We start from the raw sequence: 42662 nt of genomic DNA on the forward strand, positions 1-42662 counted from the left end.
GGGAAGAGTGGGAAGAGTGGGAAGAGTGGGAAGGGTGGGAAGAGTGGGAAGGGTGGGAAAAGTGGGAAGGGTGGGAAAAAATGTGAAAGTGTGAAGGGTGAGAACGGTTTGAAAGGGGAGAACGTCGCGAAGGGGGAGGCGTGGGGGCGTCGGAGCGTCGGCAGGGGCGGGCGGGAGTCGTTCTGGCTTGCGCGGGACGGGGTCGAGGGCCTCGCTCGCCCGGCCGTATTGGCCGATTTCCATTCCGGGGGCGGGTTCCGGCCTTGTTGCCTGCGCGGGCAAAGATCGAAGTTTTCAGTTGCGCGGGACGGGGTTCTTCGGCCACAATACCGGCAGAAATCGACGTTTGCCCGCGGAACGTTCCGCGAATCCGACCCGGAGGGAGATCATGGACAAGGCCATCCTCGAGAAAATGGCGCGGGAGAAGGGGACGTCCCCCTTCGAGCGCTGCCTCAAGCAGAAGCCGGTGCCGGTGTGCCAGGCGTTCCGGAACAGCCGGGAGATCGTCCCCGCCACGTTCCGCAAGACGGGCCAGATCCTCTCCACGCCTGACGCGGGGCGCATCGCCCCGATGTTCCCGAACACCGTGGCCGCCCACGGGAACCGGGTCCTGGAAGCCGTGCGGGACGTGGAACCGGCGCCCGTCACGGGGAAAAAGGTCGTGGTGCTCTTTTCCGGGGGGCCGGCCGCCGGGGGCAACAACGTCATCGTCGGGCTGCACCGGGCCCTGGGGCCGCGCAACCTGCTCTTCGGCGTCCAGGCCGGCCCCGGCGGGCTCATCAAGGGCAACGCCTTTCCCATCGGGGAGGCGGAGGCCCGGAACATCCTCAACATGGGAGGCTTCGACTTCCTGGGGAGCGACCGGACCAAGATCGAGGCGGTCCACCAGTTCGACCGGGTCCGGGAGGTCTGCCGGGAGAAGGCCGTCGACGCCATCGTGGTGGTGGGGGGCGACGACTCCAACACCAACGCCGCCTTCCTGGCGGAGCACCTCTTCCGGGACGTGCACGCCGACGGCCGAGGGGTCCAGGTGATCGGGGTGCCGAAAACCATCGACGGCGACCTCCAGGTCCCCGGCCTCCTCCCCATCTCCTTCGGCTTCGACACGGCCACCCGGATCTACGCCGCCATCGTGGGCAACATCGCCAAGGACACGCCCTCCTCCCGCAAGTACTACCACTTCATCAAGATCATGGGCCGCAGCGCCTCCCACGTGGCCCTGGAGGTGGCGCTGATGATCCGGCCCTCCATGACCTTCGTCTCGGAGGAGGTGGCGGCCCGCGCTTTCACCCTGGACAAGATGGTGGAGGGCATCGCCTACACCATCGCCCGCCGGGCCGCCCGGGGGATCGCCCACGGGGTGGTCATCATCCCCGAGGGCCTCATCGAGTTCGTCCCCGAATTCCGGCGGCTCATCGGCGAGCTGAACCGGGTCATCGACACGCACAAGGCCCGGATCGACGCCCTGCTCCCCGAGGAGCGGAAGAACTTCATCCGCGACGGGCTTTCCCCCGAAAACCGGGCGAGCCTGGACGGCCTCCCCGAGGAGTTCCGCACCATGCTGCTCCTGGACCGGGACGACCACGGCAACCTCCCCGTCTCCCAGATCCAGACGGAGCGGCTCCTCATGCACCTCGCGGCCGACAAGATCCTCGCCATGCAGCGCGACCCGGGGGCCTTCGACCCCCTCTTCCGGAAGTTCACCGACGAGGAGATGGACGCCTTCAAGGCCTTCCGCTTCAACCCCCTCGCCCACTTCCTGGGCTACGAGGGCCGCTGCGGCGCCCCCAGCAAGTTCGACATGGCCTTCACCCTCAACCTGGGCCTGTGCGCGGGCTCCCTGATCCTGGCGGGGAAGACGGGCTACATGGCGTCGGTCACCGACCTGGACAGCGGCGGGCGCCCGGTGGCCATCCCCCTCACCGGCCTGATGAACCTGGAGCAGCGGGGCGCGAAGGAGAAGGTGGTGATCCGCAAGGCCCTGGTGGACCTCGGCTCCCCCGCCTTCAACCATTTGAAGGCGTACCGGAAGTACTGGGCGGCGGGGGACTACTTCAACTCCACGGGGCCCCGGCAGTACTGGGGGCCCGAGACGGTCACCGACGGCATGCCCCTGGCGGTGATCCTCAACAACGGTTACCGTTCGCCCCTCTTCGACCTCGGCAAGGAGCTCCCGGTCTTCCCGCCCGAGGGCCCGCCGGTCGAGTGACGGGAAAAAGGTGGTGGCGCCGGCTTCAGCCGGCGCGGTGAAAGCGGCGCCAGGCCGCCGCAGCCGGAGGCCGGCGCGGCTTTGGGGGCATTGGCGTGAAGGCGCCGCTGCTTCTTCGGCCGGTCCCGAGCCAGGACAATACGGGGATCCTCACCCTTTTTCGATCGAACCGAAGCTCACGGCGTTTTGCCTCCGGTGGGCTCAGGGGATGGCCGCGGACGGGTGGTTTTCCGCCCCGGAGGGCGGGTGGCCGAAGTGCTCCTTGTAGACCTTCCGGAAGTGCCCGTAGTCTGAAAAACCCAGGCGGAAGGCGATCGCCTTGAGGCTCAGGCCGTCGCCGGCCTCGATCATCGCCCGGGCCCGCGCCAGCTTCTCCCGCTGGAGGGCCTCCCCGGGCGTGCTTCCCCGCTCCTGCCGGTACTTTCGCGAGAAGTGGTCGGCGGTGTACCCGAAGCGCTCCGCCCAGGAGGCGACACTCAGGTCCCGGATCACCTCGTCCGGGCAGAGCCGCAGGTAGAGGTCGGCCCTGTCGGAGGTCTGCCCGCCGTCCCCGGCGAAGGGGCAGAACCCGGCCAGGAAGTCGGTCGCGGCGGCCACGAAGGCCTCGCGTTTTTCCGGGACCCCGCGCAGCGTGAAGAACGTGCGGGAGAGCCCGAGCTGGGCGCGGATGACTTTCTCCACGTCCCGGGCGAAGACGGCCGAGAGGAGGCCCGAGAGGAGCGCCATCAGCCGTCGGTCGGCCTCGGCCGGGTCCTGGAGGGTGCCGTCGAGCAGGGTGTCCAGGTAACGCTCCAGTTCCCGGCGGAAGGCCTCCCGGCCGTGGTCCAGCTGGACGCTCACCAGGTAGCGGGCCCGGTCCAGCGACACCGTGATGAAGTGCCTGAGCATCGTCGGCCCCTGTCGCAGGGCTCGCGCCCGTTCCCGGGGGCCGGGGGCGGGGCGCGGCGGACCCATTCTACCGCAAAATCGTGCTCCCGGTAAGCCCGGAGTGTGGTCGGCACCCGGAGAACGGGTCGGGGGCGCCGCAACCGGTCCCCGTCGCGGATAATCCCACCCGGATGTCGGGTTTCCCCCCGTTGCCGCCCCGGGACCGGGCGCTTACACTGGGGAGGAGAACCCGGGGCGCCGCCGGCGGCCCGGGTCTGCCGGAGCCAGCCGGCACCTCGCGAAACCAGGAGGCCGCATCATGAAGATCAAGCTTGCCGTGACGATCCTCGCCCTGTTCCTGACGGTTCCCGTGGGGCCGGGCCTGGCAGCCGCCCCCCGGGCGGAGGCCGGGGCTGCCGGGGGGGTCGGGGCCCTGGTGATCGAACGGTCCACCTTCCTGGGCGGTGACGGGGTAGAGGTCGGAGTTGCGGCCGTCGTCACCCCGAACGGGGACCCCTGCATCGCCGGGTGCACCTACTCGGATGATTTCCCCGGCGCCCCCGGTTCGACGGCCGCCGGGGCCGACGTCTTCGTCTCCCGCTTCTCGTCCGCCGGCATGCAGCTTCTCTGCACCGCCATCCTCCGGGGGAGCGGGTACGAGTACGTCACGGACCTGGTGTCGGACGGGGACGGCAACCTCTACGTGGCGGGGTCCACCAACTCCCCGGACTTCCCCGTCCTCCACGCGTTCCAGCCGAGCCTGGGGGGGTACGTCGATGCCTTCGTGACCAAGCTCTCCCCCGAGGGGACCCTCCTGTGGTCCACTTATCTGGGGGGCGTCAACGAGGACGTGGCTTACGCCCTGGCCTTCGGGCCCGACGGGGTCCTCACCCTCGTCGGGCGGACCCTCTCCCCGGATTTCCCGTCCCTGCCGAACCCGACCCCTTTCCACGGGCTCTGCGACGCGTTCGTCGCCCGGGTCCGGGCGGCGGACGGCGTCCTCCTCCGGAGCGCCTTCCTGGGCGGATCCCAGTGGGACCAGGCGACGGACGTCAAGGTGGGCCCGTCGGGACACCTCTGGGTGGCGGGATCGACCCGTTCCCCCGACTTTCCGGTGCTCAATGCCTACCAGTCCCAGAATGCGGGAGAGATGGACGCCTTCCTCGTCAAGCTCGACCCCTCGGCGACCCTGATCGTTTCTTCCACCTTCCTCGGCGGCTCCCGGGACGACCAGGCCATCGCCGTGGAGCTCGACCCGCTTGGCCGGGTGTACCTGGGGGGGGTGACGGGTTCGGACGACTTCCCCACCCAAGACGCCCTGCAAGGGAACCTCGCCGGGGCCTCGGACGCCTTCGTCACGTGCTTTTCAAGCGGGGCCGCCTCCCTGCACTGGTCCTCCTACCTGGGCGGCTCGAACTACGACAACGTCACCGATCTCGTCGTGAAATCCCCCTCGGCGGTGGCGGTGATCGGTCAGACCGTCTCCCCCGACTTCCCCTTGAAGGAGAGCCTTCCCCGGAATTTCTCCCTCTCCGAAAACCTCTTCCTCTGCGAGGTGTCCCCCGCGGACGGGGCACTGGGCGCTGCCACCCTCCTGGACACGGCGGTCCCGTACAAGAACACCAACCGGGCGTCCATCGGCGCGGACGGGTCCTGCCTGCTCGCCGCATCGGCGTCGACACCCGACTTCCCCCTGGCGGAACCCTACCAGACCGCGCTGCGGGGGGAGTCCGACGCCGTGCTCGTCCAGGTGGGCCGCGGCGCCCGGGGACTCCTGGTCCCCCACATCGCATCCACCCCGGACTGGCGGACGCGGATCACGCTGGTGAACCTCTCGGGCCTCCCGCGCGCGGTGACGTTCACCGCGTACGCCGAGGACGGGACGCTGTTGGAGACCCGGGCGGCCGGGACCTTGCCGGCCCTGGGGTCCCGGACGTTCGACGCGGGGGAGGTGTTCGGCCCCGAGGTCTTCACCCGCGGCGCCTGGGCCAAGATCTTCAGCACCGGAGACCTTCGGGGCGTCGTCGTGTTCGGGACGCGGGACGGCCGGGCCCAGACCTCGCTCCCACTCTTCTCCGACGGCGCCTGTGAGTGGGTGTTCCCCTTCGTGGCGGAAACGGGCCCCTGGTACACGGGGTTGACACTGGTCGGCACCGGTTCCTTCGGGGGGCTCGTTCAACTGCACGCGCACGCGGAGAACGGGGCGCTCCTCGGGACGACCCCGGTGAACCTCGCGGCGGGCGGGAAGTACGTGCGCCTGGTCCGGGAGATCTTCCCGGGGCTGGACCCCGAGGCGGTCCGGATGGTCCGGGTCACGTCGGATCAGCCTCTTGTCGGGTTCGAACTGTTCGGGAACTGGGCCTCCGCGGGGCTCTCGGGGTTGGCGGGCAACCCGCCGGGGCCGAGGTGGGAGGATGCGTCGGCGGCGGGACATCCCGCGTCGGCGGCGCCGGCCCGCGGCGATTCCGGGTTCCGGGTCTGCACCGAGGTCCCGCCCGAGGGGGACTACTACACCAGCGCCACGTTCTGCAACCTCGAACCGTCGCCCATGCGATTCCTGGCCAGCCTCATCGACGCCAACGGCCTTCCGTTGGCCGAGAAGCTCTGGACCGTCGGACCTTACGAGCAGGTCAGCCGCGAGGTCCGAAACCTGGTGGGGGAGGGGGAGCCCTGCCCCCCCGGTTCGTATCTCGCCCTGGTGGGCGAGGGCCCCGGCTTTGCCGGTTTCGAGCTGTTCATGACCCGCTCGGGCGCCTTCGGCTTCGACGGTTTCCCCGCCCTCCTTCCTGGCGGGGCGCGACTGATCTTCCCCCTGGCGTCGCTCAGCCCGGAGGAGACGGCGGGGTTGCGAATCCATGCCTTGGGTGGAGCGGGAAACCTGGTTTTTCACGCCTTCGGGAGCAACGGCGAAGCCCTGGGGTCGGCTCGGTCAACCGTCGCCGCCATGGGGCTCTTTCACGGCACGGTGGCCGGTCTCTTCCCCGGCGTTGCGGAGCAGGTGGCCTGGATCGCCGTGCAGGGCACCCAGCCGCTGGTGGGCGAGATGCTCCTGGCCTCACCGGACGGGTCCCGGATGGTGTGTTACCCGGCCGTCCCCGGCAGCCCCTGCGGGTTGCCCTGATCGACGGCCTTCCGGTGAGCGGGCCGACATCGGCGGGCCCGCGGCGGCTTGACAGAACGGGGGCCGTCCGGTAGACTTCGGCCACGTCTTGGAGAGGAGAGGGACCGGGCGTGCTGGACTCCCGCGGGTGCGACGAGGATCCGGGATCGGTCGGGGCGGGCCCGACCCGGGGAAAACCCCGGGCCGGGAGACCCCGGGCCGCCGTCCTCCGTGCCGGCGGCGTCCTGCTGGGTGTGGTGCTGGCCCTTTCGCACCCCGCCGCCCGGGACCCCGCGCCGCGGCCGCACCAGTACGTCGTGGAGCACTGGACCGTGGAGCGGGGCCTGCCCCAGAACACGGTCACGTCCATCGCCCAGACCCCGGACGGTTTCCTCTGGTTCGGGACCCTCGAGGGGCTGGTCCGTTTCGACGGGGTCGAATTCCGGGAGTACAACCCGGAGAACACGCCGGCGATCCCCGACAGCCACATCGTCTCCCTGGCCCTGGATTCCCGGGGCACCCTGTGGGTCGGCACCTACGACGGCAGCCTTCTCGCCCTCACGCCGAAAGGGTTCACTCGCCGCGTCCCCTCGCCCGGCGCGGTCGGCCGGCGTCCCCTCCGCATCCGCCCGGCCTCCCCCGACGGGGTCTGGCTGTGGGACGTCGACGGGCGGGTCCGGCGTTTCCAGGGGGGGCGTTTCTCCGGGGAGACCAACGGGAACCCGTCGGGCGACCGGGAGGTGCGGGACGTTCTCGAGGACCGGCAGGGGCGCCTGTGGATCGGGACGACGCGGGGCCTCGCGTGCCTGGACCACGGGAACCGGCGCGAGTGGGGGCCCTCCGGGGGGCTCTGCGGCAGCCGGGTCACCGCCCTCGCCGAGACGGCGGACGGCGCGGTGCTGGCCCTGACGGAGGCGGGCATCAACCGGTTCGAGAAAGGGACCCTGGCCCGGGTGACACCCGTCCCCGCCTTCCGTGACCGGGAGCCGCGCGTCGCCTGTCCCGACCGGCGGGGCACCCTCTGGGTCGGCACGGGGAAAGGGATCGTCCGCCTCCTCGCGTCGGGGACCTGCGTGATCACCCAGGCCGACGGGCTCACCGACGACGTCATCTTCTCCCTCTGCGAGGACCGGGACGGCGGCCTGTGGGCGGGTACCTTCCGCGGGGGCGTGAACCGCCTGTCGGAGGGCCCTTTTCGGGTGTACGACACGGCCGACGGGTTGCCGGACCCCTGCGTGCTGACGGTCTGCCCCGACCCGGCGGGCCGGCTCTGGGTCGGGACCCTGAAGGGCTTGGCGGTCCTGGGGCCGGACGACCGCCCGTCGGCCGTGCTGTCCCCGGACCCCCGTTCCCCCGCCGCCGTCTGGTCGATCTGCCCTTCCGCCGCCGGCGGCATGTGGGTCGGTTTCGACCAGGGCATCGGGCGGTTCCGGAGCGACCTGTCGCCGGTGAGGGTCCCCCCGCTGCCGGAGAACAGCCTCGTCTTTGCGCTCTGGGAGCACCCGTCCGGCAGCCTGTGGGCCGGCGTGCTGGGGAAAGGCCTGTGGGTCCTCGACCAGGGGGTGTGGCGGCGGGAGGACCGGGTCCCGGCCGGGGTCGTGCGGGGGATTGCCCGGGATGCCGCCGGGACCGTCTGGCTGGCCACCGAGAACGGGCTCTTCGGGCTGCCGGAAGGGCCCGGGGCATCGTGGTCCCGGGTCGGGGGGCTGCCCCCGGAGGAGGTTTTCTGCCTGCTTCCCCGGGGGAACGACCTGTGGGTGGGGACCAACGGCGGGGGGCTCTGCCGGGTCCGCGGCGGGCGCACGGCCGTCGTTTCCCCCAAGGCCGGCCTTCCCAACGGCCGCGTCTTCCAGGTCCTCGACGACGGCGCCGGGTCCTTCTGGATGGGCTGCAACCGTGGCATCTTCCGTGTAAGCGTTGCGGACCTGGACGCCGTCGCGGACGGGCGCTCCGGCGTGGTCCGGGCGGAGCGCTTCGGCCTCGGGGACGGGCTGAAGAGCCTCGAGTGCAACGGGGGGCTGCAACCCGCCGGCTGCCGGACCGCGGACGGGCGCCTGTGGTTCCCCACCAACCGCGGCCTCGCCGCTGTCGACCCCCGGGCGGCGACGACCGTTCGACCCGCACCGGCCGCCCGCGTGGAAACCGTCCGGGTGGACGGAGATCCCCGGGACCCCGCCGCGGCCCTCGACCTGGACGCCTCCGCGCAGGCACTGGAGTTCCAGTTCCTGGCGCCCTGCTTCGTCAAGGCGGACCGGGTCCGGTTCCGCCAGTTCCTGTCGGGGTTCGACAAGGGTTGGGTGGACGCCGGGAAGCGGCGGTCAGCGGTCTACACCAACCTGCCGCCCGGTCGTTACCGGTTCTCGGTCCAGGCGTACTTTCCCGACGGCGCGCCGGGGCCGGTGTTCACCTCCGCCCCTGTCACGGTCCATGCTCCCATCTGGAAACGGACCTGGTTCCAGGCGCTCCTGGTGATGGCCTGCGCCCTGGCCCTGGTCCTGGGGTACCGGGCGACCCGCTGGGTGCTGGCGGCCTTCCGGCTGTGGCGCCGCACCCACTGGGTCGGGCCCTACCGGATCCTGGAGCGGGTCGACAGCGGCGGGGAAGGGACGGTGTTCCGCGCCCGGGACCGGCGCAACCGCCAGGTGGTGGCCCTGAAGGTCCTGGACCGGAACCTCGTGGACCCGGAAGCCCGGGACCGCCTCTTCCGGGAACTGGAGATCGGGCGGCGGCGCATCCACCCCGCGGTGGTGCGCACCCTCGACCACGGCGAGGCCGGCGGCCGGCTGTACCTCGTGATGGAGTTCGTCGAGGGCCGGACGCTTCGCGCGGTCCTTCGCGAGGGCGTCCTGCCGGTTCCGGCCGCCGTCGAGCTCTTCCTCGCCGTCCTGGAAGTGGTCGAGGCGATCCACCGGGAAGGGGTGACCCACCGGGACCTGAAACCCGACAACATCATCCTCCTCGGGGACGCCCGGCAGCCCGCCGACCCCGTGGCCGGGGCGGCCGCCCGGGACCTCAAGGTCCTGGATCTCGGCATGGCCCGGCTCGCCGACGGCTCCACCCTCACCCGGACGGGCCTGCTCATGGGGACCATGGACTACCTGCCCCCCGAGTACCTGTCGGGGGCGGTCCTCCACTCCCCGGCCATCGACCTCTACGCCTGCGGCATCATCCTCTACGAGATGCTCACGGGGACGAAACCCTTCGCCGACAGCGGGGAGGACCTTTACCAGCGCCTCTACGCCGTGCTCAACCGCGACCCCGAGCCGGTCACCACGTTCCGGCCCTCTCTTCCCCCGGACCTCGCCCGGCTGGTCATGTCCCTGATCGCCCGCCGCGTGGAGGACCGGCTGGTGGACATCCCGACCATCCGTGCCCGGGCCCGGCGCCTCCTCGACGGACCCGGCGTCCTCCCCTGACGGCGGCCCCGCGGGCATCGGAAAACTCCCCCGGAATCACGGTATTCTCCCGCTTCGAAGATGACGGTCCCCGGGTTAAAGTGGGCCCCGGATCGTCAAGGGTCCGAAGGAGGCATCATGCGAAAACTGCACCGGGTCATCTTCGTCGCGGCGGGCTTGTCGTGGGGCCTGGCCCTGGCCCTGGCCGCGGGGGCGCCGATCGTGGGGGAGTGGTCCTCGGGGACCGTCACCCTGTCGTTCCACGCGAACGGGCACTACGTCTGGAAGGACGTCCGGGCCTCCCTGGAGGGCTCGTACACCCTGGAGGGGGCGAAACTGGCCCTGGAGCACGCCGGCCGGGTGACCGTGTACCGCTTCACGATGACGGCGGACCAGCTCCAGCTCAACGACGGGAAGGGGGGCGCCATCAGCTTCCGCCGCCGGCAGCCCGCGGGACCGGGGGAGAACCCGCTCGCCTCGGTGGTCGGCCGCTGGCAGGCCCGGGGCGCCGCCTCGGTCGTCCTGGTCCTGGAGCCGGGGGGGCGGTACCTGCTCGGCCGCAGCCAGGGCGTTTTCAAGCTCGGGGCCGGGCGGATCGCCTTCGTCGACGGGACCTCCGGGAAAACCTCCACGTACGAGTGGAAGCGGTTCGGGGAGGAGTTGCGCCTGCGGGACGCGTCCGGGAGCGTCCTGGCGTTCGTCCGGCAGTGAGCGGGGAGGGGCCGATGCGCACGCCTTCCCCCGGCGCCTTCCCGCCGTCCCTTCGACCGGCCGGCCCCGGGTCCCGCACGTGGAGAAGGCCCCGGCGCCCGGCGACCCTCGCCCTCCTCATCCTCGCCCTGGCCGGCGGGGGGTGCGGCACGGCGGAGCGAAACGGGCTCCTGGCCGGCCCCGGGGAAGCCCCCGGCCCCGCGGGGTGGGTGACCGCCGAGGACGGGAGCTGCCGGCTCCCCCTGCCCGCGGGGGCGGTCCTGCGGGACCGGAGCGTGCCGGGGGGGCCGTTCTACGACGCCCTCTCCGACCGGATCGTCCAGCGGCCCGCCACGGTCCGCCGGGAGCTGTGGGTATCCGGCCGGCCCGCGGCCGTCCTGTCGGAACTCCGCGGCGGCGTCTACCCGGTCTTCAACGGTGACGGCCAGGCGGCCCTCCTGCGGGTCATGGCCGACTACCAGCGCACCGTCTTCCTGGAGGACGGCCGCTACCGCCTGGAGCGGCGAAGCACGGCCGGCGGGGACGGTGCCTCGCAGCGGCTCACGCTGGTTTGCACCACGGAATACGGGTCTTCCAAGCGGCTCGAGGTGGAGCTGCGGGCGATCCGCGACGGGGGAGGGGATGCCCTGGCCGTGACCGTGGTGGAGACCCAGGGGGACGCCGTCGAGGTCAAGGGTTTCAAGGCGAAAGTGTTCGGGCGGATCGTGGTGGCGGGATACGCGGCCTGGGTCCTGACGGAGCCGACCCTGTTTCCCCGGGTGGGGGGGGCGCTCCGGGGGATGATCGAAGGCCTGGCGGTGCAGGGCCTGGCCCCGAACCCCGCCCTGGCGCGATGGCTGGTGGGGAACTGGGAGTCCGCGGAAACGGCGGGGTCGAGCACGGTGGGCGGCCGGTACGAGTTTTCACCCGGGGGGACGTACCGTTACCGGGCCACGGTTTCATCAGGTTTCGGGAGCGGGATTTCCGGCCCGGAATCGGGGACCTGGGAGGTTTTCGGACGCATCCTGGTCCTGGTGAACCGGCGGGGGGAGGTCGCGACCTTTCCCCTCCAGGTGACGGGGGGCGCCCTCCGGATCGGGGGCCGCTTCTACGGACGGGGTTGAAAAGAAAGCTCGGAGCGCCGTTGCGGGCGCTCCGAGCGGTTTTTCGAGTCGTTGTGACGGGGGGAGGGTTTGCCGGTCCCCTACCGTCGCCACAGGGGATACCCGTCCGCATCCCGCAGCACCACGCTGGTGGCCGTGGTCAGGTTGTCGAGGCGGACCGCCTCGAAATGGTCGGGATCCACCGGGCAGGGCGCGATCAGCGCTTCCACGGAATTCCCGACTGCCACGCTGAAATCGTTGGCTGCCAGGAACCAGACGGGGCCGCAGTAGAGGGTGTAAAGCGCCCCGGCCGCGTCCTGAAGCATGAACCAGGACCCGTTCACCCCCAGCGAGTAGGCGGTCTGGGTGACGAAGCCGCTGACTGTCACCGCCTCCTCCATGTCGACCTGAAGGCGGGTGTGTGCCTGGGTGCCGGCCCCGTTTCCGCTCCCTGAACCCTGTCCGCCGCTCTGCCCGGCCCCCTGGCCGGACTGACCTGTCCCGGCGCCGTTGCCGGTCCCCTGACCGTTCCCGTTGCCCTGCCCGTTGGAAGCGCCGTTCCCCTGGCCGCTGGAGTTGCCGCCCCGCCCGCCGGTCCACTGGGGTACCCCGGCACTGTCCCGCAGAACCAGCGTCTTCCCCGTGGTGAGGTTGCGGATGACGGCGGCATAGTAAACGGAGATGGCGGGGTCGGAAGACATGAAGGCGTCCACCGAGAGGGCATCGCCCTGGGTCAGCGTGAAGGCGTTGACGTCAAAGAGCCAGTAGGGGCCTGTTCGAACCTCGATGAGAGCCCCTTCGCCCAGGCCGAGAGAAAGGGAAGGAGTCCCCTGGCCGGCCGCGAAATGGATGGCCGCGACGGTTCCGACATAGGTCGCCAGGGAGGCGGGATCGATGTTGACGGCCTGGTTTTGCTGAGCCGTCGCCATCCCGCAGAGGAGCGTACCGACGAGGCCGGTCAGGATGAGAAAACGTTTCATGGAGCACCTCCAAAACAAATTTCGCGAAGTGATATGCACAGGGCGTGCCAATCAATCAAATTCAATAAAAAGAAGGCATTATATGATTTTCTTTACTGCTTCCCGTGCCCGCGGGGCGAGCCGTTCCCGGGTGAGACGGGGATGCCTCCCCTTGAAGCTTTCGTTTTTCCCCTTGATTTTCAGCGAGATACGACCATTCGTCACTTTTGCCTGCCCCTTCGTCCAAATGGACGAGTCCTGATCGAGCAAACGCCCCCTGGCGAAAAGGCGCCTCTGCCTCCGGGGCCCGCGGGGTGAGCACGTTCGGGCCCTTCACCCGAAGGCTCGGGAATTTCCGCGGAGTTCGCGTGGTTTCTCTTGCGGCATGGATATTGCGTCATATAATTCGGAATCAGGGTTGCTCATCCGGCCGGGGGAGGCGGAAGCCACCCTCTCCGGAGGCAGAAACCGGACGGGAGAAGGGAGCCGGGATGCAGAACAGGCGACACTCTCGAAAAGGGCTCCTTGCCCTGGGCCTCGTGCTCGTTCTGGGCGGCTCTCTCTGCGCCCAGGGCAGGGGAGGGGGCGGCGGGCGGCACGGTGTCGGCGGAACCGGCGGCGGGGGCTCGGGGAACTGGGGCCGTAACGGGCCGGTGATCAACGACGCGGACGGCGACGGTATCGACGACCGGTTTGCCGAGCGGTTGCGCCTCCACCGGGCCAAGACCTCGAGTCTGGAGCAGCGGGGCAACATGCTCCGTGCTCTCGGCTTTCCCACCGATGCCGAGATCCGCATCGTGTCGAACCCGGGGGATATCCCCGGCTTGAAGTCCGAAGAGAAGAAGCGGCTGAAAACCGACGGGGTTCCCGCGGCGCCCCGGCTCTTCGCCGTGGACGCGGACCGGACCATGGTGGTCTGCTACGGCTGGACCCGCGAGAAAGGGTTGCTGGTCTGCTGGTATATCCTTTACGAAAAAGACGTTCCCCGCAAGGTCGAAGGGAAGATCCTGGGGGAAAAGCTGGGTGAATACACCGCCCTCCTTGCCGGTCCGTTGCCGGAGAAGATCCGATGGGAAAACCCCCCCGTCCGCTGACCGATCCGGGATTTCGCGCCATCCTTTCCCGGCGGGCCTGGTTGTCCTTCCTGGCGGCCGGGGTTCTGCTGGGCGCCTTGTCGGCGTGGTATGCCGTCCAGGATTACTATAATACCGAACGGGAGTTACGCCTGCTGTTAGAGCGGAATGCGGAGATGCTCGCCCGAAGCCTGGCCCGCTCGTCCCGCCTGGCCATCGACGCTTATGAACCGCTCCAGTCGGAGATGGCCCGGCACCTCCTGGCTTCCGCCCGTTTCATCGCCCACCTGGATGCGGAGAAATCGCTGGATGCCCCCCTGCTCCGCACCCTGTCGGAGTCCCTCGAACTCCATCGAATCCATCTCTTCGACCAGGAGGGGCGCCGGGTGATGACCTCCTCTCCCGAGTGCGGGGATCATGAGGCGTTCATCCGGAAACGGGTCGGAGAGATCGCCCCCATCCTCGAGGGAATCGTTCCATCCCTGGTCCTGGGACTTCACGAAAGCCCCGAAGGCCGGGGGAAACGGTTTGCGGCCGCGGTGGCGCGAGCGGGCGGCGGCGCCATCATGGTCACGGTCACCGGCCAGAAACTGGAGCAGTACCTGCAGAGCGTCGGCTTAGGGAAAACCCTGGCCCAGCTCTCGGAAATCCCGTCGGTGGCTTTCATCGCCATCCAGGACGGGGAAGGGCCGGTGGGGGCGACCCCCGGGGTGGTGTCGCCCGCGGGCCTGGAATCGGACCCTTTCCTTCGCCGGGTGATGGAGAGCGGCCAACCAGCCAGCCGTTTCACCCTGTTCAACGGAGATGAGGTGCTTGAAGAGGCCATCCGGACGGACCTGGCCGAAGGGTATCCGGCCCTTTTCCGGGTCGGCATCCGGACCGACGTCTACCGGAGCGCCCTTCAGCGGTCAGCCGGGCACGGCCTGCTCATGGGAATCCTGTTCCTCGCTGCCGGGATCACCCTCACGGGCCTGTTGTTTCTCTGGCAACACCACCGCTTCACCCGGTCCCGGCACCTCCGCGAGTTGGCCCTGTCCGGCCGGATCATGGCGGCCATGGACGAGGCGATGGTGGTGGTGAGCCTGGACGGGCAGGTCCTCCGGGCCAACGAGGCGGCGACCCGGTTGCTGGCCGCCGAGGAAGGGGCCGAGGTCCCGGACGTGATCCGCCCCCTGGCGGAGATGGACTGCGGCGGCAGCGCGATCCACCGGTTGCAGCCCGACCCTCCCGCCGGGCTTCCCGGCCCCGTGATTCGCCTGAACGACAGGGTTTTTCTGGTCCATTGCCAACCGCTCCCGGCCGAGTTGATGGCGGAGGCTGCCCGTGACGGTAAGGAGCGGGCGAAACTCTTCCTGCTGCGGGACATCACCGAGCTGCGGGCCATGGAGGAAACCGTGGAGCGCCAGACCCGTCTGGCCGGCCTTGGCCGGGTGGTTGCCTCGGTGGCGCACGAGATCCGGAACCCGCTGAACGCCATCTCCCTCTCCGTGCAGACGCTGCAACGGCGCCTCGCCACCCGTGCGGAGCCACGCGATCTGAACACCCTCGACGTGGTCCGTGAGGAGATCGGACGGTTGAATCGCCTGGTGGAGGACCTCCTGGTATTCAGCCGGACCTCGCCGCAGCACCGGCGGGTTCTGCCTGTCCTCCCCTTGCTGGAACGGGTTCAGGACGTCATGTCCGAGGACCTCGGCCAGCGCGGCTCCATTCTGGAAATCGCCCCGGCGGTCGACTGTCCGGACCCGGTGGTGTTGGGAAGCGAGGAGCGGTTGCTCCAGGTCCTGGTGAACCTGGTGCGGAACAGCCTCGAAGCCGGGGACGGACCGATCCGCATCGGGATACGGCTGGGCCGGGAGGACGGTTTCCTCGCCCTCACCCTCTCCGACTCGGGCCCCGGTTTCTCCCCGGAGGCCCTCGCCCACGCCATGGAACCCTTCTTCACCACCAAGAGCCGGGGCGTCGGTCTCGGGTTGGCGCTGAGCGCGGAAATCGTCCGGTCGCACGGGGGGCGGATGCGACTGGGGAACCGGGCCGGCGGCGGGGCCGAGGTGACCCTCCTGCTCCCCGAAGCCCCTCCTGCTGAACCCCTGAAGGAGACAAAATGACGCTTCACCCCTTTCGGATCCTGGTCGTCGACGACGAGAAGAACCAGCGGGAACTCCTGAGGCAGAGCCTGGAGGATTCGGGTTACCCCGTCCAGGCCGCCGGTTCGGTGGCGGAAGCGCTCGCGGCGCTGCGCACGGGGGGCGTGGACATGGTCCTCTCCGACTACCGGCTGCAGGACGGGACCGGGGAAGACCTCCTCGATTTCCTTCAGAGGGAAAACCCCCTGATCCCGTTCATCCTTTTCACCGCGTTCGGCTCCGTGCGACGGGCCGTCGACTTCATGAAGAAGGGCGCTGCCGATTACCTTTCCAAACCCCTGGACCTGGAGGAACTCGAGGTCAAGATCCGGAAGATTGGCCGCCAGATGGAGACAGCGCGGGAGAACGTGCGGCTGCGCCGGGAACTGGAAGGGCGGGGCGGGGTTGCCGACCTGCTGTTCAAGAGTGCGGCGATGGAGAAGGTGACCCACCTGGTGTACCGTGCCGCCCAGTCTTCCGCCACCGTGCTGATCACCGGCGAGAGCGGCACGGGCAAGGAACTGGTGGCCCGGGCGATCCACCGGTCCTCCCCCCGCCGGGAGGGGCCGCTCGTGGCCGTCAACTGCGCGGCCCTGAACGAGAACCTCCTGGAAAGCGAACTCTTCGGCCACGAGAAAGGCGCTTTCACCGGGGCCGACCGTCGGCGGATCGGTCGCTTCGAGGAGGCGTCCGGCGGGACGCTCTTCCTGGACGAGATCGGCGAGATCGCCCCTTCGCTCCAGGTCAAACTCCTCCGCGTCCTCCAGGAGCGGAAAGTCCAGCGCCTGGGGAGCAACGCCGAACTTTCCGTCGATTTCCGGCTCATCACCGCCACGAACCGGGCCCTCGCCCGTCTCGTGGAGCAGGGAAGCTTCCGAAACGATCTCTACTACCGGCTGAACGTCATCCACGTGGACGTGCCGCCCCTGCGGGAGCGCCGGGAGGACATCCCCCTCCTGGCCGAGCACTTTCGCGAGACGTTCGCGAAGGAGAACGGGGTGGACATCCGCGGGATCAGCCGGGACACGCTGCACATGCTGGTTCGTTACGACTTCCCCGGGAACGTCCGCGAACTGGAGAACCTCATCGAGCGGGCCGTGGTCCTGGCGGGCACCTCCATCCTGCAGCCCGAGGACTTCCCAGACCTGCTTCCCACCCGAAACCACTCCCTCGAGGAGGAACTGCACCGGCTTCCCCTCCCGGACGCGGTGGATTTCCTGGAAAAACAACGGATTCGCAAGGCGCTGGAGGAAACGTCCCACGTCCAGACGCGGGCGGCGGAACGCCTCGGCATCAGCGAGAAGAACCTGCGTTACAAGATGGACAAACACGGGATCGGTTCACGCCGGCGCAGCTGACCCGGTTTGGGGCGCGAGCCCTGAGCAGGGGAGCGCTTCCGGGATGGGCCGTTTCGTGACCGTGCGCACAGGAGGCGGCGCCGGCAAACCGCGGGTCGCCGGGTCAGGGTCGCCCCATGGACCGGGGAAGGCCCTCCGCCGCTCCGGACGGGGCAGTCCCGGGGAAGGTGCCGGTCCAGCCTCCCGGTCCCTCGTCTCTCAAACCCTCGGGGTCGGTCCCGGTATCGCAATTTGCCCGGGCGGGGTGCTCTCAACGCCGGGCCGGGAACAGGTGGTCCCAGTCCAGGAGCGGCCGGAGAGCCCAGGCCAAGCCCGGTTGCCCGGCAAGGGTCGCACGGAAACGCTCTTCCAGAGGAGCCACGGAAGCAGACCCGTCGGACCGGGCATCCAGGAGGGCCAGGGTGGCGCCGAAGGCGTCGGCGATCCGCTCCAGGTAAGGAATTCCCCGGATCCCGTCGAGGAGGCGGCCCGCCGCCGCTCTTTCCGGGCCCGCCGGCCTCCCCGGGCCGACACGGGCGGCAACCCGCCATGCCAGCAGGCAAAAGTAGAGTTTTCGATCCTCCATCTGAAACGGTTGGCTCGCGGGGGGTGGCGGAACCCGGTCGAGGACCTTCACCGCCTCGTCGAACCGGCCGGCCCTCAGCCGGTGCATGGCCCGCACCAAGGCCACTTTCCAGCGGAAATACAGAAAGTTGCGGACGTCGTACGCCGGGTCTTTCTCCAGCTCGGCGATGCAGGCCTCGGTCTTTGCCAGCCCCTCCTCCGGCGACATCCCCCGTGCCCCTTGGCGACGGGCTTGCCGGAGGTAAACCTCCGCCTGCTGGGGCCGGAGGAAGAGCCGCTCCCGGGTCCGCTTCCGCGCATCGTCGATGATCGACTGGACCCGGCGGAGCGCTGCCGTGTCGTCGATCCCCGCGGCCTCCTCCAGGGCGTCCCGCATCAGTTCGCACTGGATCAGGACGAGCACGGCGTCCTCGAGGGCGGGGTTGAGTCGACGCGCCAGCGTCAGGGCCTGGATCGCCTCGCCCAGTTCGCTCCCCAGAGGCGTTCCCACGGCCATCCGGTGGCGGGCCAGCTGAGAGAGGACGTTCCCGGCCCTGAACAGGATGAAAGGATCGCTCGGGGCGAGGGAGACCGCCCGGCGGAGGGATTCCGCCGCGGTCTCGAGGAAGGGCAGGGGATTCTCGCCGGTCTGGCGGGCGCGGCCGATGCGAGCGAACTGCAAGAGACCGATCTGGAGATGAACCGCCGGGTTGTCGGGGTTGATCCGGCGGGATTCCTCCAGGTGACCGAGGGCCATGCGGAAAGGCGCCCCCGGGTCGACGCCGGTCCGGGCGAGGCGGTTGGCCTGGAGTTGATAGAGGGTGCCGGCCATCCGGTGGGCGTCGGCGGAACGCGGCTTTAAGCGGAGAATCCGGTTGACCACGCCGAGCGTCGGTTCGAGGTTCAGGTCCTTCCTCAGGTCGAAGTAGAAGATCTCCGCCGCCATGGTGTACAGCTCCCCCAGGGCCAGCAGGGCGTCCAGGCTGTCCGGCCGGGTCGCCAGCGCCCGCGAGGCCGCGTCGATCCCCTGCCGGTAGTGTGAGTCCATCGCCGGGGCCTCGATGTAATATCTCGCTTCCAGTTGACCGGCCATGGCCAGCGTCCGGGTGAGCGCCACGAAGACGTCGGGGTCGCTGCGCCCCACGGCCCCCGCTTCCTCCATCGAACGGATGGCCCGCCGGAAGGCCTCCCGGGCGGGGCCGATCTCGCCGCGGTCGGCGAGGCGGATGGCTTCCGTGGTCAGGATGGTCCCCGCGAGGACCCGACCCTCGTAAACCCACGGAGCGCGTCGCTGCAGGCGATCGAGGGCCTCGAGGGCCTCCCCGGAACGGTCCTGCAGGAAGAGGACCTGGGCCTCCACCAGCTCGGACGGCTCCGACGTGGCTTCCCGACCCTCCTCGATCAGGTCGAGGGCCTGGGACCGATGGCGCAGGGCGACCAAGGCTGCCCGGACCCATCGTTTCGCCGGGCCCACGCTCTCCAGGGCGCGCATTTCCCGGCGGTATAGACTCACCAGGGCCGATCCCAGGGCGTATGCCGTCTCGGGGGGGCGGTAACCGTCGCGATCCCGGGCGATGCGCAGGAGCCTCACGGCCTCGTGGTCGTCCCCCCGGATGAGCGCGCACCGCCCGAGGGCGGCGTGGCCGGGGCCCAGGGCGGCGGGGCCCGCCCGGCGAATCCGGTCCTCCAGGTGGGCGCAGCGTTGCTTAAACCACGCCTCCTCCGCCCGAAGGTCGTGAAGGGGAGCGGTCCGGGCGTAGCGCATGCGCTCCGAGAGGTACCGCACCTCCTGCTCGAAGGCGGCGGCGTGGCGGGCCTGCTCCCGGGAGAACCGGACGGCGAGCATCGCCCAGGCTGCGAGCCCAAGGATGACCAGGGCCGAGGCGAAGACGGTGAAGAGGAGCGCCCGCTTTTTGCGAAGGCGCCGCCACAGGCGATAGACCGGACCGTGCGGCCGGGCATGGATGGCCTCCCCGTCCAGAAAACGCCGCAGGTCGTCCGCCAGCTCCCGGGCCGAGGTGTAGCGTCGCTCCGGTTCCTTCTCCAGGCACTTCATGACGATGGTTTCCAGGTCGGGATGAACCCGGGCGTTGGTCACCCGGAGCAGGGTGGGTTCCTGGTTGAGGACCTTGAAGATCATCTCGATGGGGTTGGACCCGTCGAAGGGTGCCTTCCCGGTCATGACGGTGTACATGGCCGCGCCGAGACTGTAGACGTCCGACCGTCCGTCCAGGCGGTTGAACTCGCCGCGGGCCTGCTCGGGGGACATGTAGGCGGGTGTCCCCATCACCTCCCCGGTGAGGGTGACGCCGGCCTCCCCCTGGAGGCGCGCCAGTCCGAAGTCCGTCAGAACGGCCCGCAGAAGCCGGTCGGAGCGCTCCACCAGGATGTTGCCGGGCTTCACGTCCCGGTGCACCAGCCCGTGCAGATGCGCCGCCGCCAGACCGTCGGCGACCTGCTGGAAAACGACGGCTTTCTCCCGGTTCGTCAGTTCGTCGGAGACCTGGGAGAGGGGAAGGCCGGGGATCAGTTCCATGGCGATGTACATGTGGCCGTCCACCATGCCCGTCTCGTACACGGGGCAGACGTTCGGGTGTCGTACGCGGGCCATCGACTTCGCTTCCCGGGCCATCCGCGTGGCGGCATCGGGGTCGGAGTGAGAAAGGATCTTCAGCGCCACCTCGCGGTCGAGGCGCTCGTCCTGTGCCCGGTAGACCCTCGCCTGCCCCCCGGCGCCAATGAAGCCGGTGATCCGGTAACTTCCGACCGTTCGCCCTTCAAAAGCGTCATGGCCGCTGTCCGATGGACCGGGCAGGACGTGGGTCGGCTGCAACGGGTTCGGGATGGTCACAAGCGCCTCCGGGGCGAGAATAGGGGTTTTCTCCCGGCTTGTCAAGGCGGGTTGACCTGCGCCCCGGTTCCGTTTACAATGACCTCACCGTTGTGCGAAACGCCCTCTCGAGAGATGGACGATGGATTTTCCCTTCTTTCACCTGGACCTTCTCGGGAACCGGATGCTGGTGGCGGTGATCGCCACGGTGCACGTCTGGATCAACCACGCCATGGCGGTGGGGTTCATCCCCGTGGTGGTGACGATGGAGTTCGTCGCCGCCCGCCGCCGCCCCGCCGACCCCGCGGGGGCGGCCGCCCTGGACGCGCTCGCCCGCCGCCTGATGCGCGTCGGGTTCATCCTGACCACCTCCGTGGGCGCCCTGACGGGGGTGGGGATCTGGTTCTCCACCTCCCTGGTGAACCCGGCGGCCATCGGGAGCCTCATCCGGGTCTTCTACGGCGCCTGGTTCACGGAGTGGCTGGTTTTCGTCCTGGAAGTGGTCTTCATCATGCTCTATTACCTGACGTGGAAAGCGGAGGACACCCCGGGGGGAAAGCGGCGGCACCTTCTCCTGGGGGCGGGCCTGGCCGCCTTCTCCTGGCTCACCATGGCCATCATCACCGCCATCCTGGGCTTCCAGATGGACCCCGGGAGCTGGCTGGAGCGCAAGTCGTTCCTGAGCGGCTTCCTCAACCCCCTCTACGGCCCCCAGCTCTACTTCCGGACGGGGTTGGCCCTGTGCGCCGGCGGCGCCTTCGCCCTGCTGCTGGCCGCGTGCTTCGTCAAGCGCGGCGACCCCCTGCGGGAGCGCGTCACCCGGTACCTCTCCTTCTGGACCCTGCTCTGGGCGCCGGTGTGCGCCGTCGGCGCCTTCCTCTACCGGGCGGTGATCCCCGAGGCGATGCTGCAGAGCGTTCCCGTGGCCGTCACCACGCTGCCCTACCTGGAGTGGTACGGGTCCCTCCGCACCGTGATCCTGGGCGCCGCGGCGGTGGCGGTCCTGGTCGCCGCCTGGGGGGCGGCCTTCCCGCGGCGGGTCCCCCGGGCGGCCCTGGTCCTCCCCCTCGTCGCCCTGTTTCTCTTTCTCGGGTACTTCGAACGGGTGCGGGAGTTCATCCGGAAACCCTACGTCATCGGGGGGTACCTCTACGCCAACGGGCTCCGGGTGGAGGACTACCCGCTTTACCAGCGCGACGGGGTCCTCCCCCACGCCGCCTACGCCCGCGTCCGGGAGGTGACGCCGGAAAACCGGCTCCCGGCGGGGGAGGAGGTCTTCATGCTGACCTGCAGCCGGTGCCACACCGTCACCGGCATGAACTCGGTGGTCCGGAACTTCCGGCGGCTCTCCCCGCCGGGCGCGCCCCTCGACCCGGCCATGCTGCGGGACTACATCCCGGGGATGCACCGGGGGCGCTACTTCATGCCCCCCTTCCCGGGGAACGCGGCGGAAGTCGATGCCCTGGCGGCCTGGATCGCCCGGATGGACCGCCGCCCCGTGGCCCCCGCGGGCGCCCAGTCCGCCGGCGCCGTCAACCCGTTCGCCGACACGCTGGAACCGCGGGCCGCCAAGGAGGGCCCCACCCCATGAACGCGCTCCCTCTCCCCCTGGGCGCCCCCCCGCTCCCCCGGGACATCCCCCTCCCGCTCCCCCTGCCGGAGTGGGTCCTGGTTCCCCTGCTGGTGCTCTCCTTCCTCCTGCACCTCCTCTTCGTCAACCTGATGCTGGGCGGGACGCTGGTGGCCTTCTGGGCGGAGTGGCGGGGACGCCGGGAACCGGCCTGGGCGGGCCTGGCGCGGGCCGTCGGGCACACCGTGACCGTCAACAAGAGCCTGGCGGTGGTCCTGGGGGTGGCGCCCCTCCTGTCCATCAACGTCCTCTACACCCTCTACTTCTACACGGCGAACGTCCTGACGGGGAACGCCTGGATCTCGGTGGTCCCCCTGGTGGCCGGGGCCTTCCTGCTCCTGTACCTGCACAAGTACGCGCCGCGGGCCCTGGCGGCCAGGCCCGGCCTCCGGCTCCTCGTCCTCGGCCTGGCGGCGGCGGTCTTCCTGGTGGTGCCCCTGATCTTCCTGGCCAACGTCAACCTGATGATCCTGCCGGAGCGGTGGGGGGACGTCCGGGGCTTCTGGTCCGCGGCGGTGATGCGCAACGTGATCCCCCGGTACCTCCACTTCCTCTGCGCCTCCCTGGCGCTCACGGGGCTCTTCCTCTTCGGTTTCATGCGGCGGGCCCGCTTCGACTTCGCGGCGCACGCCCCCGGGCTCGACCGCGGGCGGGTCCTGCGGGGCTGGTACAAGCTGGCGATGGGGGCCACCCTGGCCCAGTTGGCCCTCGGCCCCCTGAACCTCCTCACCCTCCCCTGGCGGGCCATGAACTGGACGGTGGCGGGGACCTTCCTGGCCGGGGCCGCGCTGGCCCTTTTGGCCCTGCACTGGATGGCGTCCGAACTGCGGGGCCCCGCGGCGTCCCTGGGGCGCCGCTTCGTCCCCGTGGTGCTGATCCTGAGCTTCACGGTGCTGGTCATGGGCTACGGGCGGCACGTCTACCGGCAGTTCGCCCTCTCCCCCTTCCGGAAGGCGGTGGAGCAGGCGGCGACCGGCCCGCGGACCGAACGCCCCCCGGCCCCTGCGCCTCCGGCGACGCGGCCGGAGCGGCGCGGGGTGACAGAGGAGCCCGGAATCTTTCGGTGACGACTGCGATTGCGATTGCGGCTGCGATACCGATACCAATTGCGATACCGATTGCGATACCGATACCGATTTCGATTCCGATTCCGACCCCCATGAGACAGACTCCGGACCTACAGCCCAACCCGGATAAACCGGAAGCAAACTGCGGATGAACACGGATAGTCGGAAGACTGAACCACGAAATACACGGAAGACACGAACGGGATTCCGGGGCGAAGGCATGGTGCTCCCGACGGCCCTGATTCCGGCCTGAACCCCTTCAGCCTAAACCACGAACTCCACGTACAAGGACCGTTCCCGGGAGGGAAATCCGGATCAGAGTGACAAGGGGTTGACTAAAAAGCGCCTTGAAGTCCGAAGCTAAAACCGAGTGACCCCTGCCGGTTTGTACAGCCGTTCATCCTGTGGGTCGTTTTGTAGTGATCCCTGACGGCCTTTTCGGGTGCCGCTTTTCGTCCTCTGGTTTCTCGGTCCTTTTCGTCCTTTTGGTCTTCTGGGTCCTTTCGTCCCTTCTCAACTCCCCCCCCGGCAAGAGGGCCGCCCGAAACACCGGCTTGCGTTTCCGTCGCTTTTCCGATGCCGTCGCCAACGGCTGTGGATACGCCCTGCACCGCAGGGCAACCTCCTGGACCGCCCGCGCCTGCCGAAGCCTGCGCCCCTTCTGAAAACGCCGATGACGGCCGTTGAATCCGTGCCCGATCGGTGGTACGCTTTGCGGCGGCAGGACACGAACATTCGGCATTTTCATGACAGGTGCGGGAGGGAGGCAGAGGCATGATCACCTGTCGCGACTTCCTGAAGGGGGCCGGTGCGGCGGCGGCCGCGAGCCGGGCAGCGCCCTGGTCCCCCGCTACCGTCAGGCCACCGGGCGTCGGCCTCGTCATCCGGAACGGACGGGGCAACGGCATCCGGGTGGGAAACGGCCCCTGCACGCTCCCTCGCGACGACCGGCGACGCTGGGACCCGGCTCCGGCCGGTAGTGATCCGGGAGGGACGGGAAATTGAACGACGACACCACCCGCCATTTCCAAGACATGAAACCGGATTCACCCCCGTCGGGGGAGTCCCCCCTCGAGACGACCCTCGAGACCCCGGACAAGATGCTCGGCGGGTTGGCGGCCTCCATCCGGGACGTGGAGGACAAGCTCCTCGGGCGTGAGAACCACGGGGAGGCCGACCCGCTGATCGGCACCACGGTCGGGCCGTACCGGGTGAACGCTTTCCTCGGGATCGGCGGCATGGGCCGGGTTTACCGGGCCACCGACACCCGGCTGAAGCGGACGGTGGCTCTCAAGTTCCTCAAGATGAACGACCCCGGGCCCATCGCCCGGCTGCTGCAGGAAGCCCAGGCCCTGGCCCGCCTCGATCACGGGAATGTCTGCCGGGTTTTCGACGTGGGCGAAATCGAGGGGAAGCCCTTCATCGCCATGCAGTACATCGACGGGGTTTCCCTGTCGCAGCAGGCGGGCGAACTCTACCAGGAGCAGAAGCTCCGCCTGATCAAGGCGGCGGCGGAAGGGTTGGGGGAGGCGCACCGCCTGGGGCTGGTCCACCGGGACATCAAGCCCGGGAACATCATGCTGGAAAAGGCGGGGGTCGGGAACTGGAAGCCCATCCTCATGGACTTCGGCCTGGCCCGCCAGGTCGGCGAGAAAGGGGTCTCGGTTACGGGGGAGATCATGGGGACCCCGATGTACATGGCCCCCGAACAGGCCGCCGGGAAGGTTCACGACATCGGCCCCCGGACGGACGTCTACAGCCTGGGGGCGACCCTGTACGAACTCCTGGCAGGGCGACCGCTCTGGGAGACCGAGAGCCCCGTCAACACCCTGGCGTGCATCCTCCTACAAGACCCCCTCCCGCTCCGGGCCGTCGACCGGCGGATTCCCGAGGACCTCGAGACCCTCGTGATGAAGTGCCTGGAGCGGGACCCGTTCCGGCGCTACGTCGACGCCTCGGAACTGGCGGCCGACCTGGGCCGTTACCTCGAGGGGGAACCCGTCCTCGCCCGGAAGGCGTCCGTCGGTTATCGCCTCTGGAAGAAGGTCCGGAAGAACAAGGCGCTCTCCCTGGTCCTCCTGCTCTCCCTGGTGATGGTTGCCGCCCTCTCCGTGCTCTGGGCCCGCTCTGCCTACCTCATGGCGCGGAAGGTGGAACTGGCGGCCCTCTTCGACCGGGAGATCCGCTACGTGGAAAGCTACGTGGCCTGGGTCAGGGGACGGCCGCTCCACGACACCCGAAACGAGATGAACTTCATCCGGGCCGGGCTCGACCGCATCCGGTACCGGATGGAGCGGGAAGGCCCCGTCGCCCGGGGCCCGGGGAATTCCGCCATCGGACGCGGCCTTTTGGCGCTCGGGGAGTACGCCCCCGCGCGGGACAACCTCCGGAAAGCCGTCGAGGAGTTCGATTACCGGACCCCGGAAGTCTGTTACTACCTCGGGCTGTCCCTGACGAGGCTCTATGAGGCGGAAATCTTCCGGATCCAGCTCATGGACCCGTCGAATCGCCCGGCAGCGAGGGCCCGGGCCCTCACCGAACTCCGGGACCCGGCCCTCGCCTATCTGAAGGAGGGGCGGGCGGTGGTGAGCGAATCCCCCGAGTACGTGGAAGCCCTGCTGGGCTATCTCGACGACCGGTTCCCGGAGGCGGAAGCCAAGGCCCGGGAAGGCCTGGCGCGTTGCCCCTGGCAGTCCGACATCGAGGCGCTCCTGGTGAAAATCCTTTTCAACCGGGCGGAAAGTTCGGGCGACCGGGGCGACGCGAAGAGCGAGGCCGCCTTCCTGTCCCAGGCCGGACACCTGGTGGACGACCTGGTCCGGCGCTACCCCAGCGACATGACGTCACGCAGGCTGCGGACCTACCTCCTGTACCTCCGACTCAGGCGCAGCCTGGCCGGAGAGGACGTCAAGGGCGCGGAAACGCTGCTGGCACGGGCCAAGGCGGAGAGGACCGCCATCCGGGCCATCGATCCCGGAGCGGTGGAGGCGACGAAGGTCGTTCTCCTCTCGGAGTACAACCTGGCGGAATTCCTGATCCAGCGCGGGATCGACCCGGATACGCCCCTCTACGACGAGGGCCTGCACGAGGCCCGGCGGATGGTGGAGACGGCGCCGCAAAACCCGACGGGCTATCTCTACACCGGGGCGTTCCTGCAGCTCAGGGCCAACGCGCTCCCGCCGGCCGAGAAGCAACGGGCCGCTTCCCTCCTGGCAGAGGCAGCCGCCATCCTCCGCCGGGGAGAGCAGCATGCCGGGGACGATGCCGCCCTCTTCAGCACCCAGCTCGGGAACACGCTCTACGGCCAGGGCAGCATCCTCCGGCGGCAAGGGGGAGACCCCACGCCGCTCCTGGACGAGGCTATCGGCGCCTACCGGCGGACCATCCGCTTCTCGGGACGCGACGCCCTGCATTACCAGAACCTGGCGACCGCCCTCCTGGAAAAGGGGATCTGGTTCACCAAAGCCGGGAAGAACGGGATCCCCCTGGTCGTGGAAGCCCGGGAAGCCTTCCGGAAGGCGCTGGCGTTGGACGCCGGGCTGGATTTCTCGCCCGTCGGGATCGCCATTGCCCTGGAAGTCGAAACGATCGGGGCGCTGTCTCAGGGCAAGGACGCTTCCTTCTGCCTGAAGGAGTTGCGGGACCTGGCCATGGCGCCCACCCTGAAAGAGTCGCTCCGGAAGACGATCCTCCCGGTGTATTTCGAGGCGCTGCAGAACCGGGGGTACGCGGCCTTTCGCGATGGGGGGGACGCCCGCGACGTCCTCGCGCTGTACGGGGAGACGCTCCGACAGTGGGAAACAACGGCTCCGCCCACGGAGCGGGAAAACACGCATCGCCTCATGTACCATCTCCTCGAGGCGGAGGTGGAGCTTGCAGGTTCGCGATCACCCGAGGCCGCCCTGAAGGCCGCGGAGGGAATCCTGAAGGCGCTGTCGGACCCGGCGAACCCGCGGGTACTTCTGCTGGAACGCATCCGGTTCCACCGGTTGCGGGGGGAGGAGGCCATGCGCGCCGGCGGGGGTGATCCTGAACGGGAATTCCGCAAGGTGGACACCCTCCTGAAAACCCTTTTCAATATTCAGAACCGGGAAGCGGTCGCCGCCATGGCCGCCGAAGCCGGCGCCCTGAAGCTGGACCGCGCGCTCCTGGCCAAGTCCCCGGAGGCCCGCCGCGACCTGGCAATCCGGGCCCTGGACTGTTTCCGCCAGGCCCAGGCGAAAAATGCTCTCATCGCTCTGGAGTACAGCGCCCGGATCCGCCGGGCCCGCGCGCTGGCGAGCCAGCCATGATTCCCGACCCGGACGAAACGAAAAACAACCACGAAATACACGGAAGACACGAACGGGAAAGAACCACGAACCACACCAACCACACGAACCTCCTCCATCCCTTCGGGATGCCGCCGACCCTCCCGATCTCTTGCGCATTTTGCCGAAGACCTTACTTCAAAGGGACTACGCTTTCTCCCGGGACTTCGCCCGGTGAAAGCGGCCTCAGAAGTCAGCCGGACGCGACAACATGTTGGGCAGAATGCATTCGCTAAAGCGCTTAAAGCGCCTAGGCTTTTCCCAGGACTTCGTCCGGAAAAAGTGGCCTGGGAAGGCAACCGAAATCGACAACATGCTGGTTAAAGCGCAGCCGCTAAAGCGCCTGGATCGGTCCAGGCATCTCCCCGGGACGCCTCCGTATCCCAGCGCCTTTGCGAGAGATCCAGGAGTACGGAACGCCCACCGCGGCAACGGGCGGGTGTCCTGGCCCTGAATCGTGCTCGCCACGCCCTCGCCCTGCCGGGATCGTTCCCTCTGCGTCTTCACCCCGTCAGGGGTGAAATATTTGTAGAAAAGGCAGTTATAAAGATTCTTCTCCCCCGCGCGCCGCCGGCCGGGGAACGGGCCCCGCGGCACAATCTCCCCCCGGCGGCGCGCGGGGGAAAATGAAAAATAACCTCTTTTGCTTCCTATATTTAACCCCTGACGGAATGAGGGAGCGGTGGCGATCGGCGGGAAAACCCGCCCGGGGGCCCCGTCTCCTCGAACGTCCCCCCGGCCCGCCACGAAGCCGGATGCACGGAGAATCACCCCTCTGCCAACCCGTTGGTTCGTCTGTCCTTTTGGTCCCTTTGGTCCTTTGGGTCCCTTTGTCCCTTCGCCGTCCCGTTTCCGCCTGATGGAACGTCATCGCCGCTCCCCTTTTCCCCCTTCCGAAAGGCGCGTGGGTTGCGTTGAGGCCGCGCCGCTCCGGCGGCCTGCGCGGCGCGGGCAAAGCGGCGCTCCGGCAGCCTGCGCGCCGCACTCCGCGGGTGGTGGACGAAACACCTGAAGCGCGCCGCACTGCGCGGGTGGGGGCGGGGCACAGGCTACCTCCGCGCCGCAAGTCAGCGGCGACGCCCGGGATCCTTCGGTGCCGATTTCGACGGCGTTTGCGATGCCTGTTCCGACTGCGATGCCGATTGCGGCTGTGTTATCGACTGCGATACCGACTGCGGCTGCGATACCGACTGCGGCTGCGATACCGATTGCGGCTGCGATACCGATTGCGGCTGCGATACCGATTGCGGCTGCGATACCGATTGCGATACCGATACCGATTGCGATACCGATACCGATTGCGATACCGATACCGATACCGACCCCGATGAGACAGCCTCCGGACCTACAGCCTCCGGACCTACAGCCTACAGCCTACAGCCTACCGCGTCACCTCCTCCAACGCGATGCCGAGGGCCTTCGCGACGCCCTCGCCGTAGGCGGGGTCGGCCTTGAGGCAGTTGCCGATGTGGCGGACCTTGATCTCCTTCGGGGCGTCCCCCATGGCGCGGGCAGTGTTGCCGAAAAGCGCTTCCTGCTGCTCGGGGCTCATGAGCCGGAAGAGCAGGCCGGGCTGGGTGTAGTAATCGTCGTCGTCCTTTCGGTGGTCCCAGCGGTCCGCGGCCCCCTGGAGGGGCAGGGGCGGTTCGGCGAAGGCCGGCTGCTGCTGCCACTCGCCGTAGCTGTTGGGCTCGTAGCCCAGGGTGGAACCGTAGTTGCCGTCCACGCGCATGAGGCCGTCGCGGTGGTAGCTGTGGACCGGGCAGCGGGGCGCGTTCACCGGGATCAGGTGGTGGTTGACGCCGAGCCGGTAGCGCTGGGCGTCGCCGTAGGAAAAGAGGCGCCCCTGGAGCATCTTGTCGGGGGAGAACCCGATGCCGGGCACCACATTGGCCGGGTTAAAGGCGGCCTGTTCCACGTCGGCGAAGTAGTTCTCGGGATTTCGGTTCAGTTCCATCACCCCTACCTCGATCAGCGGGTAGTCCTTGTGGTACCAGACCTTGGTGAGGTCGAAGGGGTTGTAGGGGCACGCCGCCGCCTGGGCTTCCGTCATGACCTGGAGGGACAGCGTCCAGCGGGGGAAGTCGCCCTTCTCGATGCTCTCGTAGAGGTCGCGCTGGTGGCTCTCGCGGCACTTGCCGACCACGGCCTCGGCCTCGGCGTCGGTCAGGTTCCTGATGCCCTGGTGGGACCGGAGGTGGAACTTCACCCAGACCCGTTCGCCGGCGGCGTTGACCAGGCTGAAGGTGTGGCTGCCGAACCCGTGCATGTGGCGGTAGGACAGGGGGATGCCGCGGTCGCTCATGGTGATGGTGATCTGGTGCAGCGCCTCGGGCAGGGAGGTCCAGAAGTCCCAGTTGTTCTTCGCGCTCCGGAGGTTGGTCCGGGGGTCGCGCTTGACGGCGTGGTTGAGGTCGGGGAACTTGAGGGGGTCGCGCAGGAAGAAGACGGGGGTGTTGTTCCCCACCAGGTCCCAGTTCCCCTCCTCGGTGTAGAACTTGACGGCGAAGCCGCGGATGTCGCGCTCGGCGTCGGCCGCGCCACGCTCGCCGGCCACGGTGGAGAAGCGCACGAAGAGGTCGGTCTTCTTCCCCACCTCGGCGAAAATCTTCGCCCGGGTGTAGCGGGTGATGTCGTGGGTGACGGTGAAGGTGCCGAAAGCCCCGGACCCCTTGGCGTGCATGCGTCGCTCGGGGATCACCTCCCGGTCGAAGTGGGCGAGCTTCTCCAGGAACCAGACGTCCTGGAGCAGCTGCGGGCCCCGGGGGCCGGCGGTCTCCACGTTCTGGTTGTCGGGCACGGGGGCGCCGTTGACGCGGGTGAGTTTCTTGTCCATGAGTCCTCCTCCTGCAAGGTGTAGTTTTGACGGTCCGGCAAAATGTCCCTCTCTCTCTCAGAGGCACGGAGGCACGGAGAAATGCAGATCGTATTTCTTGAAATCAACAATCCTTATGATTCTTCTCCGTGCCCCCGTGCCTCTGAGAGATTTGAATCCGGGCTTTTTGCAACCGTGTCAATCTTTACTTCATCCGGGAATCGTGCAGACGGGCCGGCGTCGCACGCGGTCCGGTTCGAACCCGTGTCCCCGTCGGGTCACTCGTCCCTGTGATCGGCGGGGAGCGCGGGCGCCGACCCTTTCGCGGGATCTTTCGCCTCCCGTGCAGCGCAGCGGCGGCACAGGCCCCGGACCTCGACGCGGGCGGTCTCCACGCTGCCCATGGCCCGGACGGCATCCGGGAGGTCCAGGCGGTCGAGGGCCTCGCAGGCGAAGTCGTGCGTGGCTCCGCACGCCCGGCAGACGAAGTGGTGGTGGGGCCCCCGGTTCGCGTCGAACCGGGTCCGCTCGCGGGGCGTCCCCAGGGTGGACAGGAGCCCGAGGTCCACCAGCAGCCACAGGGTGCGGTACACCGTGTCCAGGGACACCGAGGGGAGCCGTTTCCGCACGCCGCCCAGCACCGTCTCGGCGTCGGGGTGGTCCCCGGACGCGGCCACCACCCGGAAGATCTCCGTCCGCTGGGGGGTGAGCTTGACGCCGGCCCGCCGGAGGCCCTCCCGGAACTGTTCCAGGCGCTGTTTCATGCCGTCCGGCTCACGGGTCATGCAGGCCTCCCGATGTCGCATCATTCCTAAATCAGAATAAACTGACAATACCATTTTGTCAAGGGCATTTTCAACCACGGAATACACGAAAGACACGAAAGACACGAAAGACACGAAACCGTCCGCAGGCGCTCAAGCAGGCAGCCGGCGGGCGGCCCGACGAGTCAGAGCCGCGCGCGTAAGCAAGCGGTCGGTTTTTCGGGGATGGACCGCTCCCTTACGGTCGCGGTTCTGAGCGGGGATGGACCGCTCCCTTACGGTCGCGGCTCTGATCAGCGTTTCGTGGTGAGGGTGTCGAGACCCGGCTCAATGTCCCCGGAGGGCGCGGATGGGTTCCTGGCGGGCGGCGCGCACAGCGGGGTAAAAGCCGAAGAAGATCCCCACGGCGAAAGCGAAACCGAACGCCAGGCCCGTCACGGGCCAGGAGATCACGACCGGCCACCAGCCCAGGGCCGTGGCAACCCGGCAAACGCCGAGGCCCCCGAGCGCGCCGGCGGCGCCCCCCGCGCCGGCCAGGATCCCGGACTCCAGGAGGAACTGGTTGCGGATGTCCCGGCGGAGGGCGCCGAGGGCGCGTCGGAGACCGATCTCCCGGCTGCGCTCCCGGACGGACATGAGCATGACGGCCAGGATCCCCACGCCGCCCACCAGCAGGGTGATGCCCGCCACCGTGGACACCAGGAGGGTCAGGGCGCCGGTGGCCTCCCGTTCCGCCGCCAGGAGGGTCGCCTGGTTCTGGAGGGTGAAGTCGTTCGCCTTCTCCCCCAGCCGGTGCCGGCGCCGAAGGAGGTCCTCGATCTCCTTCTCCGCCTGACCGATGACCGCTGTCGAGCGCGCCCGGACGTAGACCGCGTGGACGTAGTCCTGGTTCAGGATTCGCCGGAGCGCGGTCTCGAGGGGGACCACCACCCGGTCGTCCTGGTCGAAACCGTTGATGTCCATGCCCTGGGGCTCCGTGACGCCGATGATTTCGAAGGGGACCCGGTTGATGCGGACCTGCCGGCCCAGCGGGTCCTCCCCGTCGAAGAGGTTGGCCGCCGCCGTGGGCCCGAGGAGGGCCACCCGCCGGACGGCCCGCGCCTCCTCCGCGTCGAAGGCCCGCCCCGACCGGACGCGGATGTTCCGGATGTCCAGGCCGTCGGCGCTGGTGCCGATCACGGTGCTGACGGCGTCCCGGTCCTCCCGGCGCAGGGGGAGCTTCCGGGAGACGGCGGGCGCCGCCAGCAGCACCGAGGGGCACTCCTCGGCGATGGCGCGGGCGTCGGCCACACTGAGGCTGCGCACGGTGTCCATCTGGCGCTGGCGGCCGGCGACGATGGCCGTCTTCCCGGCGTTCACGATCAGAAGGTCGGTGCCCATGCCGGCGATGCGGGCGAGGACCTGGGCCTGGGCGCCTCGCCCCGCCGCCGTCATGACGGTGACGGTGCCCACGCCCACCACGATGCCCAGGATGCTGAGGAAGGTCCGCAGCTTGTGGGCCGCGAGGATCTCGGCGGAGAGGAGGAGGCTTCGGGAGAGTTTCACCGGAGCGCGTCCACCGGGACGAGCCGGGCGGCCCGGCGCGCGGGCTGGATCCCGAAGACCGTGCCCACCGCCAGGGCGAAGGCCAGGGACAGGGCGAAGGGTTCCCAGGAGACCACCGCCGGGACCCGGGCGAAGGCGGCGAGCGCCGCGCTCACCCCCCACCCGAGGAGGCTCCCGGACACCATGCCCGACGTGGTCACCGCGAGCGACTCCACCAGGAACTGCCGGAACACGTCGCCCCGGGCGGCGCCCAGGGCGCGCCGAAGGCCGATTTCCTTCCGCCGCTCCGTCACGGAGACGAGCAGGATGTTCATGAGGACCACCCCGCCGACCAGCAGGCTCAGGGCTGCCAGCGCCGACAGCAGCCAGGTGAGGGTCCCGGAGATGCCCCGGGCCATCCGGGCCACGTCCGCCGCGGAGAAGACGGCGAAATCGTCCTCCCGGGGCGGGGTGATGTGATGGCGTTCGTGCAGGAGCCGGCGGACCTCGTCGGAGACCGCCGTGATGCGGCCGGGGTCGCTCACCTTCAGGCGGATGTTGGTGATGTGGTCCTGGTTGAACACCCGGCGCATCCCCGTGGAGAAGGGGACGATCAGCCGCCGGTCGAACTCGTCCCCCTGGGGGCTGGTCCCGCGGTGTTCCAGCACCCCCTTGACCCGGAAACGGGCAAGCTCCACCCGGACAAACTCGCCCACGGGGTCCCGGTCCCCGAAGAGGTCGCGGGCGGTCAGCTCCCCCAGCAGGCAGACCCTGGCCAGGCCGTTCACGTCCTCGTCCGTGATCGGGTCACCCACGGCGGGGTACCAGTCCCAGGCCTCGTGCCACTCGGGGCCCACCGCCATGACGGTGAGGTTGACCTGGCTGCTTTCCCCCTTGACGGACACGTTCCGGCGGATGGTGAAGGGGGCGACCACGTCCACGCCCGGCACCAGGCCTCGGATCGCCTCGGCGTCCTCCACCCGGAGGGTGGTTACCCCCTCCTGGGGAGGGGCGAAGCCTTTCCCGCCGCCCGCCGTGACCATGACCGCCCGGGTTCCGAAGGCGTTGACCCGTTTCATCACCTGCCGCTCCGTTCCCTCTCCCACGGCCATGATGACCGTCAGGGCGGCGACGCCCACGAGGGTGCCGGCCATCATGAAGAACGTCCGCAGCTTGTGGTCGGCCAGCGACCGGAAGCCTTCCCGCGCCACCCTCAAGGCCCTCATTCCCGGCCTCCCCCGTCGAGGGCCAGAAGTTCGTCTTCGGCGTCCAGCGCTTCGGTGACGGGCCGGTCTTCGGCGACGCGGCCGTCCTTGAGGACGATGACCCTCCGGGCGTGCCGGGCCACCCCGGGGTCGTGGGTGACCAGGACGAGGGTCCGTCCCTGGGCGTGCAGGCGCCGGAAGATGGCCAGGATTTCCAGCCCGCTCCGGGTGTCGAGGTTGCCCGTGGGCTCGTCCGCCAGGATGAGGGAGGGTTCGGTGATGAGGGCCCGGGCGATGGCCACGCGCTGCTGCTGTCCCCCCGACAACTGGTTGGGCCGGTAGTGCGCCCGCTCGGAAAGGCCCACGGCGGCCAGGGCCCGCTCCGCCATCTCCCGGGCGGAGTCGGGGTACGCGTCGGCGTAGATCAGCGGCAGCATCACGTTGCGGAGGGCCGTGGCGCGCTCGAGCAGGTGGAACTGCTGGAAGACGAACCCGATCTTCCGGTTCCGCAACCGGGAGAGGGCGTCGTCGTCGAGGTTGACCATGTCGATGCCGTCCAGCCGGTAATGGCCGGCGGTGGGTTTGTCCAGGCAGCCGAGGATGTGCATCAGGGTGCTCTTCCCGGTGCCGGAGGCCCCCATGACGGCGACATATTCCCCGGCTTCGACCTGGAAGGAGACCCCCTTGAGGACCGCGGTTCGGACCGTGCCGCCGTCGTAGGTCTTCTCGATGCCCTCGAGCGCGATCATGGCGTTGCCCCTGAAGTTCCCGGCGGGGTCGGGGGGTCCAGGAGGATGGCCTGGCCCTCCCGAAGACCGGAGGTGATCTCGGTCCACTGGGAATCCTTCCACCCGGTGCGGACCTCCCGGGACTGCGCCCGGCCATCCCGGGACAGGTAGACGACGCTTTTCCCCCGCTCCCGGCGAACGGCCCGGGAAGGGACGGCCAGCACGTTCTCACGGGTGTCCAGCGCGATGGACACACTGGCGGTCATCTCCGGCCTCAGCATTTCCTGCGAGGGGTCGTCGATCCGGACCACCACGTCGTAGTTGACGACATTTTCCTGGATGACGGCCTTGGGGTAGACGGCCGCCACCACGCCGCTGAATTCCCGGGCAGGGAAGGCGTCCACGGTGAAGGTCGCCTTCTGGCCCACCTTGATCTTGCCGATGTCCACCTCGTCCACGAACGTGTCCACCTGGAGGCGTCCCAGGTCGATGATGGTGAGAAAGGTGGGCGCGTTGAGGCCGGCGGCCACGGTCTCCCCTTCCTGGGTGGCGACCGAGGCCACCACGCCGGTGATGGGGGCGACGATGGTGGCGTACTCCAGGCGGCTGAGCGCCCCGGCCAGCGCCGCCTTCCGGGCCTCGACCCCGGCCTCGGCCGTCCGGAGGTCGTCGGGGAGCCGCGTCCGGGCCAGGTCCAGTTCGGCCCAGGCGAGGCTCTCCCGGGCTTCGGCGCGGTCGAGTTCCTTCCGCGCCACGTCCAGCTGGTTCAGGGAGAAGGCCTTCTTCTCGTGGAGCACCCGGGCCCGCTCCCAGTCGAGGCGCGCGTAGCGGACGGCGGCCTGGGCGTCGGCCAGGGCCGCGGCCGCCCGCTCGATCTCCACGGGGCGCTGGTTCCGGACGGCGGCGAGGCGTTTCTCCGCCTCGGCAAGCCCCGCGCGGCAGTACAGGACGTCCGCCTCCAGTTCGGTACGCTCCAGGAGGGCGAGCACCTGGCCCTTCACCACCCGGTCGCCGACGTTGGCGCGGAGCTTCTCCACCCGGCCCGAGAGGCGGGACCCGACGCGGACCTCCGCCCCGATCTGCGCCTTGACGGAGCCGGTGGCCGACACGGAGGCGGTGATGTCCCGGCGGGCCACCGCGGCGGTCGCGGGGGTTGCGGCCAGTGGCCGGTCGCTGCGCAGAAGCGGCCACAGCAGGACGAAGGCCCCCGCCAGGGGGAACAGCACGGCAAGAGTGACGATCAGTTTGCGGGTTTTCCTTTTCATTGCGTTACGTGCCGGACGGTGCTTTCACCCCGCACCGCGCGATGTTGCGATAGCGCCCCTTTATACCAGAAGGCCGAGAGACGAAGAAGAAAAAACGAACGGTCGCTCCCGGCCTGTCGACCTACGCCGGCAGGACGATCAAAACCGGGGAGCGCCGGCGCACTCCCCGGCCCTCACTTCTTCCCCGTCGTTTTACCGGGGCGGGGAAGACCCTGGATATATTTGCCCAGACGTTCCATCGCCTCGGTGTTCTCCGCCCAGGGCGCTTCGGGGTTGTACCGGAACCGCCGCCCGAGGGCCTGGTGGAGCAACTCGCTGCACTCTTCCTTGTAGAAAAGCCCCAGGTCGTCGTCGGCGAAGGCGACGAGCAGGCTCTCGAGACCCTGGCGCCGGTCGGCGGCCAGCGCCTTGCGGACGTACGCCATCCGTTCCTCGGGCCCGGGAAGCTTGCGGTAATCGGAGATCCGGCCGGCATCCACGAAACGGCCGACCCGCTCCAGGAGTACCCGGCCCTGCTCGTCCGCCTCTATCTCGTGTCGCGCGGCCGCGTCCGACTCGTCCCTGTTGATGTCCTCCTCCACCTGCCGGGCCTCGTCGCTCACGGCGATGCGGGAATCGGCGATCCACCTGCCGGCGGCCCAAACCCCCAGGCCGAGAAGCGCCACGACGCCGAGCCCGGCGGCGAAGGACCGCCAGGCCCGCTTGCGGTCCTCCGCACGCACCAGGTAGATCACCACGCCCGCCAGGGCCAGGGCCACGCCGTAGAACGCGATCACGGCGGGGCCGCTGGGCAGGTCCATGTACCACGAAAGGTACAGGCCGACGGTGGTGACCAGGGTCCCCGTCCCCCACCCGATGAGCAGCTGCAGGCCGACGCGCTGGGTCAGGGAGAAGGCCAGGATTGCCGGGGCCACCAGGAAGACGAACACCAGGAGCACGCCGGCGACGCGGGTCGATACCGTGATCACGACCCCGAAGGTGAGGTAGAAGAGGAAGTCCCAGAGCCGGACGCGAAGCCCCAGGGCCAGGGCCTTCTCCGGGTCGTCGGAGATCTGGAGGAACTGTTTCCGGCATAGGAAGTGAATGCCGCCGATCACGAGGTAGACCACCGCCGCCAGGAGGACGTCGGCCCACGTGGCCCACAGGAGGTTGCCCACCAGGATGTCCTTGAGGTGCTCCGCCCCCCGGGTCTTTTCGATCACCAGGATGGCGACGGCGCAGGAGACGGCGTAGCTGAGCCCGATGATCGCTTCCTGGGGGACCCGCTCGTGCCGGAAGCGGGTCACGGTGAAGACCGCCGCGCCGATGAAGGTGAAGGCCATGGAGAACAGCAGGGCGCCGGTGGTGTCGGGCATGATGCCGAAGAGGAAACCGACGGTGGTGCCCAGGGCGGCGATCTGGGCCAGGGCCAGGTCCACGAAGATCACCCGGCGCTTGAGGACGTGGATGCCCAGGTAGGTGTGGATCGCCACCAGGACCAGGCACTCGACGAAGGGGGCGCCCATCAGTTCGAACATGTTCATGGGGACGCTCCTTTCTCAGCGGAAGAGCTGCCCTTTGCGGGCGGTTTCCTGCACGGCCTTCTTGAGACTCTGGATCCAGATGTCGAACTGGTCGAAGAAGGTGTTCATGCCGGGCTGGCCGCCGGGGGCCAGGGCGACGACCACGGGGACCGCCCCGACGCGCTCCGCGACCTTATTGACCTGGCCGATGTCGAAGTAGTTCTCGGCCCACATGATCCGGATGTTCTGGGCCCGCATCTTCTCGATCACCGTGGTGATGTGCCCCGGGGTGGGCGGGATGCCCGGTTTGGGTTCGAGGTAGTCGACGATGTCGATCCCGAACAGCTCCGCGAAGTAGGTGATGTTCTTGTGGTAGGCCACGATTTTGAGGCCGCGCAGGGGCTCGGCTTCCTTCATCCAGCCCCCCAGGCGCCCCAGGAGGGGCTGCCCGTGGTACTGCTTCCCGGCCAGGAAGGGGACCAGCTTCCCTTTCTGGGCCAGGTCGGTGAGGAGCTTGCCCCCCAGAAGCTTGACCAGCTCGGGCCCGAAGGTCCGCCGGTCCACCTCGTCGATGAAGCGCTTCAGGTTCTGGTCGAAGTAGGCGGCGTGCTCGGGGGCGTTGCGCTTGAAACCGACGCAGATGTTCTCCGCGATGATCTTGCCGTTGAGGGGGCTGGTGTGGATGTGCGGGTTGCCGTAGATGTGAACGTCCCCTTCCGCCCGGGAGACGGTGACGGGCTGTTCCGCCAGGCAGAGGCCGGCGCTGGCGGAGACGTAGCCCTTCTGGCCGCTCCGGATGCTGGGGTTGCCCGACATGTCCACCAGCGCCGGGGACCACATCTCCAGGTCCAGGCCGGTGGCCACGTAGACGTCCGCGGACTTGAGCATCACCGCCAGGCTGGGCTTGGGGCGGACGATGTGGGGGTCCTGGTTCCCCTCGACGATGTGGGAGACCACGACCTTGTCCCCGCCGACGGCTTCCGCGATGGAGTGGTAGGCCGAGTAGGTGACCACCACCCGGAGTTTGCCGTCCGGCGTGCGGGCGGCGGCGCTGACACAGAAGAACAGGGCGCAGAGAAGGGCGACGATTATCGACTGGTTTCTCATGGGTCATCTCCTCTCAGTATTTTTCGTGCTTGTGCGGGCCGGCGGCGAAGTTGAGCTGGAACAGCAGGCGGTTGTCGGTCCGGTTGGTGAAAATGCCGTCGGCGGTCTCGAAGGGCAGGTTTCGGCCGTACTGGTACTCCATGCGGAGGTAGACGAATTCGCTCTGCCAGAAGGTGACGTAGGGGACGAGGTCCCAGGCCGTGACGTTGTGCAGTCGGTGGGTGGGCCGGGCGATGTCGCCCCGGACGCCCACGAACCACCGGGGGGAGAGTTGGTGCTGGACGTAGGAGTAGATCCCCCAGGACTGGGAGGGCGGGACGACGGGCAGGTCGGGCATCTTCTTGTCCACGAAGTAAAACTCCGTCCGCCAGGTGAAGGACTTGTACTTGGCTTTCTCGGGCGGCGACCAGAAGAGGGTGAGGTCCGCGCCGGCAGCGAGAGTGCGTCGCCGGGGTTCATCAACGAGTTGGCCGGTGGCGTCCGGCACGCCCCGCCGGTTGTTGAACCCGAGCATTCCGGTCAAACCCAGTTCGAGGTAGGTGCTCGGGGAGAGATCGTAGTAGTTTTTCAGGTGGACCAGGGTGCTCGGGATGCTGAAGTGCTGCCCGGAGAAAAGGGTCTCGTTGTCGCCGTCCACCACCTCCAGGGTCAGTTCGTTGGCGTGGGCCCAGAGCTTGGGCATCATCCACTTGACCATGAGGCCGTTGCCCACCAGGCCGCCGTCCCCCAGGACCAGGCCGAGGGCCGCGGGGTAGCCGGTCTGGTCGAGATCGTGCCCGTGCCAGCGGTTGAGGATGCCGAAATTCTGCCGGAAGCGCCCGGCGGTGAAGGAGAACGAGGGGACGATGCCGGACCAGGTGATGTACACCTCCTCGATGTCGACCCCGTGCTCCCGGGAGAAGTTGAGGGCGCTCTTGAAGGTGGAGTAGGGGTCCAGCTGGTGTTGGAAATTCAGGCAAACCTCGCGCACCTGGAAGCGGCTGCGGTCGGTTTCGGTGGCGTAGAATTTGCCGTCGTCGAAGATCACCTGGCCGAGCAAGTCGGTGGAAAAGGTGATCTCCGGGTTGAGCTTCTGCAGGGCGAGGCCCCCTTCCAGGAACTCGCGCTGCTCCGGCGCGGCCCCTTCCTCCGTGTGAGTGGCCGCGGCCTGGGCCTCCTGGATCAGCCGGCTCTGTTCCGCCTCTCCCTCGCGCTCCAGGAGGGCGCCGAGTTTTTTCTCGAGTTCCTGGACCCGCTCCTCGAGCAGGCGGATCCGCTCGTCGCGGTCGTCCGGCGCGGCAACCGCCGGGCAGGTACAGCGTCCCGCGGTAAGAACAGCCAGGACGCTGAAAAACAAAAGTGATTTTCGCATGTCGATGCACTCCTTGAGCGGGGCCCCGCCGAAAGCGGCGACGGCCCCCTTGCCCTTGGGCAGGTGGGAGGATCGGCCTCAACGGCCGTCAGAGACTGGCGGGATGATCAGGAGAGGAGGGCGGGAGGGGAGTGCTTAGGGGAGACCAGGACCAGAGGACAGGACGGGGAAAAAAGGGACGTGGACACCCCGGGCAGCGGGGATGCCGGCACCGGGACCCTCGACAGGGAATGGGGCTCTCCCGTGAGGGACTTCGTGTCCAGGAACTGGTTCAGGGAGTCGCAGGCCTGATGCGGGTTTCCCCGGAAGATTTCCCCGGGGCCGTTTTTGCGGAAACAAGATCCGTCCTGGCCAACGCAAACCTGATCGGGACCCTGGCCCCCCCCCTGTCCGGGGTACACGTTTTCGATCTGATCGTGAACAAAGCAGAAAGTGTGGGCGTGGTCGGCGAACTTGAGGTGCAGGATCTGGTAGGCGGGGTGAACGCCGTAGGTGATCAGCAACAACACCAGCGAGAAAAGGCGGATGCCGGGGCTCATTTGCCGCCCCCGGCCCGATACCGCTCTTCCTGCTCCGCTCCGCTGCCTGTTCACCGCGTGCTCACCGGTTGCCTCCCCCGAGGGGGGAATGGGAATAAAAAATGTATTTATAACACTGCCAGCCCATCGGGACAAGGCCAAAGACAGGGTGATGCCGTGCCGGCCAGGGCAGAGCTGGAAGGGGACCACCGAAAGATCTCTGCTTGAGCCATCGCGCGGAGAACGACGGACTTTTCCAGGGCAGAGGGTCGGGGCGAGGAGCGAATTGACCCCGCGATTCCCGAAGGATGGCCGGCGGAGAACGCTCACTTCCGCCCCACCATGAGGAAGACCGGGTACCGGCGTGTCCCGCCGTCCCTTCCCGGCTTGACAATCTCCGAGGCGGTCCGGTGGCGGACCTCCTGGAATCCCGCCGCGCGAAACAGATCCCGCAGGGCTCCCCGTTCGAAGCCGAAGTGGAATACCCCGGTGTTGTCGCCGTGGAAGGTGCCGTCCTCGGCGTCCAGGTCGGCCAGGGCCAGGTGCCCCCCCGGGTGAAGAACCGCGTGAAAGGCCTCCAGCAGCGGCCCGGGGTCCGGGACGTGGTGGAGGGTCATGGCGCTGACCGCCAGGTGGACGGGGCCGGGCAAGGGGGCCTGCGCGTCGATCTCCCGGTGCAGGGCCCGGACGTGGCGCAGGCCCGATGCGGCGATCTTCCCCTGGAGGACCTCCAGCATGCCCCGCGAGGCGTCCACCCCGACGACGGAGCGGACGCGGGGGGCCAGGGCCGTGGCGAGCAGGCCCGTGCCGCACCCGAAGTCCAGGACGTCCAGGTCGGGGCCGAGGGCGACTTCCCCCGAAATCGCCGCGAGGAGGTCTTCGGCGAGCCTAAGCCGTTGCGGCGTGTCCCAGTTCGCGGCGAGTTGGTCGAAATCCCGTTTTTCCAATTTCTTTCCTCCGAGTTGTGAAACTGCGACGCGAAACCCCGTCAGTTCGCCACGTGCACGAAGAGGCGGTAGGACCACGCCACCCAGGAGGCGGTCGTCCACCAGGGGGTGGTCACCACCACGTAGTAGGTGCCGGTGTTGGACACGGTGGTGTAGGCCATGGCCTCCCCGCCGTAGACCGCGGAGGGGCTGCTCCCCGCGATGGCGAACTGGCAGGTGAAGCTGTCGGTGGGGTCGCGGATGTCCACCTCGCCCTCCAGTTCGGAGCCGACCCAGTTGGCGACGAGGCTGGCCGTGATGGTCTGCCCGGCCGTCAGGTCGATGGCGTAGTAGTCCTTGTCGACGACCCCCAGGGGACGGTAGTTCGTCCCCAAAACCTCCACCGGGGCGGTGATGGGCTGGGCGCCCGCCGCGACGTTGTTGGGCTCCCGGTCGTAGGCCACGTGGCGCCAGGTGTCGCTGAGCGGGATGGCCGGGATCGCGGAGTAGACGGTCCTGCCGCCCGCCGCGGCGCTCTTGAGGGCCATCACCGCCACGTTGACGGTGCTGCTGAACCGCACGTAGCCGTGGAACCGGTTCCCGAAGGAGACGCCGCTGAAGAGCTGCGAAAGGTAGCGGGACACGTGGCCGTCGTGGGGCACCGTCACCTCCGCGGACGCCAGGGGCGTGTGGTCCCCGTTGCGGGCGAAGAGGTCCACGGTGACGGTGGCGTCCCAGGTGCTCGGGTTGGCGATGGCGAAGCCCATGTCCACCGCCGGCGAGCCGAAGCCGTAGTCGGAGGAGCTGACGTTGGCGTTGAAGACCGACAGGGTCGAAGACGGCGAGGGGAGCACCCCCACGGCCCACTCCAGGCGCGGCGGGTAGACGCTCAGGTCGTAGTACTGGAAGTCGGAACTCAGGATCAGGGGCTGGTCGGACACCACGGTGGCCCACCCCACCTCCAGGGCCTCCAGGGGAATGCTCAGGGTGACCACGTGGACCGTCTCCCAGCTCTGGAGGGTGAAGGTTCGGCTGGACCAGGCGCCGGCGAGGCCGGGGCGGTCCCAGCTGTCCACGTTCACCGTCCAGGCGGAGCCGTCCTCGTGGAAGAAGCTGAGGGTGACGCTGGCCGCCGTGGTGGGGCTGGCGTTGCAGAGGGCGAACTCCTGGGCGAAGCCGTTGCTGCCGATCTGCCCGTCGGCCACGTGGGGGAAGTAGTAGGTGGACCCCACCCCCGTCACCGCGGGCAGGAAGGGGGCGGTGAAGATCAACACGAGAGCGAGAGAGGGGAGACGTTTTGCAGGCATGGGGACCCTCCTTGTCGAGACGTTGCCGGCATCCGGATTTGAAGCGAAGAACCAAGGTGATTCTATCACGAAATCGTCAACGTCCTCAACCCCCGTACGCGCCGCCTGCGTACGCGCCGCCTGCCGGGCGGCGCACCCTGGCTCGCTACCCTTGTCGCCACCCGGCAGGTGGCGCGTACGGGTGCGCTACCCGGCATTGGATCTTGGGGTCCCTTCGGTCTTTGGAAGCTTCGGGTCCCTTTGGTCCTTTTGGTCCTTTTGCCCTTTTAGGCTCAATACTGCTCACTTTGTGCTTGACTACTGCATAGAAATCTTATATTCTTTCCGTGGATACTACGGAAAGGATGTGAGATATGCCAAAATCCGATGCAGTTCTTCCAGGAGGCACCCGCA

26 protein-coding genes are annotated in these 42662 nt (G+C 68.6%); 11 read left to right on the top strand and 15 right to left on the bottom strand.

The genetic code is table 11. The annotated features are described in order from the left end of the window. Positions 1-388: 388 nt before the first annotated feature. Positions 389-2209 (top strand): diphosphate--fructose-6-phosphate 1-phosphotransferase, encoded by a 1821-nt coding sequence (locus tag KA419_16400; protein MBP7867514.1) that lies wholly within the window; start codon positions 389-391, stop codon positions 2207-2209. A 201-nt stretch (positions 2210-2410) separates the two neighbouring features. Here the strand turns inward: KA419_16400 and KA419_16405 are convergent, their stop codons facing one another. Continuing rightward, positions 2411-3097, bottom strand: coding sequence for a helix-turn-helix transcriptional regulator (locus KA419_16405; GenBank protein ID MBP7867515.1), 687 nt, complete (start codon positions 3095-3097; stop codon positions 2411-2413). A gap of 298 nt (positions 3098-3395) precedes the next feature. On the opposite strand from KA419_16405, the gene KA419_16410 reads away from it, so the two are divergent. The 4 genes from KA419_16410 (at position 3396) to KA419_16425 (ending at position 11385) form a co-directional block, all read left to right on the top strand. Next, a complete protein-coding gene (locus KA419_16410) occupies positions 3396-6197 on the top strand; it encodes an SBBP repeat-containing protein (protein ID MBP7867516.1) in 2802 nt (933 codons plus the stop codon). 110 nt (positions 6198-6307) lie between these two features. After that, positions 6308-9592, top strand: coding sequence for a protein kinase (locus KA419_16415; GenBank protein MBP7867517.1), 3285 nt, complete (start codon positions 6308-6310; stop codon positions 9590-9592). A gap of 117 nt (positions 9593-9709) precedes the next feature. Continuing rightward, the gene (locus tag KA419_16420) at positions 9710-10282 is read left to right on the top strand and encodes a hypothetical protein (protein ID MBP7867518.1); all 573 of its coding nucleotides are present in this window, start codon (positions 9710-9712) and stop codon (positions 10280-10282) included. A gap of 14 nt (positions 10283-10296) precedes the next feature. After that, on the top strand, positions 10297-11385 hold the full coding sequence (locus tag KA419_16425; GenBank protein MBP7867519.1) for a hypothetical protein: 1089 nt from the start codon (positions 10297-10299) through the stop codon (positions 11383-11385). An 80-nt stretch (positions 11386-11465) separates the two neighbouring features. Here KA419_16425 and KA419_16430 read toward each other — a convergent pair whose 3' ends face one another. After that, positions 11466-12344 carry a hypothetical protein gene (locus KA419_16430; protein MBP7867520.1) on the bottom strand — a complete coding sequence of 293 codons (879 nt, stop codon included), beginning with the start codon at positions 12342-12344 and terminating at the stop codon, positions 11466-11468. Positions 12345-12814: 470 nt separating this feature from the next. Between KA419_16430 and KA419_16435 the strand changes: the two genes are divergently transcribed. From KA419_16435 to KA419_16445, 3 genes are read left to right on the top strand one after another with little or no spacing between them, the layout of a single operon-like run. Beyond that, positions 12815-13417, top strand: a complete 603-nt coding sequence (locus KA419_16435) for a hypothetical protein (GenBank protein MBP7867521.1) — start codon at positions 12815-12817, stop codon at positions 13415-13417. Next, the gene (locus tag KA419_16440) at positions 13393-15501 is read left to right on the top strand and encodes a hypothetical protein (GenBank protein MBP7867522.1); all 2109 of its coding nucleotides are present in this window, start codon (positions 13393-13395) and stop codon (positions 15499-15501) included. The genes KA419_16435 and KA419_16440 overlap by 25 nt, the downstream gene beginning before the upstream one ends. Further along, entirely contained in the window at positions 15498-16877 is a 1380-nt protein-coding gene (locus KA419_16445; GenBank protein ID MBP7867523.1) for a sigma-54-dependent Fis family transcriptional regulator, read from the top strand. Before KA419_16440 ends, KA419_16445 begins: the two co-directional genes overlap by 4 nt. A gap of 250 nt (positions 16878-17127) precedes the next feature. Here KA419_16445 and KA419_16450 read toward each other — a convergent pair whose 3' ends face one another. Continuing rightward, complete coding sequence (locus tag KA419_16450; protein ID MBP7867524.1) at positions 17128-20271, bottom strand: protein kinase; 3144 nt, start codon at positions 20269-20271, stop codon at positions 17128-17130. 121 nt (positions 20272-20392) lie between these two features. On the opposite strand from KA419_16450, the gene KA419_16455 reads away from it, so the two are divergent. From KA419_16455 to KA419_16465, 3 genes are all read left to right on the top strand, one after another. After that, positions 20393-21841, top strand: a complete 1449-nt coding sequence (locus tag KA419_16455) for a cytochrome c (protein ID MBP7867525.1) — start codon at positions 20393-20395, stop codon at positions 21839-21841. Beyond that, entirely contained in the window at positions 21838-22947 is a 1110-nt protein-coding gene (locus KA419_16460; GenBank protein ID MBP7867526.1) for a cytochrome C, read from the top strand. Before KA419_16455 ends, KA419_16460 begins: the two co-directional genes overlap by 4 nt. Before the next feature lie 1001 nt (positions 22948-23948). Continuing rightward, positions 23949-27239, top strand: coding sequence for a serine/threonine protein kinase (locus KA419_16465; GenBank protein ID MBP7867527.1), 3291 nt, complete (start codon positions 23949-23951; stop codon positions 27237-27239). Positions 27240-28638: 1399 nt separating this feature from the next. Here the strand turns inward: KA419_16465 and KA419_16470 are convergent. The 12 genes from KA419_16470 to KA419_16525 form a co-directional block, all read right to left on the bottom strand. Beyond that, positions 28639-30093 carry a catalase gene (locus tag KA419_16470; GenBank protein MBP7867528.1) on the bottom strand — a complete coding sequence of 485 codons (1455 nt, stop codon included), beginning with the start codon at positions 30091-30093 and terminating at the stop codon, positions 28639-28641. A 257-nt stretch (positions 30094-30350) separates the two neighbouring features. Beyond that, positions 30351-30836, bottom strand: a complete 486-nt coding sequence (locus tag KA419_16475; protein MBP7867529.1) for a transcriptional repressor — start codon at positions 30834-30836, stop codon at positions 30351-30353. Positions 30837-31163: 327 nt separating this feature from the next. Further along, positions 31164-32381: an ABC transporter permease gene (locus KA419_16480; protein MBP7867530.1), complete on the bottom strand. Its 1218-nt coding sequence runs from the start codon at positions 32379-32381 to the stop codon at positions 31164-31166. Next, complete coding sequence (locus tag KA419_16485) at positions 32378-33586, bottom strand: ABC transporter permease (protein MBP7867531.1); 1209 nt, start codon at positions 33584-33586, stop codon at positions 32378-32380. Before KA419_16485 ends, KA419_16480 begins: the two co-directional genes overlap by 4 nt. Continuing rightward, positions 33583-34314 carry an ABC transporter ATP-binding protein gene (locus tag KA419_16490; GenBank protein ID MBP7867532.1) on the bottom strand — a complete coding sequence of 244 codons (732 nt, stop codon included), beginning with the start codon at positions 34312-34314 and terminating at the stop codon, positions 33583-33585. Before KA419_16490 ends, KA419_16485 begins: the two co-directional genes overlap by 4 nt. Further along, entirely contained in the window at positions 34311-35558 is a 1248-nt protein-coding gene (locus KA419_16495) for an efflux RND transporter periplasmic adaptor subunit (protein ID MBP7867533.1), read from the bottom strand. Before KA419_16495 ends, KA419_16490 begins: the two co-directional genes overlap by 4 nt. Positions 35559-35731: 173 nt before the next feature. Next, positions 35732-37081 (bottom strand): metal ABC transporter permease, encoded by a 1350-nt coding sequence (locus KA419_16500; GenBank protein MBP7867534.1) that lies wholly within the window; start codon positions 37079-37081, stop codon positions 35732-35734. 15 nt (positions 37082-37096) lie between these two features. Continuing rightward, the gene (locus KA419_16505; protein ID MBP7867535.1) at positions 37097-38167 is read right to left on the bottom strand and encodes a zinc ABC transporter substrate-binding protein; all 1071 of its coding nucleotides are present in this window, start codon (positions 38165-38167) and stop codon (positions 37097-37099) included. A gap of 13 nt (positions 38168-38180) precedes the next feature. Next, positions 38181-39518 (bottom strand): hypothetical protein, encoded by a 1338-nt coding sequence (locus KA419_16510; protein MBP7867536.1) that lies wholly within the window; start codon positions 39516-39518, stop codon positions 38181-38183. 107 nt (positions 39519-39625) lie between these two features. Further along, complete coding sequence (locus tag KA419_16515; protein ID MBP7867537.1) at positions 39626-40057, bottom strand: hypothetical protein; 432 nt, start codon at positions 40055-40057, stop codon at positions 39626-39628. Positions 40058-40362: 305 nt separating this feature from the next. After that, positions 40363-40983 (bottom strand): class I SAM-dependent methyltransferase, encoded by a 621-nt coding sequence (locus KA419_16520; protein ID MBP7867538.1) that lies wholly within the window; start codon positions 40981-40983, stop codon positions 40363-40365. Between the two features lie 41 nt (positions 40984-41024). Further along, positions 41025-42269, bottom strand: coding sequence for a hypothetical protein (locus KA419_16525; protein ID MBP7867539.1), 1245 nt, complete (start codon positions 42267-42269; stop codon positions 41025-41027). Between the last annotated feature and the right edge of the window lie 393 nt (positions 42270-42662).

The organism is Acidobacteriota bacterium (genome assembly GCA_018001935.1).
GTDB lineage: Bacteria > Acidobacteriota > JAAYUB01 > JAAYUB01 > JAAYUB01 > JAGNHB01.

What these genes read in the sequence shown, in the direction of transcription:
- KA419_16460 (MBP7867526.1), top strand. Translation starts at nt 21,838, where the DNA reads ATGAACGCGCTCCCTCTCCCCCTGGGCGCCCCCCCGCTCCCCCGGGAC.
- KA419_16510 (MBP7867536.1), bottom strand. Translation starts at nt 39,518, where the DNA reads ATGCGAAAATCACTTTTGTTTTTCAGCGTCCTGGCTGTTCTTACCGCG.
- KA419_16490 (MBP7867532.1), bottom strand. Translation starts at nt 34,314, where the DNA reads ATGATCGCGCTCGAGGGCATCGAGAAGACCTACGACGGCGGCACGGTC.
- KA419_16485 (MBP7867531.1), bottom strand. Translation starts at nt 33,586, where the DNA reads ATGAGGGCCTTGAGGGTGGCGCGGGAAGGCTTCCGGTCGCTGGCCGAC.
- KA419_16430 (MBP7867520.1), bottom strand. Translation starts at nt 12,344, where the DNA reads ATGAAACGTTTTCTCATCCTGACCGGCCTCGTCGGTACGCTCCTCTGC.
- KA419_16440 (MBP7867522.1), top strand. Translation starts at nt 13,393, where the DNA reads ATGGGAAAACCCCCCCGTCCGCTGACCGATCCGGGATTTCGCGCCATC.
- KA419_16435 (MBP7867521.1), top strand. Translation starts at nt 12,815, where the DNA reads ATGCAGAACAGGCGACACTCTCGAAAAGGGCTCCTTGCCCTGGGCCTC.
- KA419_16400 (MBP7867514.1), top strand. Translation starts at nt 389, where the DNA reads ATGGACAAGGCCATCCTCGAGAAAATGGCGCGGGAGAAGGGGACGTCC.
- KA419_16495 (MBP7867533.1), bottom strand. Translation starts at nt 35,558, where the DNA reads ATGAAAAGGAAAACCCGCAAACTGATCGTCACTCTTGCCGTGCTGTTC.
- KA419_16500 (MBP7867534.1), bottom strand. Translation starts at nt 37,081, where the DNA reads ATGAACATGTTCGAACTGATGGGCGCCCCCTTCGTCGAGTGCCTGGTC.
- KA419_16445 (MBP7867523.1), top strand. Translation starts at nt 15,498, where the DNA reads ATGACGCTTCACCCCTTTCGGATCCTGGTCGTCGACGACGAGAAGAAC.
- KA419_16505 (MBP7867535.1), bottom strand. Translation starts at nt 38,167, where the DNA reads ATGAGAAACCAGTCGATAATCGTCGCCCTTCTCTGCGCCCTGTTCTTC.
- KA419_16475 (MBP7867529.1), bottom strand. Translation starts at nt 30,836, where the DNA reads ATGAAACAGCGCCTGGAACAGTTCCGGGAGGGCCTCCGGCGGGCCGGC.
- KA419_16525 (MBP7867539.1), bottom strand. Translation starts at nt 42,269, where the DNA reads ATGCCTGCAAAACGTCTCCCCTCTCTCGCTCTCGTGTTGATCTTCACC.
- KA419_16410 (MBP7867516.1), top strand. Translation starts at nt 3,396, where the DNA reads ATGAAGATCAAGCTTGCCGTGACGATCCTCGCCCTGTTCCTGACGGTT.
- KA419_16455 (MBP7867525.1), top strand. Translation starts at nt 20,393, where the DNA reads ATGGATTTTCCCTTCTTTCACCTGGACCTTCTCGGGAACCGGATGCTG.
- KA419_16470 (MBP7867528.1), bottom strand. Translation starts at nt 30,093, where the DNA reads ATGGACAAGAAACTCACCCGCGTCAACGGCGCCCCCGTGCCCGACAAC.
- KA419_16425 (MBP7867519.1), top strand. Translation starts at nt 10,297, where the DNA reads ATGCGCACGCCTTCCCCCGGCGCCTTCCCGCCGTCCCTTCGACCGGCC.
- KA419_16405 (MBP7867515.1), bottom strand. Translation starts at nt 3,097, where the DNA reads ATGCTCAGGCACTTCATCACGGTGTCGCTGGACCGGGCCCGCTACCTG.
- KA419_16420 (MBP7867518.1), top strand. Translation starts at nt 9,710, where the DNA reads ATGCGAAAACTGCACCGGGTCATCTTCGTCGCGGCGGGCTTGTCGTGG.
- KA419_16515 (MBP7867537.1), bottom strand. Translation starts at nt 40,057, where the DNA reads ATGAGCCCCGGCATCCGCCTTTTCTCGCTGGTGTTGTTGCTGATCACC.